Source organism: Aquimarina spongiae (assembly GCF_900141785.1).
Taxonomy (GTDB): Bacteria; Bacteroidota; Bacteroidia; order Flavobacteriales; family Flavobacteriaceae; genus Aquimarina; species Aquimarina spongiae.
This window is the reverse complement of sequence record NZ_FQYP01000011.1, coordinates 58,354-109,217: the sequence shown is the minus strand read 5'-3', so window position 1 is coordinate 109,217 and position 50,864 is coordinate 58,354. Positions and strand designations below refer to the sequence as shown.

Sequence of the window (50,864 nt, the reverse complement as noted above, 5' to 3'; positions counted from 1 at the left end):
GCCACAACAGGAGAGCTACTACAGTTATCTGCCTCGTCAGTTACTACCGTAATATCGGGTGCTGGTGTACTACACTGAGCGTTAATCGGTAATGGATTGCTCGCTGTGGGATCAATGGTATCATCAACAATTATGGTTTGAGTAACGGTAATACTATTTCCCGCACCATCGGTTACATTATAGGTTCGGGTAATCACCTCTGGATTGCTGTTCCCATCACTGACATCACTTACAAAGGCTACTATCGGGGTACCACAGTTATCTGCCTCGTCGGTTACTACCGTAATATCTGGTGCTGGCACACTACATTGAGCACTAATCGGTAATGGGTTACTCGCTGTGGGGTCAATGGTATCATCAACAGTTATGGTTTGGGTAACGGTAATGCTATTTCCTGCGCCATCGGTTACACTATAGGTTCTGGTAATCACTTCCGGGTTGCTGTTCCCATCGCTTACATCACTTACAAAAGCTACAACCGGAGGTACTCCACTATTATCCACCTCGTCAGTTACTACCGTAATATCAGGTGCTGGAGCACTACACTGTTCATTAATCGGTAATGGATTACTCGCTGTAGGAGGTTCTGTATCTCCTGTGGACAAGGTAATAACATTATCAATATGATAAATTTGCCCTTGGTTCCCTACCTCATCTTCCAGGAATAGATATACATCATAAGTAGTGCCCGATGCTAATGATGAGATTATTTCTGAAACATCAGTATTTGCTGTATTCATTAAAAAGTTTCCACTTTCAGTGGCTCCGGTTCCGTTTAAAATATCATCATGATCGGGGCTACCAGAAAAGTTACCAGGGTAAATTGCGTAATGAATGGTTCCCGTTTCCGGTCCGTTAACCACAAGGGTAAAACCAACTGTAGTTTCGTTTATGGCCTGTGGATATCCAGTATTTAAAGGCTCTGCAAAATGATCCCCTCCAAAAATCACATAGGCTTCTCCTGTATTTCCTGTACTGCCAATAGGTGTTTCACCTGGACTACCCACAATGAAATCAGCAATTCCATCTCCATTAATATCACCACCACCACTCGCAGGTCTTCCAATATTAGATGTCCTAAATCCAGGAATAACAAATCCATTTGTCCCATTAAGAGTACTTTCATTTATAGGATTTGGGAACCCAGTTGTACTACCAAAAATTACATATGCATCACGATCCGAACCTGAACCTGAACTCCCATAAAGAGAAACAAAATCATTAATCCCATCCTGATTTATATCCCCTATTGAAGCAGAGGTCAAGCTTCCCGGTAAAATAAAACCGTAAGTTCCGTCCTGAACATTACTCAAAGGGATATTGGCAGGAAAAGGATCTGTTTGTACTTTACCATAAATAGCAGCTGTCTCTGCAAAAAAATCATCAATCCCGTCATTATTAATATCTCCTAAACTACCAGTAAATGCTAAAAAACCACCCCCTGTATGGTCGATTGTAAATACTTCTGTAATTGGTGATGTCTCCAAGTCTACCTGAGCACCGAAGGAACTTCTACCATAAAGTAAGTGAGTACGTTCTAGTTGAGTTCCAAAGCCACTTGACCAATCTCCGACAATAATATCATTAATACCATCGTCATTAATGTCTCCTGCTCCTCCTACCAAAAATCCAGGTATTGTTGAATTAGAATACCTATTAATTCCGAAACCATTAGTTCCATCTAACCAAGATGCATTTATCGTATTGGGGAAATTTGATGATCTTCCGAAGATGACCCACACAGCTCTAGAGAAATTTGCCCTACTTAGAGCAAAATCAGGAATACCATCTGCATTGATATCTCCTAAAGCAGCAACTTCATTAGCAGTATTCGCCCCTTGGATCAAAAAACCATTTGTTCCATCCGCATAATTGATATTAAACGTTGCTGGGAATGCTGTTGTTTGTCCATAAATTACCATAGTGTCCCCAGAACTTACAATAACCAAATCATCAATTCCATCCCCATTAATATCTCCGACACCTTCTACTGAATTACCCATTCGTGTACTCCCAGCCACCCCTTCAACCGCAAAACCATTGGATCCATTTAAGGTAGTGATATCAAAAGATGCTGGAAACCCTGTATTTCCCCCAAAAATAATATATGCTGCACCGGCAAGGTTTAATCCGTTAATATCTGCATTGTTTACTCCTAATGCGATATCTTCAAAACCATCGTCATTGATATCTCCTATAAATTTGGTCTCTGCTCCAAACTGGGATCCAGGATCAATACCTGGTATTCTAAATCCATTTGCTCCATTGAGGGTTGTTACATCAAAATTTGCCGGATACAACTGTTGAGCAAAACCAGTTACACCGATAAAGTAACATATGATACTAAATAAATAAAATGATATTTTATTGTTTCTTATTGTATTCCCCATAATTACCAAATTGTCAGCTTCAAAATTACGTTTCGGTCTACTCCTATTTATCACTAGAAACCGGGAATTACTAATATCCATATCCCCCTGTTTTCAGGGGAGCTATTTTTACCAGAAAGGGTGTTTTTCTGGAGAGCAATCTATCTCATCTTTGTAATGTGATTCTGAAGTAACAAAACGAAGTCTATTTAAGATTTCAACTTTAATGAATACACAAAAAATAATCACTAACCCTTTAAATAGATATATTATGACTTGGGGAATTACATTAATCTTATTGAGTATTATTGCAGTACCTTCTTTATTACTTGCAAAAAAGCCTAACGCTAAAGAATTATTAGAAAAAATTGAACCTTATCAAGGATGGATAGGTTTGGTCTTCTGCTTCTGGGGAGTATGGGGAATCATCTCTGCTGTTTTAAACATTGGATGGCTGACTACACACCCTATTTGGTGGATTACTTTATTGGCTGGAAACGTAGTTGAAGCTATTTTAGGTTTCATGCTAGGTTTTGGACTCATCAATAAATTTTTCTTATCAAAAAACGAAGCAGCAAAAGAAAAAGCTGTACGTCTAAGAGAGAAATTAGCTCCTAAACAAGGAAAGCTTGGAGTTCTAGGACTTATTGTAGGAGCTTGGATGATCGTAGCTTCTTTCTTATTCATCTAATCATCCCTTATTACAACCACATTATACTGGTAAAGACAACTAATTAATCTTAATACTATGATCATATTTGGAACAAGTTCTTCGACCATAGCTCCACAAAAACTGGATAACGGAATTTGTCCGCATTGTGGAACTCAAAACAATATGTGGGTGCAGGGATACAAAAAATATGTCCATGTATTTTGGATACCATTTTTCCCGATAGGAAAAAAAGTATACACAGTCTGTGGCCATTGTAAAGGAGCTTTTGAAAAAAGAGAAATTCAAAATCAGGAACTCCTAAACAGTTTTGAAGATTTCAAAAAGAACAAAATCAAAACGCCATGGTATCACTTTATTGGACTTATACTTTTAGCCTTTGCTATAGTATTTGTAAGCATCATGCCGTACCTAGCAAACAACAACTAATCAATTATTAATTAATATTTTAAATTTTAAAAATGAAAACAAAAATTTTAATTGTTCTAGCACTTCTTGCTTTTGGAAGCAACGTTACAACTCAGGCTCAAAAATTAAAAAAATTCGGTAGTTCTGTAGAAAAGAAAATAGGACCAAAAACCATCAAAGTACCTTATACCGATGTTGTTTCCTATTTAGGATACGCAGCACCAGGAAATGAGGATGAAGTAAAAGATGGAAAGAAATTTTACTATATCTATGTATGGATTCCTGCTGTAGCTCCAGAACTAGGAGTAAGAATGATGTCTCCTGTTGGAAAAACAAAAGTAAAAGGAGCTACTTTATCTCAAGCGTATCAGGATAATGCTGGTTCTAAAGACTATTTTGATACTTATGTTACTTTAGAAAGATCAGATATTATCAGTAAAGATAACATCAGCGAAGACGCTGTAAAAAGTGCAAACTGGGTAACGCTAGAACGTAATGATGATAGTAGTGAAATGCCAAAGCAACCAAGCGGAAGCAGCTACAACTCTTTATTAAGATATAAAAGTCAAGCTAGCGATCCATTAAAAGCACTTACTGTAGGACTATACAGAATTGGTTTTACAACGTATAAGACTGGAGAAGTAAAAGGAACTTTTCTAGCGCAGGTAGCTGCCCCCATCAAGTTACCTGGTGTAGTGATGGCGAAAACAATTGCTGATCTAAAGAAGGGGTTATAATACCATTTGGAATATGATCAATTGATCCTACTAGCCCTTATGTTTTACTTGGTAACATAAGGGCTATACATTTTAATTCACTTCAAAAAGGTAGAGATGCAAAAAAAGAACAACAAAAAATCCAAAGAAGAAAAAAGTCTATTGGATGACATCCTTGCCAATGCCGTCTCTTCGACCAAAAAATACGAAGAAACAGATGCTGGTCTTGAAACCAAAAAATGTAAAAGCTGTGGAGCGGCAAGACCTGAGGACACAGATCTTCAATATTGTGATTTCTGTGGGAATCCATTCTATTAATCCTTAATTCAAATAGTATAATGTCTTTTAGTGATACACAACATAGATGGGATAGTTTTCTCAAAAAAATTGAAGAACGGTTTCTAGAAATACTCAAAAAAACCGAAGCTGTCTTGCCCATGTTATTTGAAGCAACAGATTTCGAAACAACTACTTTCAGTAATGCATGGCAAGGAATTTACTCCCAAGCCAACGACCTTATTTACAAAATAGATGATACCTGGCAGGAGAAAGTTGAAGGTGCATTTTTAGATATCGGTGTGGATTTTGGTTCAGCAGCTTTCAATAAAGAACGGGACAAAGCCTTTTCTCTTAGATTCCAATTAGAACAGCAATTAAAATCATACGAAGTAAAAGTTTTTTCGGAAGCCGCAAAAACATTACTAAAAGAAGTTAAAGACATTTTATCCAAAGATTTTTGTTGCACACAATGCCAAGCCAAACTTTCAGTAAAAGATAATTTTTTTAGATCCTATTATAGCACCTGTTCATATTGCCAAACTGTAAATACATTCGAACCAGGGACAAAAGCCAGAAACATCGAACATTTTGCTGTTCACGCCTTAGGAGAAGAAGCTGGCCTAACACATTACCTGCACTATGAATATTTGAAATTTCAAAATTATCTACAAGACTCAGAGATCTATAACAACGAAGAGTTAGCCATACATTATCAAAAATATGTAGAAGCTTACCTAAAAAGACGCATAGAAATTATCCCCGATTATAAAGACAGATACGAGAAAGATCTAAAAGCCAAAACAGCTTTTTTAACGAACTACGAGTAATCCATAAAAGAAAAAAGATATGTCAAATTCATTTAGTAATCAACTTCGTTCGGTAATCGAATGGCATCACCCAAAGCCAGAAACTCTTTTTGAAAAATGGACCGAAAATGGCGACGAAATTAAGAACGCATCAAAACTCATTGTAGGTCCGGGACAAGGATGTCTTTTTGTATATGAAGGGGAAGTAAAAGGCTTTTTTGAAAAAGAAGGTCTTTACGATCTTAAAACAGGTAATATTCCATTTTGGACCACGATCAAAAGCATTATGTATAAATTTGAGTCTGCTCACAAAGTCGGTATCTTCTTTTACCGTAAAGCAGAAATGCAAAATATACGATGGGGGACTCCCTCGCCAATAACCTATAAAGATCCTGTTTATAATTTTCCTGTAGGACTAGGCGCCTTCGGAAACTTTTCTTTCCGGATCACAAAACCTGTTAACTTTTTTACAAATGTCATCGCCGGAGATGATTATTACCCGGTCAAAGCGATACAAAAAGTAATACTTTCCAGAATTACACAACCCATTAGTGATTTTCTCGCCAATGCATCTTTCAGCTATATAGAAATTGACAAACATCGCAATGAAATAGCATCCTTCTCAAAGAATTCCAGTATTCAGATTTTTGATGATTTGGGATTCGAATTACTTGATTTTAGAATAGAAGGCACCAGTTTTGACGAAGAAACCAGGACAAGAATTGGTAGAATCGCAGATATGAGTGCAGAAGCTCAAGCGATGAAAGAACTTGGTGTTAGTTATCAGGATTACCAACAACTCGAAGCCTTGAAAAATATGGCAAAAAATGAAGGCAATGGTAACCTTGGTATGCAAATGGGAGCCGGACTCGGAATGGGTCAAATGCTAGGCAACATGATGAACAATCAAACCAATCAAGGGCAAACTTCTTCACCTCAACCCCCCCCCTCTAACCAAAATACTTCTTCAGAAGATGATCTCATGCAAAAACTTGAAAAGCTAAAGAAAATGTTTGATGCAGGATTAATCGATGAGCAAGAGTACAAACAGAAAAAACAGGAAATATTATCTCAATTATAAAAACAAAAATCAATCATTAAAAATTAAATATTATGAGTACAGTGAATGAATTATACCAAAATGTAACTGGAAAAAATAAAGACGAATATCGAGATTATTTAATGGTACTAGACCGTATGGACTGGCATGACTATGATTATACTACATGGCCATGCGCAGATCTATCTTTTCAGGACCTTGATGCAGACGAGAATCATGATATTTGGCCATACAAACCCAATTTAGGTGAGCCTCATTGGGTAGATCTCAACAACCAATTTCCGGTTGGTATTAGAAGATATGGATATGTACATAAATTGGAAATGCCTGAACAAGTACGTGAACTTTCTCATGATGATGCTACGAGTATTCTTAATGAAATTAAAGATATTAAAGATGATAATCTGGAAGAGTTTAACGATCAAATTCAAGAATACGGATTCTCTAATGAACAACACTTTTTGTGGGGAATAGCCCTACTCGATGATGCACAGGAAAAAGCCTATGATGCGGCAGATGATTTTTTAAAGGAACAGAAAGCGAAATTAGACGCCCAAATGGATTCGCATATCGAAGCTGCAGAAGCCGGAGGGTTATTGGACCCTATTTCTGGAATTGATATGGAAACCTGGGCAGCTGCCAATGCTAAAATTGCAGGAGGTATGGATCTTGAAGAAGTTTTACAGATTATTGGAACCGAAAAACCCATTTGGGATCAAGTATCCGCGGAGTGGAATACGAGAATGTCTCAAGACACTACATTTGCTATATCTAAAGTATACGGAGATGCTTTTGTAAATTCGAATATAGGAAAGTTTGCCTCTCAAGAAACTAATCAGGGATCTCAAGCCAATACTACTAGCAGTGGTAATAGTTTGACTAATGTTATGGAAGATTTTGAGCTGTATATAAAAATTATGTGTCATCAAAATATGGGGGCTGCACAAGGAAAAGATGCTGCTTCTATTTTACAGGAGTATGGGCTTACGGTAACAGACTGGAGTTCTGTTGGCGCTCACTGGAGTCCTAAAATGGCAACAGATACTCGTATGGCATTAAAAATGGGAGAACTTATGGAAAAATACAATGCCGAGTTTGCAGGAGCCAAAGCAGGGGACGATATCGATTTCTAAAAGAGCTATTGTTGTTGTATAGATGACTCGAAATTTATCTGATTATATTAAAACACTACAATTTAACAAGATAAGATCGGGTCATCTTGTTTTTTAATTGGTAATAATATATTAATCAACAAATGATATTATTTCCTACATAAAAACTCAGATTTGTCTATATTTAGTGTTGTTAATTACTTATATCATGTAGGTGTCTCTAACCAATTATTAATAAACATAACTAAATCAACTATTATGAAAACAAAAATCTTAATTTTATTAAGTGCGTTTGCCCTAGTTTTTTCTACAACAGTTCAGGCTCAAAAATTAAAAAAGTTTGGAGGTCTTACGGAAAAGAAGATCGGTCCTAAAACAATTAAAGTACCCTATACTGATGTAGTATCCTACTTGGGGTATGCAGCTCCAGGTAACGAAGACGAGGTAAAAGAAGGGAAAAAATTCTACTATATCTATGTTTGGATTCCTGCTGTAGCTCCAGAACTCGGTGTTAGAATGATGTCTCCTGTAGGTAAAACTAAAGTAAAAGGAGCAACTGCTTCTTCTTCATACACAGAAAACGCAGGATCGAACGATTTTTTTGATACTTACATTACTTTAGAACGATCTGATATTACTAGTAAAGATAAAATTACCGCAGATGCTATTAAAGCAGCTAACTGGATTACATTAGCCAAAAATGACGACAGTAGTGAAATGCCTAAACAACCCAGTGGAAGTAGTTACAACTCGCTTTTAAGATACAAAAGTGAAGCTAGCGATCCCTTAAAAGCATTAACTGTTGGTCTATACAGAATCGGATTTACTACTTACAAGACTGGTGAAGTAAAAGGTACATTCTTGGCGCAAGTTGCCGCTCCTATTAAACTACCTGGAGTAATAATGGCAAAAAACATAGAAGATCTTAATAATCCAGACTAACAAATAAAAAGACACACTTACAAATTAATCCTATACCTTAAATAAGGTGTAGGGTTTTTTGTATTACAACATAGCTTTCATCTTTTCCACTATGTTGTACGCCGCAGGACAAATCCCTACATTCTTTAAGGTCAAATTCGAGATTTGCTGAAATTTCTTACGATCAGTATGAGGGTATTCTCTGCAGGCTTTTGGTCGTACCTCATAAATCGAACAATAGTTATCTGCACCCAAAAACGTACAGGGTACTTCTTGCAATACCAAATCTCCATCTTCATCTCTTCTTAGGTACGTTTCTTCAAACTTTTGCGGTTTCATTCTAAAAAACTTAGCGATGCGCTCCACATCTCTGTCTGTAAACAAAGGACCAGTAGTCTTACAGCAATTAGCACATTCTAAACAATCGGTACGCTCAAACTCTTCTTCATGTAACACCTGCATTGTTTCATCCAATTTCTTGGGTGGTTTTTTTTTGAGTTTTGCAAAGAACTTTTTGTTTTCGTTATGTTTATCTTTGGCCAGTTTTGGTAATTGATCTATGAATTCTTGCATAAGGCAAAATTACAATTTACCTTTTATCCTATACCATTATGAGCAAAGATATCTTTGGAGCAGCGATTAGAGATTACTACAATCAGAATTATTCTGAAGATATCACCGTCCACGCTTCGGATTTTGACGACGATTATATTCCTGTTCCCTATTTGTTCAGAACGTATCCCGATATGCCCAAAATAGAACAAGTAGCATTGGATTTTGCCTATGGTAAAGTATTGGATGTGGGATGTGGAGCAGGTAGCCATAGTCTTTACCTTCAGGAAGAAAAAAGACTAAACGTTACGGGTATCGATATTTCTGAAGGGGCTATTGAAATTGCTCAAAAAAGAGGGTTACAACAAGCAAAGGTTCAGGATATCTTCACATTAAAAGACAAAACCTACGACACCCTACTTTTTTTGATGAATGGTAGTGGCATCATTGGTCGTTTGGATCAGATCGATCGCTTTTTTGTTCACCTCAAAACACTTCTGACTCCTAACGGACAAGTACTCATCGACTCTTCTGACATTTCCTATTTATTTACCGATGAAGATGGTGGTTTTTGGGTAGATCCTACAGCAGCTTACTATGGTGAGATGTGTTACAAGATGACCTACAAAGCATTAACTACAGACTGGTTTGATTGGTTATACATTGATTATAACACCCTACAAAATGCTGCAAATGCACATGGCTTTTTGTGCGAATTGTTAGTCGAAGGGGAAAATAACGACTATTTAGCCAAGTTTACCTTATTGAATGCCTAACATGGTATAGTCTTTGTGACGATTTATGTTTTTGTCACATGATCTGGATTATAACGTTTTTTAAAACATAATCTACATCTATCATCAAGGTAACCAAAGTATTAACTAAAACTAAGTCTCGTGCAAATCACAAAGCTTTTAGCATATCTATTATTTTCTTCTTTTATTTTAATTAGTTGTTCTGATGATGATGACAATACCTCTCTAGAAACCGCTGCGATACCTGCTAGCAACCAGCAACCTTTAGGTAGTTCTGCTAATGATTTATTGAGTAGTACCAACTTTAATAGTTTGACTGTAGAAATGGTTTCTGTACAAGGTTTTGAACCTACGACCACAGCTGTTAATGCTTTTAGACAGTTTCTTGAAGAACGACTATTTAAGCCTGATGGTATTGTAATTAATCAGCGTTCTGTACCTTCTTCAAATCAAGCTCCTTTTACTATACAAGAAATTGCGGCCATAGAGGCCAACACAAGATCTATATTTAATGCAGGTGACGAAATCACGGTGTACGTGTATTTTGCCGATGGTGGAAACGAAGAAGACAGCAACCAACAAGTCACTTTGGGATCTGCTTATCGAAATACATCTATGGTTATTTATGAAGGGACATTGAGGCAGTTAAGTACTCGTCCAGGTGCTCCTCTGTTAAGTAGTATAGAAACAGCTACACTCAATCATGAATTTGCACACCTTATGGGACTGGTCAATATAGGTACTCCTTTACAATCTGCTCATGAAGATGCGGAAAATAGTGGTCATTGCAATGTAGAGAGTTGCTTGATGGAAGCTGCTATCGAATTTGGTAGTGGTATGATGGGATTGGGAGATGAGATACCAGTACTTGATCCACTTTGCATTGCCGATCTAAGAGCTAATGGAGGTCGATAACACATAGACATTCAATATCTAAATACATCATATAAAACAAAAAGCTAGAAACAATCGGTTGTTTCTAGCTTTTTGTTCATGCAAATGTACAGCTCCTATTTGCTATACACTTCCTCTCCGTTGAGATAAGTTGCTTTTACTTCTATATTGGGTATTTTATCTTCTTCAACTTCCATAATATTCTCTTCAAGAATTACAAAATCAGCAAATTTACCTTTGGTAATACTTCCTTTTTCGTTTTCCTCAAAATTACTATATGCTGCCCATAATGTCATTCCTTTTAGGGTTTCTTCTCTTGTAAGTGCATCTTCTTTCTGGAATCCACCTTCGGGATATTGTTTTAGATCTTTTCTGGCCACTGCAGCATAAAAAGTATAGAACGGACTCACATTTTCTACCGGATAATCTGTTCCTAAGGCAATCGTTCCTGTTTTTTCCAGTAGTTTCTTATAGGCATACGCTCCTTTGATCCGTTCTTCTCCCAAGCGCTCGTCTGCCCAGTACATATCACTTGTAGCATGGGTCGGTTGCACACTCATCACTAGGTTATTATTTAGTATCTCAAATTCTTCGGGTGCTACCACTTGTGCGTGCTCTACTCGCCATCTACGATCGGATTTTCCTTTTAATTCATTATAATAAGTTTTCATCACCACTGCATTGGCAGAGTCACCGATGGCGTGGGTATTCATCTGAAAAGGAGAGTCTGCTAATCTTTTAGCCAAAGCTTTAAAATCTTCTACCCCAATAACCATTGCTCCATGATGATCATGCTTATCACTATAGGGTAGTTTCAGGACTGCTCCTCTGGATCCCAAAGCTCCATCTGCATATACTTTAAAAGAGGACACATTCAACCGGTCTGTTTTATGAACTCCATTTTTCAAGTAGTAATCTACATATTCTGGCACATTACTAACCATAGTATACATTCTGATTTTTAATTCTCCAGCTTTTTGTAAACTATCAATGATCGAAATCACTTCTGGGCTTAACCCTGCGTCATCAACTGTAGTTAATCCAAATTTAAAGTTAATCTTTTCGGCATCTTTTAAGGCTTGAACCTGTTCTGCAACAGTTGGTTTTGGAACGACCTTATCAACCATTTTCATTGGGGTGTCTACTAGTACTCCAGTAGGTTTCCCATCTTTTAAAATTACTTCTCCTCCTGGCACCTTTGTCGCTTCAGTTATCCCAGCCATATTCAATGCTTTTTGATTGACCAGCATTGCATGTCCATCTACTCTACGTACAGCAACCGGTGTGTCTGGGAAAAGACTATCTAATTTCTCTTTGGTAGGAAACTCTTGTACTTCCCAATCGTTTTGATCCCATCCACGACCTGTGATGAAAGAAACATTTTTTTGTTTTTGAAATGATACTATGCGATCCAAAACCTCATCATAGCTTTTGGTCCCTACCAAATCCACTTTCTGCTGCTGCATCCCTAGTCCATAAAAATGACAATGCGCATCGATAAGACCAGGAAGGATAGTTTTTCCCGCAGCATCTACAGTTTTGGTGGATGTATAGGTATACAAAATTTCCTCAGTACTACCAACAGCAACAAATTTACCATCTTTGATCGCAAAGGCCTGGGCTTTGCTAGCACTTTCATCTACTGTATATACATTTGCATTAGTAACTACCAAGTCCACCTCTATTGGTTGTTGACAAGAAATGAAGAGTAAGGTACTAACACCTAAAAAAAGAATCTTTTTCATAATTGAGTTGAGTTGTGATTTTCGAGGCTAAAAATAGGGATAAGCAATAATTGACATCGTTAAGGTTTTCTTAATTAAAATCATGCTACTATCTTACATCTAAGTGATCCTCAACAAACTTTCTCCTGCAAAAACATAGGCCATTTATTAGATTTTTGATCAAAAAAATAAAAGCAAAACAATGTATTAAACAACGTATAAACCTCACCCAATCCGTACAAATACGGTATTAAAAATCAAGTATTTATGGTCTTGTCCGATTTTCATTGGCACGATACTTTTGAGAACACAAATTATCTCTATTTGTGGAGCTCAGAAACCACTTAAAAACAACGAGGCGCAATCCGAAAAGCCAAAAGAGTAGGAAGTAAATACTTAAAACCATGGCATGTAGAACAGCAAAAGTACAACGCGTTGCCGACAAAACGGTAAAGGCAAAAGAACAAATCGAGAAATTGGAAGCAATGATTATCGCACAAGAAGGAGCACACAAAGAGCGCTTTTTTTCTGAAATTGAAAGTCATTTATCCGATGCACAAATTACAGACCCTCGAGAAATTGACTACAATTCTGCTATTAAAACAGAATATACCAGCCAGTTTAGTTTGGATAAAATCGCAGAAGTGGTTACCTCCTCTCTCAAAGCTGCTATCAAAGCAATGGATCCAACGGTAGTACAACCTGCAACTAGTCCAGAGGCTATCGAGGCTTATGTAGATGTAGTAAACACGGTGGCACAGGCTGCTAAATCCTCATCACAATCGGCCACTAGTTTATCATTTTCTATGAACCGACTATCTCCTGGAGTATTTGCATTTTTATATGCTTCTTCGACCAATATTGAAGACAACGAAACGTTTGGAAACGAAGCCGTAACCACCACAGCCATATATTATCGGGTGATACAGAGTATAGATGATATCAAACATCAGGCAAAATTTGATGCTGCATTGATTAACAAAAGGAATTACCTACATATGAAGACTTTGCAAGCGGCACTTACAGACGAATTGGGAGAAGGTAAAATCGATATCAACACCTGGATGGAACTGGACAGACAATATTCGGAAGCTGTAGCTAGATTAAAAGCTAGACTTAGCGAAGATCAGTTGAAAGAAGCCCAACAACTAGTTGCTGCCAAAAATGGACTAGCATCGGCTATCCCTAACGAAGAGTTGGTACGCAACGCCATTGAAAAAATATCCAAAATGGGAGCAACTCATGCCGTAGCTTTAGAAAAATCCAAAGAACGTATTGCGAATGCCTATTTTTAAATCAATAATACACATAAAGCTTAGCGGTTACGATGATAGCTGCTAAGTTTTATGTTTCATTCAGAATAAGTTTTATGTACCTCGACCGCTCTGGACTTAAACAAATTTCTTCGTGAAACTGAGGTTGTAGTGTTATCCTTAACTGTCCAGGTTTTGTGGTCTGTAATTCTTTTATGGCATCAATATGTACTAAAACTTGTCGGTTCAATCGAATGCATATTTTAGGATCCAAAATATGCTGCAATTGATGTAAAGAATAATCCAATACAAAGGACCTCCCATCAAAAAGTTGGGCAAAAACTAATTTATCCCTGTAGAAGTATGCAATTTCATTTATAGTAACAGGTATCATATTCTGACCGGACTTCAATAAAAAACGTTCTCTGTATTTCTTTCCATAATGTCCCCTAACATTTTGTGCCAGATCTATACTCTTAATCCCCAATTCATCATCAGGCTGAATACTGGTTTTAAAAAACTTGTTTAGCGCATTTTCGAGATCGTCTTTTACAATAGGTTTTAGCAAATAATCAATTCCTGTAGTTTTAAATGCCTGAATCGCATATTGATCATATGCCGTTACAAAAATGATAGGAACTTCGATTTCTATCTCTTGAAGAATATCAAAAGATAACCCATCCGACAATTGAATATCCATAAAAATCAAATCAGGAGAAGGGTTTGTGGTAAACCAAGATATCGCATCTTCTACAGAAGCTATCGATGTGATTATTCTGATATCACTGGTAATCTGCCCCAGAGTTTTTATAAAATGATCCCTTGCTACGGTTTCATCTTCTATAAGTACAGCGTTAAGCTTCATTATTCACTTTTTAATAAAGGGATGGATACTTCAAATTCTTCGGTATTCTCAATCACTATGACTTCTTGATTCGAAAGAAAACCATATCGTTTTTTGATGTTGTCCAGACCTGTTCCTGTAGTTTTTGACAAACGTTTGGGGTTCGTATTATTTTTTATGGTAAAATAATCCTCAGAAACTTCAAAACCAATAGTCAAAGGATAATGTTCATCTATCCTGTTATGCTTGATTGCATTTTCGACCAATTGCTGCAAAACCAGAGGAGGTACATTTTTTTGTTTGAGCATTTCAACATCCACATCAATATCGATACTTAACGCACTTTTATATCGCAATTCTAGTAATCCCAAATATTGTTTTACCATTTGATATTCTTGAGATATAGGAATCAATGCCTGATCATTATACTGCAAAATGTAACGATATACCGATGATATATTTTCTAAAAACTGCCGAGCTAATGTCGTATTCTCATCGATTAAATAATATAATGTATTAAAATTATTGAACATAAAATGAGGATCCAATTGATTTTTAAGGATCGCCAAATTTGCTTTTACTATTTCTCTCTTAAATTCTTCATTCTCTAATTGCGATAAGTAATATTGGTTTTTCCAGTTAGACGCAATAAGAATTAAGCTGATTATTGCTGAAATAGCCAAACCTATAAAAGCTGCAAAAACCATATGCTGTAGCATAGGAACCTCGCTATGCAATACAAAATGATCTAACCATTTGTAAAAATAAAACAAGACGGTATATACTGTTGTTCCAAAAACTACACTTCCCAAAAAAATCAAAACATTATTTAATTTTCTGGTCCACACTCTTTGTTGAAATTGAACAATCGATTCAAAACAGAGATATATCAAAAACAGTTTTAGTATCAAAAAAGCAGGATTAAAACCAGGAGGTTCTCTAAACATGGAACCAATAGCAATAATCCCAAACATTACCACACCTATGGTTACTACAATTGCTAGTTTCCAAATTACGGGTAATCTGGGTGATTGTACAGTCATATCGTCATTTTAGGTATATAAAAATAGCTAATCAATACTAATTCCCAACTTCTTTTAGAGCCATAACAGCGACAATTCGGAGCACTTTTTTTGTCTTCATCAGGTAAATATCTAATCTCACACTTTAAAAACACCTCTTCAGATAGCTATAATCTTTACTCATGGTTTTCTACAAAAAAGCGATTGGTAAACTCTCTAATTTTGATTCATCAATCAAAAAAACACATCTTATGAAAAAAATATATGTCATTGTATTTATCCTCTCACTATTATTCCCCATATCTGGTCATACTCAAAACAAAATCAATCTTTCGGATTACAGTTTTGAAATTGATGAGTTGTCTGAAGAAAAATTCATCACTTTTACCAAGAAAGAACTAGAAAACAGTCAATTTGTATTTGTAGGAGAGCAACATGGCATCAAAGAAGTAGGTGCGTTTACGAATTTCCTATTCGACCAAGCACAATCTTATGAGTACAAAACATTATGTATTGAAACCGATGCTATTGCAGCAAAAAAGATCAAGGCAATGGCATCCGCAAAAGCTCCTATTGATAAGGCAAAAAATCTAGATAGGGAGTTTCCATATAGCATACCATTTTACAACAATGAAAATGACTATAACCTATTTACTAATGTTGTAACAAAGGGAGGAGATATCTGGGGAATTGACCAGACTTTTATGGTTCAGTTTCGTTTAAACTTTGATTACTTGAGTCAAACTACTCAGAATAAAGCCTTAAAAAACAAAGTAGAAGAACTCAAGGAAAAAGCGGATATCGCATACAAACAAGCCGTAGCACAAAAGGACTACACCGCACCTTACATTTTTCAATACGATAAGGCTACCCATGATCATTTATTATCTCTTACCGATGATCCAAATGAAATTGAGATTATCAAGCAACTTTGGAAAACTAAAGAAATCTATGCCTACAACACCATTACCAAAGAGTATTACAAGAATAACAACGAAAGAGGGCTATTAATGAAGCAAAACTTTGCTCGTTACTATAAAGAAGCCCAAAAAACAATACCAACGCCTAAGGTAATTTTTAAACTGGGAGCGAATCACGCTGCCAAAGGGCTAACTCGAACCAATATCTATGATATCTCTAATCTAGCAAGCGAACTGGCCATTATGAACAACATGCATTCGATTCATTTTGTGGTTATGGGAATCACAGGAACTGCTGCCACTGGCAACCCATTTGCCCCTTCATCTTCGGTGCCTTTTGATAATACAAAACAGTTTCCCAAAGAAATACAAGAGCTCATACCCTCTATTACAAAAAAATACTTTGTTTTAAACTTAGCGCCCTTGAGAGAACATGCATATTCAAATTTCTCTGAAGGATTCAAAAAAACCATGTTTAGGTATGATATATTGGTTTTGATAAAAGATGCAGAAGCCTTTAAAGGGTTTTAACCATCTACACAGTATTAATTCAAGATGAAAACTCTTTCTATGTTGATTAGAAAGAGTTTCTTTATTCTTATTGGCAAAAAACTAGTAGCTTTACAAAACAGTTGAGCCAGCTTAAAAAATGACAGAATTAAAAGAAAAATATGGGTTTCCTTTGTTTACTAAGGAAACCAATCTTGTTTATTTAGGACACGAAAGAAAATTAATCATCTCTGATGTTTGGGCATTTTGGGATTATGTGATTAAAAAGAAAAACATCGATAAAAAGTTTTTGCTTTCTCTATTAGAACAGGCCAAAAACTTCTACAATGCGGCAGAAAGTGCTCCCCTCAATACCAAACCCTTATTATTTTACTATTCGTTTCTCAATCTATCCAAGATTGTTCTGAATCTGGAACATAATTATGGGCAGCACATTCATTACCTCCATGGTATTAGCGAGCGTAATAACAATTCTTTTCGTCGAAGCGGGGTAACTTTGCAACCTATTGAAAAAGATAAAATCAAGGTAGCTTCAGAATTGTATCGATTATTTAATGGAGTTACCATTGACACCAATACCACAATCAACCTAAAGAACCTGTTATCACACTGTGTAGGAATTCATAGAGCCTATAGTGAGATCTATCGCGTTTCAGAATCCTTTTGCAAACTATCCAATGTGCTATATTTTAAAGATGGTAAAGAAATAGGGATCAAAGCCAAAGTGCAATGTGATGGTAGAGATATTACTTCATTAAAAAAATTAGGATATCATATTGAAAAGGAAGAAGGTATTCCATATTTAATCGAATCACTAAATATTGATAAATACAGCCCTACCCGACAGGATTATTATGCCCTATCCCAACAACTTATTCATAAAGGAGTTTGGTACTATGTGGGTGACGATGGGTACAAAATGTATATCTCAAAACAGAAGCAACACCGATACCCTACTGAGATGATTATTTATTGGACCATCTTCTATTTAGGCTCAATCACCCGATATCGCCCTAACTTATTCAAAGAAATATTTAATGATATGGAGCAGTGGTTAATGAGTGAATTTTTAACCACGCAGCCCAAGCAATTTTTGTATTTAACAACGGCCAAAATGCTAGGGCAAAAAGTACTTAAAGCATACACTAGTTTTTAAACAAAAAAAGGCGCCTGATTTCAAGCGCCTTTATTATTTCATAAGATCTTTTTATTTACTTTTAGCAATCCAGCTATTGATTTTATCCTCTAACAAAGCAAGAGGCACACATCCGGTTTCTAACACTTCATTGTGAAATTGACGGATATCAAACTTATCTCCTAATTCCTTTTCGGCTTTGGCTCTAAGTTCTCTAATCTTTAATTGCCCTATTTTGTACGATAAAGCTTGTCCTGGGTTGGCCATATATCGTTCTATTTCAGAAATGATTCCAGCTTCAGACTCAGCCTCATTATCCAGAGAATATTGAATGGCTTGTTCTCTGGTCCACCCTTTTGAATGCAATCCTGTATCCACCACCAAACGGATAGCACGATGCATCTCTGCTCCAAGCATTCCAAAGTACTGATAAGGATCGGTATATAAGCCTAGTTCTTTCCCTAAAGATTCACTATATAATGCCCAACCTTCACCATAACCACTGTACCACAATGTTTTTCTAAATTTTGGTAATTCTTCACTTTCCTGAGTTAAGGAAATTTGATAGTGGTGTCCTGGTATAGCTTCATGTAAAAACAGAGACTCATCACTATACGTATTGTATTTGGTTACGTCTGGAATCGGAGTATAAAAAATACCTGGTCGCGTACCATCCAGAGAACCTGGATTATATTCTGCACTAGCCGATTTTTCACGAAAAGCTTCCGTACGACGTACCTCAAAAGGAGTTTTAGGCTTTACATCAAACAACTTTTCTATCTGTGGTTTCATACGATCATGAATCGCATTAAAATTATCAATTACCTGTTGTGGTTCTGTAAAAGGCATTAGCTCCTTTTTGTTACGTACGTGATTAAAGAATGATTTTAAATCACCAGTGTACCCCACCTGCTCTTTTATTTTTTCCATTTCGGATAAAATTCGAGCTACCTCAGACAATCCCAATTCATGAATTTGGTCTGCGGTCATATTGGTAGTAGTGTACAACTTAATTTGATAATCATAATATTCTTTTCCTCCGGGGATATCAGCAATACCAGAGCTTGCTCTACCCGCATCCAGATAGTCTGCACTCATAAACTTATGCAGAGAAGTATACGCAGGAATGATTTTCTCAGAAACCATTTTACCATATGCTTCGGTAAGTTGCTTCTTATCTTCTTCAGAAAATTCCTCAGGAAAATTCTTAACCGGTGCATAAAACAAATGCTTATCCAGATCATTCACCGTCAATGCTTCTAGTTGCGGAAGTACTTTTACAATCAAAGACTTTGGGAGCACATACCCTTGTTGCATTCCCTCTTTCATTTTTTCTTCTGCAGATTGCATCCATGCCAAATACCCTTCTAAACGTTGTAGCCAATTGTTGTAATCTTCTACAGTTTTAAAAGGTTGTGCACTGGCTCCACTGGCCAATTGTCCCGCCATTAAATTAATCGACCACATTTGATCGATAGGAAAATATTCCTTCTTATAGTTAAAAGCATCAAGATTAATATCACATTCCCATTTCAAAATGGCCTTCGTCATTTTTTCACTATCCGAAAGTGAAGCATTATCGAACTGAGCCAGTTGTTCTTTGTATTTGGTGTAATATGCTTTTACTTTATTTACGGTTTCGTCGGCTAGCGGATTCGGAAACTGGTCATTAAAACGATTATCTCCTGCAAAAGTAGCTTGCACAGGGTTAAGAATTAAACCTTCTTCGTAGTAATTGTCTAGCATTTCATTAAACGCTTTACTTACATCCGCTTTTGGTGCTGTGGTCTCGGTAACTGTCTTTTCCTTCTTACAAGCACCAACTGTAACTGCCATGAGTGCAATTACCAGTGTTTTTTTGATCATATCTGTTTGTTTTGGTGTACTCTATATCTCTAATTATCGATTTACCTCATATATTTCTTCAGAAGTAAACATTTCAATTAGTTCTTGTTTTGATAATCCGTAGCTAAACTCGCCATAATTCTCTGGTTTATCAATTTTATAAATCCCAGTCTTCTTCTCTATTTCGTATTCGTTGGGCACTACCCGAATACTGTCGGTAGAAACGTTTACTACTTTAAGAGATGAATAATATCCACTTTCAGTTTTATACTCATAGATATCTCCAACTTTTGGAGCACCAATATACTCAAGATTTTTCTTATCATTTTCTTTACTCGAATAAATTCCCCACGCGATCAAAAAAGAAATCAATACCAGCCCCGAGAATTGCCAGATATGTGGCTTTACGTCCATCTTTAGGTTTTTATACTCCCGTTTTATTTCCTCAGGCATTTGTTTAACCTTCATGGTATGCTGACAATGTTGACATTGTGAAGTCCCTGTTTTTCCATATGGAAAAAGAGGTATCCAAAAAATATGGACATGTCTGCTAAAAACACTGATGATAGTAGACCCTTGGGTTTTACAACTTGGGCATACTGCTGTTTTGGATTGTGTAGATCGTAAATGCGCTGCTTTCCATCCGTAAATAATCATATTGAATCGGTTTAGTTAGTTATTAATTTGGAAGAAACGAAAAAGGAGTCCTTCTTTCGTACTCTGCTACAATTGATGTATTCCAAAATTCTTCTGATATCAAGAACTGAACGATTAATTCGTTCTGCTTTACTCCATTTTTCATTTGATATATTGTGTGTGTCATCACCAAATGAAATATTACCTCTTATTTTAATTTTTATACGAATCCAAGAGGTATGATTATTCAAATATCAGTAAACCTGAACAGGGAAGAAAATAAGAATGACCTAAAACTATGACTTTATACTATGAAAAGAGTTAGAACACCATGACTTTTCTGCACAAGCTTTTAAAGCCATAAACAAAGCGTTCGAGAGCGAAAGAATATAATAGTACATTTATGACCAATCCCCCTAAAATACCATACAAACCATTTACAAAACCATTATATCCCAAACCATTTGTAGGGAGATTAAGTATAGGGTGTAATTTCATTAAAAAAGTCGTGGTCGGTGTAAAAACCAAGGTTTCTTGTTCGTAAGCATTATGAAGTAAACTACAAACCCCAGTGAGAATAAACAACAAAGCAAAAAGAGTGAACCAAGTATTTAAATTGATATTTTTCATCTTACATATAGCGTTATAAGGTTTAAACATTGATAAACCTCAATTAGATACTGCAAGATATCTTGGTTTATCCGCACTTAAAACGCCATAAACAATGAAATTAAAACACCCAAAAACAGGGGTATAGCGTATTGAGAACTCATGTTCTAGTAAGTAGATATCCTACTTTGTTTCTCAATAGTCTCGAGTATATTGTTCTTTTTCAATAAGCTGAATCGCTTGTTTACCTTTACCGGTTAAGAATTTTGTTTTTAAGGTAACTCGTTCTTTTAACCGTTGAAAGAAAACTACAAAATGAAGATGTGGTCCCGTGGCCCAACCTACATCACCACTGTATCCTATAAATTGTCCTTGTTTGATCTTATCTCCTACTTTTACCACGGATCCATTTTTCTTGATATGAGTATACTCTGCAAAAGTGCCATCGCTATGATATACCAAAATATAATTATTGAATTTGGCACAGTCTTGAGTTGTACATCTTTTTTCATAACTCTGTTGTACCTCTATCACCACCGCATCTCGTGCGGCATGAATCTTGGCACTCATAGGCATTTTGAAGTCCAAAGCATATTCATTTTGGTGAGAAATAGCCCCATTATATCCTTGTGAAAGCCAAAACGTTTTTCCTTTGGCAAAAGGTAAATGATACTCAAAATCTTTATCGTAGGTGTTGAGTGTATGATCTCCGTGATTATATGCCGATTCGAATCCCAATTTTAAGGGTTTTCTTCGATCTACAACATTGAGCTCGGTAATGATATGCTTTTTAGTTTGGGCAGGTACTACAAAAACCTTATTATTTCCATTTGAAGAAGTGAGGTTTTCTAACCTGAAGTTCATCTTTGCAGATACTGGGCTATACTCGTCATTATCGGCAAGTATTATAAATCCGCTTTCAGTCTCTTCATAGTAGAGTTTAAAGTTTTTTTGAGCTATTGCAGTATATGAAAACAACGCAACCAAGAGAAACACCATGATTTTCATAGGACGAAATTTTCTTTAAGATAACAAAAATTATACCTAATCTAGTTGTATTCAACTAAAGGACTCTGTACTAGTAGTCAAATTTATACGTGACACCACCTAAAAACTGTATTCCCTGCACCGGGAAATTTACCCAGCGTTCGTAGTTTTCTCCTATCAGATTATTTCCTTTTACAAACAAAGACAATCGATCGTTCAATCGATATCCAACATTTACATTGGCATCAAAATAGCTATCTAGTGTAACTGTTGCTAATGGTAAAGTTGGAACCGCGGTTACGGTATTATCGATATCCTGTCGCTCTCCTACATAAAATAGTTGCGCACCCAAAAACCATTGTTTATTGATCTGGTAATCTAATAATACCGAAGCTTCTACTTCAGGTAGATTCCATGCCTCTTGTTCATCCTCTGTATCGTAGTTAAAATAGGTAGCGGATGCTCCTAAGGTGAACTTTTTGTTGATTTCAAACTTAAGTTCTCCATAAGCCGATAAGGTAGTTACATCATCGTATCGATATGAAAATGAATTACCATAATCATATCCTTCTAAAGCAATAAAAGCCCTTGGGTTATGTACAAAAAGTGGTTTTTCATCCTCTGAAAGATAACTTCCTTTAACATTATAACTAACAACATCAGATATCTTTCCTTTCAATCCAAAATAAGCATCGTATAATCTATTGGTTTGTTCTATAAGTAAGGTAGGCGAAACAAAAGGATTAGCCTGCACTGCATCTCTATAACTATTCTGCTCTAAATCTCCCTCTAGACCTCCATAAGCAATAAGTCCATCATCTATCACTCTATATGAAGCCGTTATTTTTGGATAAATAAAGAAATCATTATCGCTGTTTTCGGTATCGATACTATAAAATACCGCAGCCCCCAGATTAACTGTAAGATTATCCTTAAGTATGGCCAGACTTGGGTTTACTCCCAGATTAAGAATCCCATATGTATTCGGAAGTTGTAATGCCGGATCGAATTCCCGATCAAAACTACCAGTTAGGTAATCTACTATAAAGTTGGTATTAATCAGAGAATCTCCTGCTTCAAACTCAAACGAAGGTTTTGCCACTACATGATGTTCTGTAGAACTTAGTCCATCTCCAAAAAATCGATATTTGAGGGTTGCTTTCTTAAAATACAAATCATCAAACTGTACTTTACCACCTAGTTTTATACCAAAATAGTTCTGTTGTGGATCTATAGCTGCTATCTCTTCAGGAGTAAGCACAGGTGTTTCTGGTAATCCATACCAGTTGTACAACTGATGTTCTGCTCCAAACTCTAGTCCATAGGTATAGTCTCTGTTTCTCGAGGTATAATTAAGATCCAAAGAGGTATTATAAAATTTATCATCGAGTTCCACGTCTTCAATTCCTCCTTGAGAAGAATTATGATGCAAATACAGTCCTATATTATCCGATCTATTGATTTGAAAATTACTATAGAACTCAGCGAGTACTGAAGTAAAGTTTCCGAAGCCTAAAGTGGCATAATTATCAAATATTTTGATAGGTTTTGGCCGATCTATATTTGCTGCTCTACCTTTGGCTGGTGTATAAGTAGAAGCTACAGGTACCGAAAAAATACTATATCGAATAGGTTTCTTTTGTTGGGTTACCGAATCATTTAACTCTGGATTCGATTTAATTTTGAAAGCATCACTTATCGTTGGCGTATACGCTTTTACAATAACCACCCTTTCGGTTTCAAGATCTTCCTTTTCTTTCTCTTGTGCTACAACCATAGCACTTATCATACAAATACAGATAAAAAGAAATACGTTTTTAAAATATGGAATCATAAACTACAAATCGTTTTACAACTAGGATTACTGTTCGGTTTGGATGGATGAATTAGTTTTTGCCTCTTCAGCTTTGATTTTTTTAAGCTCCTCTGTAGCTTCTTCGACCACATCGGGATAATCTGCAAAATTTTTGATTACGCTTTCCAGGATATAGGTAGCTTGATAGGCATCTTTAAGTCCATAAAAGTTCTTTGCCATAAGAACCAAACCTTTAGATCCATAAAGTCGGTATCCAGGGTAATCTTTCGCTAGTTTTTGGATGGTTACGTTAGAGTTTTTATAATCAGCATTCAAATTTTTGAAATACGCATCATAATACAGTGATTCTGCTGCAAGTTCTCCCTTTGCTATTTTTCGAACTTCTTTATACGCTTTTTGTGCGCGTACCAAATCATTGGTTTGTAAGGCGGCTCTTGCGGTAAATATTTTTGCATCGCTCTTGACGTCATTCTCAATTTTTGGGTTCGCCAATACCTTATCGGCATATTCGATTGTCTTTTGATAATTGAGCAACTGATAGTTAGACTTCATCAAATTAGACTGTGCAAAAACAATGTTTTGAGGAAAATCTGCATCCTGTTCTAGTCGTTCTAATATAGGAATGGCTTTTTCGTAGCTTCTATTCTCAAGATGCACCTGTGATAACCGAGCTAAAGCTTGTTCTGTAAACTCAGTTCGATCGCTTTGCAAAACAAATTCGTAATGCGGAATCGAAGCATCTTTATCCCCTCTTTTGAAAAGTAGCTGCGCCAAGTAGAAATTACTCTTTAACGCATGTATACCGTTAGGAAATTCATTTAAATATTTTTCAAACCCATTGATAGCCGCGCTTTCGTTATTTTCTAAAAACTGTTTTTCGGCTGCTTCGTAAGAAGTGTTATCCAGGTCAGCATCGGTAACGCTCACAAAACTTAATCCCTTTACCCAAGAAGCATACTCATCGGTTCTGCCAAGGTCTACATAAATCAATCTTGCTGTGTTTACTGCTTGTACTGCTTCTGCAGATCCCGGATAATCGGCCACAACTCTTTTAAATTTAGACAATGCGCTATTGCCTTTGTCTCCATTATAAAACACCAGCCCTTGTTTTAACAATGCTTTTGGCACATACGAACTTCTTGGTATTTCTCTTATCAAACGATCATATGCTTGGATACCACGATCAATTTTGTTTTCTGCGATGTACACATCTCCTAACGCAAACATAGCGTCGTCACGATAGGTTGATCTAGTATACTGAAGCAAGAACATTTCCAGATCTTTAATCTTTTGATTGTTCTTATTTACAAAACCATAGCTTATGGCCTTTTGATAGTGCGCATAGTCTGCATCAGGCCCATTGGCTTTAATGGCTTTGTTATAAGCTTCCATAGCTGGCCAATACTTACTGGAAATAAAATGACTATCTCCTAACCTCAAAAAAGTATCGGTTTGTCGAAGTTCGTCGGCACTATCATTATTCGAATAGGCTTCAAAATGTTTTGCGGCCTGGGGGTATTGTTTTAATTTAAAATAGGTGTATCCAAGATTATAATCTAATTGCTCATATTCGGATATCGTAGATCCCCCTGTACTGTTCTCAAACTCCTTAAAACCAATAAGTGCTTCATCAAAATCATTTAATAAATAAGCACTCTCTGCTTTCCAGTAGATCGCTCTGGCTTCAAATTTTGGATGCACGGGTTGTTTTAAAGATTTATCGAAATAGATGATGGCTTCGTTATAGTCGTTTTCTCCATATAATTCTATAGCTCTATAGAATGCTACCTTCTGATATACCTCTTTATCGGCAAAGTTCCGACTTCCTTCCAGAAGATCCATCGCTTCTTTATAATTCTTGGAAGTGATATAAGAACTTATTAGAAGTTCTTTCATTTCCTCTTCATATTCGGTATTAGGATACTGATCCAAAAAATTAAGCAATACACTAGGAGTACTCTCATAAGAGTTACCAATATCGTAACTTAGTTTCCCATAGTTATACATGGCATCTTCCTTTATCTTGGCATCAAAATCCATTTCTGAAGCATTCTTAAAAGCATTCAATGCCTGTTGCTTGTGATCTGTATTAAGATATGATTCGGCTAGATGATAATATGCATTCTGAGCGGTAGCATTGCGACCATCGACAATCTTATTGAATTCTGAAATGGCACTTGCATAATCTCCATTTTTATAATATACATATCCCAGGTAGTAATAATCTGTGTTGTTCCACTTTCCTTTACGACCTCTGTATTCTTTTAGATACGGAATCGCCTTTTGGTACTCACCCAAATTAAAATAACTTTCCCCTATAATTTTGTTTAATTCTGATCTTTCCGAAGGCTTGGATTTTGGGAGCTGCGCTAATCCTTCTCGTATTGCTTCTTCAAAATTACCCGACTTGAAATTCATATCACTCTGAAAGTACGAGAGATTCTTATTATACTCATTCAAATCTTTTACCTCATCAAACAACCGATCCGCTTCTTGATAGTTATCTCCTTCATAGGCAATAAAACCCAGATAATATTTGGCCTTAGCCCCATACTCTGGCGAATCTTGTACTCTACTTAAGAATTTTTTAGCTTCATTAAATCTTTGAATTTTGAAATAGGCATATCCATTATTAAAATTAAACCTTTCTTTTTCTTTACGACTTAGATTTCCTTCATCTACCTTTTCATACCATTTTCTTGCATACGCATATTTCCCATTATCAAAATAATAATTCGCAGCATCCAGATATGCCGAATTGCGCTTGATACTAGTGGGATATTTGATCACAAACTCTTCAAGGAGTTGATCCGCATCTCTTTGATTAAGCCATACTGCACAATTCGCAATATAATAGGTACAGTCAGCATCAATATTTTCATCATCCACCATATCTCTTACCTTATCAAAAAGATTTTGGGCGGCAAGAAATTGTCGATTATTATATAATTCAAGTGCTTGATTATAGAGCACCAGCTCATTGGTGTAAATGGCAGACTGTTGTGCAGATGTTAGTGCAGACAGGCCAATCACAAAAAGCATCGAAATGATGTATTTGTTCATCGAATTAGGTATTACAATCAAAAAGGTAAATATCGTTTCCCGCGAATAAATTTTGTGTTAAAGATAGCCTAATCTTCATACTAATAACGAAAGAATTTGGAGATAATTACACTAGGAATCGACAAATATGAATTATAGTAGTTTTAAATAGTGGATAAAAAAATGACATCCTATAAAATAAGAATCCCCAAAAACGGGTTATATCACAAAACTGAAGTAAAAATCTAAGGTTGAACCTGGCCATTTTATCCGAAAACTTTTTACTTTTACCAATCAAGTCTTAATAAATTCAGAATCATTCATTATGTCCAATACGGTATTACACCTTAAAGATGCTTCCATCTATCAACGTGAAAATCTAATTCTCTCTGATGTAAATGTTGAAGTAAACAAAGGAGATTTTGTGTATCTAATTGGAAAAACAGGAACTGGAAAAAGTAGTTTCATGAAAACGCTTTATGGAGACTTACCTCTGTTGGAGGGAGAAGGAAGCATTGTAGATTTTGATCTTTCTACGCTACAAGAAAAGCAAATTCCATTTCTACGTAGAAAATTGGGGATTGTATTTCAGGATTTTAAATTACTTAACGATAGGACTGTAAAAGGAAATCTTTTGTTTGTTCTTAAAGCTACCGGATGGACTGATGAAAAAGCCATGGACAGCAAAATTGATGATGTTCTGGATAAAGTGGGTATGAAAACCAAGGACTTTAAATATCCTTATCAACTCTCTGGAGGAGAACAACAACGTGTTGCTATTGCCAGAGCATTGCTTAATGATCCAGAATTGATATTGGCAGACGAGCCTACGGGGAATTTGGACCCACAAACTTCAGTCGAGGTTATGGAAGTCTTACAGGATATCAATAAAAATGGAAATACCATTTTGATGGCCACACATGATTATGCTTTATTACTAAAGTACCCTTCTAAAACGTTGAAATGCGATGGCAATAAAGTTTTTGAAGTTGTACAACGAAAAGGATAATTTCTACGTCTTTTCAAGCCTCAGTATTTTCTTACAAATCCATAGGTTTTATGTAAAAACCACACTTCAAAATATGTGAAACCGTCGTTTTCTGTGTATTTTGTCGTACAAAAAATGTATTTTACCGATAATTTATTGTTTTTTACAAGTTGCACCCCGGAGTTGTTTCTTACATTTGTATTGTAATTGAAATGAATGTTATGGCAATTCGCCCCAAAATATAGAATTAGCCCCAAACAGTGCCCCAAAACACTGAATTAGCCCCCAGATTCATACCCCAATTTACCCCAAAATATCGATTCTAAATCCCGAGTACCCCCCTCGGGATTTTTTACTTTATATCCCCCATCATTTCATAATTATAAAGTAATGACTATAATTTGGCAAATGTTAAATACTTCAATATTGTGGTAACATTTTATCCAAAAACACACTTATAAATAAAGAATGGCACGCTATTCTTTGGGGGACATTTTTAATAACAAAAAAACAGGCTTATGAAATCACTCTACACTATCCATCTATTTAGTTTCAAAAAATTATGGAATTTCTTGAAGGAATTGCCAAGTGCATCCAGTAATGCAATTCACCGATAATTGGATATTTTAAAAACAAAAAGAAGCGTATCTCTATCAACCATTCGGTTTGAGAATAGATTCTTAAAGTTTCTATAAAAGTTTCAATTTTAAAAACTTTGGCCCGATTACTGTACTCTATTTTTTGAAGAGTTTTAGTTCTTCAAACAAGTACATAGGGATTAATTAAAAGGGAAAGGATATGAAAGTTTTTATTGGAATTATGACGATTGACTTAACAGCGCTAAAGAGCTTTTTAAGACAATTGCCCGGAGCTAGCAGATACGCAATGAGAAGGTAATGTGTGAAGCCTTCTTTTGTAACAAAAACCCCAGTAAATACTGGGGTTTTTATATGATAGTTATATTGCTTTATTTCTTTTTCGCTCTACTTCGGTAAGCAAGATTTTTCGCAATCGTAAATGGTTTGGCGTTACCTCTACATATTCATCCTTTTGGATATATTCTAGAGCCTCCTCCAAAGAGAATTTGATCGCGGGTACAATCTTTGCTTTATCATCTGCTCCTGCAGAACGTACGTTGGATAATTTTTTGGTCTTAGTAACATTTACCGTCATATCATCTCCACGCGAATTTTCACCGATAACCTGTCCTTCATATATATCTTCTCCCGGATCGATAAAAAACTTACCTCTTTCCTGTAATTTATCAATAGAATATGGGATTGCAGTTCCTTTTTCCATAGATACCAAAGAACCATTAATACGTCCAGGAATATCTCCTTTTACGGGTTGGTATTCTTTAAAACGGTGTGCCATAATTGCTTCACCAGCCGTAGCAGTCAACAATTGATTACGCAAACCTATGATCCCTCTAGACGGAATTAAAAATTCACAAACCATACGTTCACCTTTGGCTTCCATACTTAGCATTTCTCCTTTACGAAGAGAAACCATTTCTACCGCTTTACCTGATACATGTTCTGGCAAGTCGATGGTAAGCTCTTCTATTGGCTCACATTTCTGTCCATCAATTTCTTTAATGATTACCTGTGGCTGACCGATTTGTAGTTCATACCCTTCTCTTCTCATCGTCTCGATAAGTACCGACAAGTGTAAAACTCCTCTACCAAAAACCATAAACTTATCTGCACTATCTGTTTCTTGAACTCTAAGTGCCAGGTTTTTTTCTAATTCTTTCTCAAGACGTTCTTTGATATGTCTGGAGGTTACGAACTTTCCATCTTTCCCAAAGAAAGGAGAATCATTGATCGTAAACAACATACTCATTGTAGGTTCATCGATTGCAATGGTTTTCAAACCTTCTGGGTTTTCTAAATCTGCAACAGTATCACCAATCTCAAAACCTTCTAATCCTACCAATGCACAGATATCTCCAGCTTCGATCTTTTCTACTTTTCTTCTTCCTAAACCTTCAAAAGTATGTAACTCTTTGATTTTGGATTTTATTACCGATCCATCTCTTTTTACCAAAGAAACTCTCATCCCTTCGGTCAACTCACCTCTCTGCAAACGGCCAATTGCGATTCGCCCAGTAAACGAAGAAAAGTCTAACGAAGTAATCAACATTTGTGTAGTACCTTCTTCAATTTTTGGAGATGGGATATGTTCGATCACCATATCCAATAAAGGTTCTATATTGCTGGTTTCGTTTTTCCAGTCATCACTCATCCAGTTGTTCTTTGCAGAACCATAAACCGTTGGGAAATCCAACTGCCACTCTTCTGCTCCTAATTCGAACATGAGATCAAACACCTTTTCATGCACCTCATCTGGAGTACAGTTTTCTTTATCTACTTTATTGACAACCACACATGGTTTTAATCCCAGGTCAATTGCCTTTTGTAGTACAAATCGAGTTTGCGGCATCGGACCTTCAAAAGCATCAACCAGCAACAACACACCATCTGCCATATTAAGTACTCGCTCTACCTCTCCTCCAAAATCGGCGTGACCCGGAGTATCAATAATATTGATTTTGGTTCCTTTATAGGTAACCGACACGTTTTTTGAGGTAATAGTGATCCCTCTTTCACGTTCCAGATCGTTATTATCCAAAATCAGATCTCCAGTGTTTTCGTTTTCACGAAACAATTGACAATGGTACATGATCTTGTCTACCAAGGTTGTTTTACCGTGGTCTACGTGTGCAATGATTGCAATATTTTTTATAGCTGACATAAACGCCTCATTTTTAAGGCTGCAAAGGTACAAGATATTTTTAGAGTTTGTATACGAAAATCCAATTAATAAAAAAGCTTTATGCTCAGTCGTTTAAAACCAAACATAAAGCTTCTATATTTTTAAAATTATAATATCGATTTATCTACCAAAAGCCCACCCCAGTCTGAAACCAACAATTGGTGCTACAAAAGAGTCGCTATCACTAAAGGTATACCCTAATCCTAATTCTAAACCGAGATTAAACCCAGAGTTGTATGTGCGCTGAAAACCCCATACAGGCCCTACTTGACCGATATAATCTGTATCACTTTCCAAATCCCCAATAATTGGATCACCGCTAGCCAAAAAAGTGGTGAGTGCTACATAATTCCCAGAGTTCCCTGAGGTATTCTTACCCTTACTTGCTCTTTTTTCGAAATTATAATAGTAGCGATAGGCTCCCTCAAAGTTTAAGAAAACCCCATAATCTTCATCATCATTTACCTTTACATAGGCTAACCCTGTTCCTAATCTAAAATCAAGCGTGGAATTTTTGGATACTCCAACCTCGTATTCCAAACCAGGTGTTAACAATAAGTTTACTTTAAATAGTTGTTTTTCTACCCCCACTGTAGAATTTTGAGCAGACAAGAAAATAGTGCTCAATAAAAAAATTGCTGTGATTGTTTTTTTCATAAGAGTGTTTTTGTTTTGATGCTTTCTTCTTAATCAAGCCCCATGCCATAATTACTTTTCTGGATAATACTTTTAATGACAACCTTAAAAGATTTATCTTTGCATTTTTAAAAAACACCTATGGATCTTTCAAACATAAAAAACCTGAAACACCTTGATGCTGATAACTTTTTCTTACTGGCAGGGCCTTGTGCAATCGAGGGGGAAGAAATGGCATTGCGAATTGCAGAAAAAGTAGTTGCTATTACCGACAAACTGAATATTCCATACGTGTTTAAAGGATCTTTTAAAAAGGCAAATCGAAGTCGAATCGACAGTTTTACCGGTATTGGGGACGAAAAAGCGCTAAAAATACTTCGTAAAGTAGGTGAAACGTTTGAAGTTCCTACGATAACAGATATCCATACGAATGAAGATGCTGCTATAGCTGCCCAATATGTCGACATATTACAAATCCCTGCTTTTCTAGTGCGTCAAACAGATTTGGTTGTAGCCGCAGCAAAGACTGGAAAAACGGTGAACTTGAAAAAAGGGCAATTTATGAGTCCTGAGGCGATGCAACATGCAGCCAAAAAGGTAAGGGATAGTAAAAATGATAATGTAATGATCACTGATCGTGGTACCATGTTTGGCTATCAGGATATGATCGTAGATTTCAGAGGAATTCCTACCATGAAACAATACGGCACTACGGTTCTTGACGTTACCCACTCTCTACAACAACCCAACCAATCCAGTGGAGTAACCGGAGGAAGACCGGATATGATAGAGACCATAGCTCGTGCTGGAGTGGTCACTGGCGTGGATGGTTTATTTATGGAGACACACTTTGATCCTGCCAATGCCAAAAGCGACGGAGCGAATATGTTACACCTGGATCACTTGGAAAAACTATTAAGTAATCTAGTAGCCATAAGACAAGTAGTAAATGGGTTGAAATAATTTTTAATTCTACTTTTTCACCGAATAAAGCATTCCACATAATACTTCTTTTTATTGATTTAGAAGTAATTCATAATCATCTGGTCAGGGGATATTATTTTTTTTAGTACCTTTCAGGTATTCCTACCCACTGTTTTAATACTATTATACAAGACCTTCACTAGTACCTAAGTATATAGTAACAACAATATTAAAACACAGATTATGAAAAAACTTATTGCCGAATTTATTGGCACACTCTGGTTGGTACTGGGAGGGTGCGGAAGTGCTGTTCTTGCAGCCGGATTTCCTGAATTAGGAATTGGATTTGTAGGGGTCTCTATCGCCTTTGGTTTAACCGTACTCACCATGGCGTATGCTATAGGTCATGTTTCGGGTTGTCATCTCAATCCAGCAGTTTCCATTGGATTACTGGTGGGAGGCAGATTCGACAAAAAAGACCTACTACCCTATATCATTGCACAGGTGTTAGGTGGAATTGCAGGAGCGGGAATTTTGTATGTGATCGCTACCGGGAAAGCAGGATTCGATATCGGAGGTTTTGCTGCCAACGGATATGCAGAACATTCTCCCGGAGAGTATTCTATGCTTTCTGCTCTGGTTACCGAAATTGTAATGACCTTTATGTTTTTGATTATTATTTTGGGAGCTACACACTCTAATGCATCCAATAAGTTTGCAGGAGTAGCCATTGGGTTAGGTCTTACGTTAATTCATCTAATTAGTATTCCTGTTACCAACACTTCGGTGAATCCGGCTAGAAGTACGAGTCAAGCCATATTTGCAGGTGGATGGGCTATAGAACAATTATGGTTGTTCTGGGTTGCCCCAATTGTAGGGGCTATTCTAGCTGGTATAGTTTACAAAATATTAGCTCCAGAAAAATAAAAATACTGTTCCCAGAGTACGATATCCTTCTTTTAGAAATGGTGTCGTACTCTATTCCAACAATTAAATTGCTTGCTCTTGATCTGGTACTAGAAGAACTTTTTATCCTTAACCGAATACGCTTCTTGTAAGACCTCTATCAAAATTGCCTCATCGATCTCTTCAATACTTTGATATCGTAGGGATTTCATCACTTTACGTCCCGCAGTAGTCATCTGATCCAGATGTTTGGTCAAATGACCTGCATTCCAAAAACCTAAGTCCACATATCCTTTGGAGGCATTTAAATAGCAAAATGGTCTACTCTCTATGTAGTAGAAAGGAATCTTATATTTATATAGTAATTCTACGGATGGAACCGTAGTTTCAACAATAACCTGCAAATGCAATAAAATAGACTTATACGGCTCTGATTGATTAAGGATGTAGGCTTCTGCTGGATTCATGTTTCAAATGTACATTTTTGAATTATGAATTAAAACCAAAAAAGTTTCTCTATTTTTAGCTAACAAACAGACATCTAAGTGATCGCTTTATTCAGAAAAATTAGAAAATCAACCATGACAAAAGGTAAAATCTTCAAATATCTGGCATATGCCATTGGTGAAATTATTTTGGTAGTTATAGGAATCTTGATTGCGGTACAAATCAATAATGCCAATGAAACAAGAAAACAAAACCGCCAACTACAAGGAATTTTAAAAAACATTACTTATGATCTAAGCACAGATACTACGATGGTAAGTAATTATATTAAAATCGAAGAACATAGAATCGCAGAAAGCAAACGCATTCTTGCAGGAGAAATCTCCATAGAAAACTTTAAAGAATGTGCTTTATGTCCTAGCATAACAACTACGTATACACCTGTAACCATTAACACCAAAGGGTTTGAACAATTAAAAGGAGTTATTGGTCAGAACACCAATGCAAAAGATTCTTTGTCTACCGATATCACTCAGTTTTATACCATTTTTTTGGATTTTATATCGTCTAGTAATGAAATGCTAAAAAATGAATCACTAAAAAATATTGAAGATTTCAAGTCGTATGATTGGTTTGTAGATTGGACACGAGGAAATAACACCTCGGAAATGATTTCCTACTTCGCAACGAGTGAAGATTACAAGAAAAGAGTGGCTTCTTATAATATCCTTGCGGCCAATAATCACCTGCAATACTTAAAATCGTACAAACAAAACGCTACCTATATTCTGGATAAAATAAATACGCGTTTAGCAAAAGAAGGAGCTTCTAAATAGTATGTTTTAAACTTTGCTAAGAGAACAAAAGTTTGCATAATCGAAATATTTAATTTTACTTTGTATTTCAAAGTACTTTTAAATATGAGCACAGAAGACTATCTAAAAGACATTACGGAGATCAAGGATATGATGAATAAATCATCACGTTTTCTTTCTCTGAGTGGCCTATCCGGAATCATGGCAGGCATCTATGCTTTGGCCGGAGCAGCGATTGCATATTATCTCGTTAGCCAAAGTGGTAGAAATTATCTAATCCTTGACGGAAAGATCTTTACCTTCATTCTTATCGATCTTGCCGCCGTAGCTTTATTGAGTATTGTTACGGCCATTATTTTGAGCACACAAAAAGCAAAGAAAAACAATGAAACTCTTTGGAACGGAACTTCAAAACGGTTACTGTCAGCCTTTTTGATTCCTCTTATTACCGGAGGTATCTATATACTCATCAAAATATTTAGCAATCATTATGGATTAACAGGTTCGTTAATGCTTATTTTTTATGGACTTGCTCTTGTAAATGCCTCAAAGTATACTATTGGTAATGTAAAATACCTTGGCTATATTGAAATTCTATTGGGATTGATTTGTGCCATATATCCTGGTTACGGGTTTTGGTTTTGGGTACTTGGCTTTGGGGTGATGCACATCCTTTATGGCAGCTTAATTTACATCCAGCACGATCGCTAAAAGCACGAATTACATCTCATTTTACAGCAATGAAAAATATTATAGGCAATATTAATAAAGCATTTGATCATCGAATACGATTGGGTATTATGTCGATATTGATGGTTAATGAATATGCCGATTTTAAAATGCTAAAAGAACTGTTGGGTGCTACAGACGGAAACTTGGCCAGTCACACCAAAGCCCTAGAAAAAGAAGAATATATTCTGGTAGAAAAGTCATTTATAGGTCGAAAACCCAACACCCGCTATAGTGCTACCAAAAAAGGAAGAGAAGCCTTTAAGAAACATGTAGAAGCCATCGAAAAACTTTTGAAACAATAACTATATTTTTTTACTCATTTACTTTGAAATTCAAAGTACTTTTAAAATTTAATACGAAAATGAAAATCGTACAACCCGTTAACAAAAAAGCCCTATTTATTGCTAGTGTCAGCTTATTATTAGGCACTATTTTTTTACTCTTTTTTCTCATCTCACAATCCGGATATGTGATCAGAGCAGGTATTGTTTATGTGCTTATCGCTTTGGTACTAAACTCGATCACCCTGATAGGTTTACTTTTTAATTTGATTATAAACCATCAACATTTCAAAGAAAATCTGACCACTATTGGCTTGTTCTTACTCAATATCCCAATCACTATTGGCTACATCTATATCGTATTTATGAACCCTTTAAAAAATGTTCTTATCTAATGGAAACGATCTACAAACAATTACCATTTATCAAAGGTTTTACAGGCTCGGTCCTCTTCGGGTGTCTATTATTACTTACCCGAATCATAAAAACAGATTCGTTATACTACACTTTTCTGGTTTGGAATTTATTTCTGGCATGTGTCCCCTATGGAATTGCCCTTTTACTAAAAATAAGTAATCCAGGACGATTCGTTTTCTGGATCGGTTTTTCGGTGTGGTTGGTGTTCCTGCCCAACTCACCATACATCCTTACCGATATACAACATATACGATGGAGTACATTATCACAAATATGGTTTGATGTGCTACTCATATTATCCTTTGCCGTAAATGGTTTGATCGTTGGCTTTGCCTCTCTAAATTTAATGCAGGAACAATTGAAAGAACGATTTTCCAAAAAAACTACACACTTCATCATTTACATCATCCTATTACTCTGTGGGTTTGGAATTTACCTGGGACGAGTGTTGCGTTGGAATAGTTGGGATATCCTTCAAAATCCCATGGGAATTTTATCGGATATCGCAAAAAGGATACTCTTTCCTATTCAACATACCAATACCTGGGCATTTACAATAGGATTTGGCGGATTTCTCATCATCACCTATCGATTAATATATCACTATCAACAAAAAAGATAACATCAATTGTAACTTATAAATCATTATTTTATGGAAACCCAAAAACAAAAAAAGTCTTTCGGACAATGGATCAAAACTTCGATAACAATACGAATGCTCATGGTGGGTATATTAATTCTCGTACTCTTAATACCACTATCGTATATACAAAACTTGATAAGTGAACGATCATACCGACAAGAAGAGGTTGTAAAAGAAATTAACCAGAAATGGGGTAACGAGGTATTGTTATACGGTCCAGTTCTAAAAGTGCCTTATCAGGTGCACAGCCAAACAAAGACCTGGGATGATAAAACCAAATCCTATATACAAGAAAATCTGATTACTGTATACAACGCTTATTTTTTCCCAAACACCTTAGATATAAAGACTAATATAGAATCTGAAACTTTGGGAAGAAGTATCTACGAATCTGTAGTGTACACTGCCGATATGAAAATTAAAGGTTCTTTTACCGTTCCGAACTTTGAGATCAAAGACATCGAAGCCGATGATATTTTATGGAACAAAGCCACAGTGATTATCAACTCTACAAACCTGAAAGGAATTAGAAGCAATTTGACTTTAAATATTGGTACAGAAAGCTACCCGTTACGTTCTAAGTACAATCAAAACTCTTATACCAATACTCTTGAAACCCAATTTATCAAAGAAATCTCACTCCCAAAGGAAAATACTGTTGAGTTTGATATGGATCTAATTATTAATGGTAGTGAGCAATTGCGCTTTGTTCCTGTAGGAAGAGAAACCAATGTGGCTATGACTTCGGATTGGGCGTCGCCTAGTTTTAATGGCAACTATTTACCCGATACTAAAACTAAAGAAATCACAGAAAATGGTTTTAAGGCACAATGGAAAGTTTTGCAAATCAATAGAGAGTTCGAGCAAGAATTCTTTGGCGAACTCCCACAAATCAACGCTTCGGCCTTTGGTGTCAAACTACTAATTCCCGTTGATGAATATCAAAAAAGTGAACGAGCAACCAAATATGGATATCTGGTAATTGCATTAACTTTCTTAGTTTTCTTTCTTATCCAGACGATCAGTAAAATCAATATTCATCCGTTTCAATATTTGATGATCGGTTTAGCACTTTCTATGTTCTATACCTTATTGATTTCGATATCCGAACACTCTAGTTTTCTAAAAGCCTATATCATAGCAGGTATTGCAGTAGTTGTACTGATCGCGATGTATTCTAAAGCCATCTTAAAAAGTCTAAAGTTTATGGGATTCATTGGTTTATCTCTCACCGCGTTGTATGCCTTCATTTTTGTAATCATACAATTAGAAAGTTATGCCTTGTTGGTAGGCAGTATTGGACTATTCCTGATTCTGGGTACTATTATGATGATTTCGAGGAAAATTGATTGGAAAAACGATTAGGTAGTATATTGTCTTTTGACAATGCTTCTTGCTCAATCAGATATACCCTTTACTCACTTAAAGGGTATATCTACTCAAAATACATACCGTAACAGCTCCACTATTCTTAATTTAATACCAATAACATGCTGAGTAACCTCAGCAGTCTCGACCAGCAAACTGAAGTAAACCAACACCAAAAAATGTCTGATCACACCAACTCATCTATTCTAAAAGGAATTCAAAATGGAGATCGTCACATCATTAAAAAATTTTATAAAAAGAACTTACCCGTTCTCAAGAAATATATCCTAAGAAATTCTGGCAACGAAGACGATGCCCACGATGTTTTTCAAGATGCCTTACTCATTTTGTTACAAAAGCCAGCTCTGTCATTAGATCGAACCCAATATTCTATTCATTCCTATTTCTTTGGTATTTGCAAAAACCTATGGAGAAAAAAACTTCGGGAAAACAAAAAACTAATTTCCTCCCCTACATTTTTAGAAGATATCCCGTACCAAGGAAATGATCTTATTTCAGAAATACATTACATCGAGAAACAGCAATTATACCTTACTCATTTCAGAAGACTGAACCCTAGCAATCAAAGGGTACTTCATCTGTTTTTTAGCGGTAAAACAATGCGAGAAATTGCAAATACTATGGGATACACCGAAGCCTACGTGCGGAAGAAAAAATTTGAAATCAAGAAAAAATTACTATCGATGATTGAAAAAGATCCAAAATATTCGAAGTTGTTTCCGTCGAGTCATAAAGTAGAAGTCGCTTGAGTCAAATGAGTTGTACCATGGATTAGAAAACCGTTTCATAAACTTTTGTACTGTAACTTTTTTATCTACTTTTAATCAGAATAAAAACAACCTATGAAAACAACTTTTTATACACTATTGGCAAGTACTGCACTGCTTATTTTCTCTTGCGGTGATGGAAAGAAGAATACCGAAAATTTGGTCAAAGAAGTCACCTTTACCAAAGAAGGCGAACTCTCTCTATACAACCTTCAGGACACCGTTCCTACTCTGATTTCAAAACTGGATATCGAGATTGCAGATGATGATTATCAAATCCAAACAGGTTTGATGTACCGTAAGTCTATGCAAAAAGACCGAGGGATGTTATTTATTTTTCCAAATGAGTCTCCTCATTCTTTTTATATGAAAAATACTGAGTTCGCATTGGATATCATATTTATCGATGCCAAACAAAAGATAGTAAGTATTCAAAAAAATGCACAACCGCTGGATGAGCGCTCACTGCCTTCTGAAGGTCCTGCGCAATATGTACTGGAGGTCAATGCACAACTCACCGATGAGTGGAACCTACAAAAAGGAGATTCCATTTCTTTTCAAAAAAAATAATAGTAATCCCCTGAACCAAAATGATTCAGGGGAGACTATAGTTACCTAATTATTTTTGAAATACTATACACTCCTGAAGTCCCAATTTTCAGAAAATACACTCCCTTGGCAACATCCAAAGGAATTGAAACTTTACCTGAATTTACGGTCATTACTTCACTAAATAAAAGAGTTCCTTTCATATCCCGAATTGATACCTCTACTGTTTTTAAACCTGAAGAGATGTTACAATAAATCGCATTGTTAAAAGGATTTGGATAAGGTTTTGAAATCCCTAAATCTGAAACATCATTCAATACCTTTGCTCTTTCAGGATTACTTACCCAACCATTATCATACCATCCCTCTTCACAAATATCTAAGTCTTCTGTTTGTGAATTTCCGTTATTACTAAAAATTACATTGGCACAACTTACCCCTTCCAAAATATACTCATACCAACCATCACCATCTACATCGGTCATTTGCTCACCCGGCCATACTGTTGTTAAAACCGTTGGAGAGGTATTCCAATAATAGAGAGACACTTGATCCCAATTTGTGTTATTATTATTGTAGCGGATGATTAAACTATCTGTGGGAGTATCTCCCGGACAAGCTGCAGGACAGGCATCATACCATTGATTGGTTGTTGGATCAAACCAACCTGTTCTATCCCTGCTTAGATCATCAGATTGAGATCCATTACCACTGGTAAAAACAATTCCTACGGCAGAAGTTTCGGTTACTTCATAACTATACCATTGTGAAGCTTGTTCTCTCGACATCATTCTACCTGGCCAAGACCAACCAGGCAGCGGTTGATTTGTATCTCTATTAAACAAATACACATATACATCATTCCAATTTGAAATATTTCTATAATACAGGGTATAAGATGCTAACTCATTAATTATATAATCTTCTGTGATGCCATTAGACATCCCTGTGCTATTGTAAGCTATCGCCCTAAGCGTCGTGTCTTCTGTAATCAATAGTTCATTCTGATAAACAAAACTAGATTGGTTGGGTTCGCTACCGTCTAATGTATAATAGATGGTTCCATTGTTTGTTGCTTGTAGAGCAACTGTTACGTTTCCATCATAGGTCCCTCCATTGGGGTTTACCGAAAGTATAGGTTCAGGAAGTTGTCCCGGACAGTCTGAAGGACAGGTATCATACCATTGATTTTCTGAAAGCACAAACCAACCTTCTCTGTTTCTAAATTGATCATCAGATTGTTGTCCAGAACCATTGGTAAATACCAATCCTACTTCTACAGATTCTGCTATTGTATATAGGTACCAGGGAGAGGCTTGCTGCTGCGTCATTAATTTTCCCGGCCAGGACCAACCAGGCAAAGCGCTATTGTTGTTTCTATCAAACGCGTAAACATATACTGTACTCCAATTTGATGTATTTTTAAAATAAACAGGATACGCTGGCAAATCTCCAAAAGAATAATTATTGGTCACAACCTCTGAGACATTCCCTTCAGCATCATAAGCAATTACTTTTAATACTATTGGATCACTTGTGCTACTACCAATGGTAAAGGGATCCAAATAGGCTTGACCATTATCTGTTGGCTCTGTTCCATCTAATGTATAATATATAGCTACAGAAGCATTATCTGCTGTAGTAGATGCATCCAGTGTAATTTCTATGGCATCATCATAATTTCCAGAATCTGGTGAAATTTCGACGGTAACCTCATCACTACTATTAAAATCTCCAACATAAACATGTTGAATAGGTGTTTTGAAAACATTGCCTTGGGTGTCGACTGCTTCTACATAATAATCCACCAATACATTTGATAACCCTCTAATTTCTGCATAACATAAATCTGCAATTGAAGTAGGCTCAATGAAAAAATCGATTTCAGGGTCTTGAGTGATATTTCCTTTGGGAAACTGTTTTTGATCCATAGAAATTGTAGTCCATGAACTTACTCCCTCACCACCAGCATAGGTCTCGTTGGTCGTATCGGCAATGGGGTTTTGCCCATCATTATCAGTTCTATACTTCAACTGTACAGAAGCTAATCCACTTACATCATATGCGAAAGTCCATATATGAAAATCAGAAGAATTTTGTACTTCTTGGTAGGCATAAATAGGACCAAATCCTTTTCCTCCCGGATTATAAGGGAATCTTTGTGGAATAAAGACAGAAGGTGGTGTAGTATCTGTAGTTACAGCTCCTCCTAATGCATCCATTGCATGATCAATAGCAATATTCCCGGCAAGCGTTTGCTTGACTTCCATATCAATTGACTTTCCATAATACATGTATCCGCTGGTCAATGATGGTAAGAAAAAATGCCATGCTTTTTCTACACTAGAAGCTCCAAGAGAAGGGTCTATTATTTTTGCAATATCAACCCCAGCACTATTATCTTCGGCGGTGAGCACATAATTTTCCGCTGCTGTAATTACCGCCCAGTTTCTAGCATCCTCTGTCCATCCATCTGGATCAAACCTATAATCTGAAGTATTATAAAGGGGCCATAACCAATTTATAAATTGTGGATGCCCCCAATCGTTTGCCGCATTTACCCAGGAGCCATCTTCTACCTTTACGACATCATTTTCTGGAACAGGATACGAGTTAAGGAATTGTTGTATGGTAGTTGGATCATAACCTTTTGAAGCAGCTTCATTGGCAAAACCAGGAACCGATTCCTGATAATAACTATCTCCTCCTCCCCATGCATTATCTCCATCGTGTGCCAATAATACAATAGAAGGCTGACTGCTATTGCTATAAGGTTTTATATGATTATCGATATCCGTTGTACCCATAGAACTAAAACCATTCTGATAACTTAATAAATCTGCCATCGGGACCACGTCCATTTTAAATATCTGTCCAGTTTCAGGATCTATATACTGGGCTTTGTGCGCTTGATAGCAATACGGTGCAGCAAAAGTACCTCCCCTACCATCTATCTGTCCTTTCCACCAGTTATTACCATTGGTAGCTACCTTGTCGGCTTGGTTAGGAGGATCAATATTAACTCCAGAAGTACCGTAATCCAAAGGATAATCATTTAAGGTTCTTGAAAGGTGACTGTTTGCGATCACCGACCATTGAAAACCTTCTTCTACCAGTACTTTGATTATTCTTTCTGAAAAAGAGCATTCTGCTGGCCAAAATCCATTAGAATATTCCCCACCAAAAGTTTGATCAGAAATATACCTATGAGTTTTTAGCTCCATTCTGAGTGCACGCTCACTAATTAGTGGAGCCAGTGCATGATGAAATGTAAAGCCGGTCAAGTCCATACGTGGTTGCCCACCCGATGTTTTCCAGTTTTTCGCCTCAATGAAGTTGTTTTGCCAACCTTGGCTGTATCCCCATGCTCCAGCATTGGCAAGGCTATTCACATTCTCGATCAAACAACCCGAATAATTTACTTGTGCTCCACCATTGGGTAACCCTAATAATGTTTGCACCGAATTTTTTGGACCATATTGATATGCCTTTACTCGATCATTCTTACTAAATATCTCCTCAAGATTATTCAATGGATGACTTTTTCCATCATCATAAATGTTCCACGAATCCCCAGAATTCTTTAGATTAAAAGATTCCCATACGGTTTGATACCGATTTGGGTTTGCCTTACTTTTTTCAGGCCAATAATTAGGTTGTTGCATATGCCATAAATAGGACGTATGCACCTCTTGTGCTATTATTCCCGTGCAAAAGAATAATAACACTACTAGTAAAGTGTTGTTTTTCATGTTTCTTGTGTTAAATAAATAATAGGTAATCTCTTTAACTAAGAGCCACCTCTACATATCCCAAAACAAGTTCACTTACTAGAATGTTTTCCTAATCTCTATGTTACAAAGTGGGGTATAAAACAAAAAGGAAGAGATTCACCTTTTTTATTGGTAATTATCATTTCTGTAATCAACGAAAATTTAAATTCTTTGTAGTTCCTGCAGATGAAAATTTCACCTTAAAAAATTTAAAACTTCATTGCATTTTAACGTTAATTCCGTCAAATTTATAAAATAATAAAGCATTGAATTTTCAATAAACCGACGCAAACGTTTTCGTGTTGATAAATAAAAATAAAGAAGAGTTATGGTAAAATTAAAAGGCTCGTATTCATCAATACGAGCCTTTTTAATATCATAAGAAGGGATATACTATTCTTCTTCTGGTTTCTTATTTTCTTTAAGACCCACTTTGCTTACCGTATCATGCATGATAGGTGTCGCGATAAATAACGAAGAATATGTACCTACCAATACCCCGATGATTAACGAGAACATAAACCCTCTAAGTGGTACTGCAAATATGAAAATTGCGATAAGTACTAATAAGGTTGTTAACGAGGTATTCAACGTACGGCTTAATGTACTGTTTAAGGCTCCATTTACATTTTTATCCAAAGGCCAAGAAGTATGCTCTTGAAAGAATTCCCTGATTCTATCAAATACAACCACGGTATCATTCAGAGAGTATCCTATTACCGTTAGGATTGCTGCAATAAATGCCTGATCGATCTCCATGTTGAATGGCATAAATTTCCATGTTAATGAGAAAATACCTAATACGATCAATACATCATGGAATACTGCAGCTACAGCACCTAAACTAAATTGCCATCTTCTAAATCGTAATAAGATATATAGGAATACTACGATTAATGATCCTAATACCGACCAGAAAGCCGCCTGCTTAATATCATCAGCAATAGTTGGTCCTACCTTCATCGATGACATAATACCTACTTGTTTTTCTTCGTCTCCATTAGAGAATTGATCGTAAGACAAACCTTCTGGTAAATTTGGCTTTAATGCTTCGTATAATTTATTCGAAATTTCAGTATCAATCTCTTCTCCGGTCTCATTTACTTTATATTTGGTAGTAATCTTTAACTGGTTCTTAGCACCTAACGTCTTTGCCTGAGCACTTTCAAAAACAGCTACAAGATCCTTTTCTATTGCAGATGGTACCACGTCCTTAGCAAAACGAACGGTATATGTTCTACCTCCAACAAAGTCAACACCATAATCCAGGCTATTGGTAAATAACGAACCAACACCAGCGATAATAATAATTCCTGAAATGATATAAGCTACTTTACGCTTCTTTAAGAAGTTGATATTTACATTCTTAAATAAGTTTTTGGTAGCCCCGGTAGCAAACATTAATTCTTTACCGTTCTTACCATATCCATCAATAAACAAACGAGTCACAAAAATCGCTGTAAATAATGAAGTAAGGATACCAATCAATAAGGTAGTTGCAAAACCTTTAATTGGACCAGTACCGATAGTTAATAAGATCAAACCAGTAAGACCCGTAGTGATGTTTGCATCAAGAATAGATGATAATGCATTATTAAATCCATCCTTGATGGCATCTACCTGAGACTTTCCTTTAGCCAATTCTTCTCTAATCCTTTCGAAGATTAACACGTTTGCATCCACCGACATACCGATCGTTAATACAATACCGGCGATACCAGGAAGTGTCAATACTGCTTTTAATCCTGCTAATACTCCAAAAATGAAAAGGATATTTACTACCAATGCAACATCGGCAAATGCTCCTGCCTTACCATAGTAAAAAATCATCCAGATCAGAATCAATACCAATGCAATAGCAAACGACATTACACCACTATCAATAGCTTCCTGTCCAAGAGATGGGCCTACTACCTCACTTTGTATGATATCTGCAGATGCTGGTAATTTACCTGCTCTTAATACGTTGGCTAAATCTTGCCCTTCTTCAATAGTAAATTCTCCAGTGATTTCACTTCTACCACCGCTAATCGCTCCGGTAGTAACTCCTGGAGCAGAATATACGATATCATCAAGAACGATTGCAATTTGGCTTCTTTGGCTAAAGGCACGACCGGTCATTTCTTCCCATTTCTTCGCTCCTTTACCATCCATTTGCATAGTAACCGTTACTTTACCTAATTGGTTGTACTCTTGTCTAGCGTCGGTAATTACCCCTCCACTTAATTCAGGAGTGCTATCTCTATTACTCTTTATAGCATATAGATCAATAATTTCAGAATCTTTAACGGCTTTACCCCAAGCGAATTTTACATATCGTAACTCTTGTGGTAATAAGGCTCTTACTTCTGGATCGTTAAGATACGCCATCATTTGATCTGCGTTCTTCTTTTCTACAGACAATACTACAGGACCTCCTTGACCGCCTTGGCCAGCCATCAGATCAAATATTGGATTTACCTGTGCTTCTACATTAGTAGAATCTTCTGCAGCGTCTTCTAATAGATCTTCGATGGCCGCATCTTCATCAGATTTTGTAGTATCAGTTTGCGTAGAATCTTCAACTACTTCGCTTTTTTCTTCAACTTCGGTCTTAACTTCTTCCTTAGTCTTATCTAATCTTTCTTTTAGCAAGTTGTTTGCTGTAAACAAGAAAGGGAAAATCTCTTCAGCTTTATATACGTCCCAGAATTCTAACTGAGCCGTACTCTGTAGTAATGATCTTACCCTGTCTACATCTTTTGCTCCAGGCAATTCTACCAAGATTCTTCCAGATTCTCCAAGACGTTGGATATTTGGTTGTGTAACTCCAAACTTATCAATACGCTTACGAAGTACTTCAAAAGCTGACGTTACAGATTCATCGATTTTTCTTCTTAATACAGGTTTTACCTGATCGTTGGTCATGTCATAAGTGATATCATCACTTAAGTTCTTATTCGCAAAAATATCTGGTGACGCTAATTGCGCATCTGGTATTTTTTCGAACTCTGTGAAGAAATCCTCGATATAGGTATTTTGACTATTCTTTTGGATCTCGTCTGTTGCCAAAAGTGCTTGGTTGAAAGACGGATCTTTAGAATTATTTGAAAGTCCTTTCAAAATGTCATTTACAGAGATCTGAAGAATCACGTTGATTCCTCCTTTAAGGTCAAGACCTTTGTTTAGTTCTTTATCTTTTGCATCGTTATAAGAAATTCCTGCAAAGATCTCTTCTTTACCGATAGAATCAAGATATGTACTCTCTGCTACTTCTCTTAGTTTTGAGTAGTTTTCTACCGATTCAGGGTATTTCTGAATGGCATAGGCTTCTGCCTCTTTTTCTTTTGTGTAAGTTAGATATGTATACGATAATTGGTAAATACAAACCAATCCAAATAAAATCGCAAATATCCTTACAACTCCTTTATTTTGCATTGTGTAATGATTTAGGTCAAATGAATCAGAGCATTTTATGTGAACGCTCCTATATCTGACAATTATTTAATTTGATGATTTATTGTTCTTAAATACGATCAACATCACCATTGCAATGTTGATGAGATACATAAAGTCTGCAAGACGTACTCTTGTTACTTTATGGATTACTTTTTACGGGTGTTTTAAATTCCGTTTTTTAAGCCAAAGGTCCGGCTCTTACTTCAGGTATTTTACGTGTAGTCCTGTCTATCGCAAAAGCAATAGCAGCATATATTTTTTGTGTTACCCTGATCTGTCGGTCAAGGTCATTGTAGTTACTTGTACTAAGAGCATGAAATGAATAACCGTTTGAATCTCCATGTTGTGCATGTTTAATCTCTACGATAACAGCACCATTAAATCCAGTATCCTTATCTATACTTTTCTGGATTTCATAGACATTTAAACTATAATCTCTAGCGTCTTTATCACTTGGAGCTTCATTGTTATTGCTATGACGATCAAGTTGCAAGTGATCAATAGCAATACGTTCATCTTGAGAAAAAATACGTTTGATTTCTTCTACATCAGCTTCGCTATAGTAAGTGATTTTAAGCTTTCCCGCTTCTGCATCTTGCGATAATCTTGTGTTTTGAACACCAATGGATTGTAATTGCTTTTTTACAAAAGCAATGGTGTTTTGAGCTTCTACAGAAGTAACATCAACGGTCTCAAATTCGAGAACGATCTCTTGATTAGGTACTACGGCATTACGCTGCAAAGCAATAAGCAGCGTAAATGTGGTCATCAGAATACCGAAATACCATTTTTTACTCATGCGGCAAATATAAAAAAATAAAAGCTGCATCAAAGCAGCTTTTACTATAAACCTCGTAAGAAGATCGAAATGATTACAATTCTAATAATCCATTTGTTTTCTTCACACCTTCAGCACTTTCAGTTAATTTGGCTTTTTCAGCATCGCTAAGCTCTATTTCTACCACTTTTTCGATTCCGTTTTTACCCAAAACAACTGGAGTACCAATACAAATATCATTCAGTCCGTACTCTCCTTCTAAGAAAGTAGAACATGGGAAAATTTTCTTTTGATCACAAGCAATTGCCTGTACTAATCCAGAAACTGCTGCTCCTGGAGCATACCATGCAGAAGTTCCTAATAACTTGGTCAATGTAGCTCCTCCTACCTTAGTATCTGCAGATACTTGCTCTAATCTTTCGTCTGAGATAAACTCTGAAACAGGCACACTATTTCTTGTCGCCAATCTCGTAAGTGGAACCATACCTTTATCACTATGTCCACCGATTACCATTCCGTCTACATCAGAGATTGGTGCTCCTAAAGCTTCTGCCAGTCTGTATTTAAAACGTGCACTATCCAAAGCTCCTCCCATACCAATAATTCTGTTTTTAGGAAGATCTGTTGTTTTGTGCACCAAATACGTCATGGTATCCATAGGGTTACTCACTACGATGATGATCGCATTAGGTGAGTGTTCTATAAGACTAGAAGAAACAGATTTTACAATACCTGCATTGATTCCTATTAATTCTTCTCTTGTCATTCCTGGCTTACGAGGAATTCCTGAAGTAATTACAGCGATATCGCTTCCAGCAGTTTTAGAATAGTCTCCAGTGGTTCCTGTTATTTTGGTATCGAACCCATTTAAAGAAGCAGTTTGCATAAGGTCCATTGCTTTACCTTCTGCATATCCTTCTTTGATGTCTAACAATACAACTTCTGAAGCAAAATTCTTTATAGCTATATACTCGGCACAACTTGCACCAACCGCACCAGCTCCTACTACTGTAACTTTCATTTTATATGATTTTGAATGTAATTAAACTTATTTATTTTATTGTCGCGAAAGTACGAATTCTTTAACAAAATAATTCACAATTAAAAAGTTAAATTACCATCCAAAACGAAGTCCAAGAGAAAGATTATTAAAATTCTGAAAGCTATAGTCCAAATTAGCATTAAATACTCCAAAAGCGACTCTAGCTCCTAAGGTTGCCTTTACCCCTTTTGTTTTTGTTCGTACACTAATTGGATCGATTACCTCTACTGAAGCAAAAGGACCATTTTGTATTTGATAGGTTCCTAAAAGATCGGCATCATTAGATCCAAAATAGTATCCTAGTCCTCCATAAAAGTTAAGTATTGGCATTTTTGTAGACACTATACTTGTTAGCAACCAGGAATTTGAATTGAGCTCTACTTCTTGCCCTGTACCAGGTACTCCCCCTGCCCCGTTCAAATCATAAAACCCTTTTACATTGGTATACCCCAAAAGAGCTGAAAGTCTTACCGGCCATCGTTTGGTTCTAAAAATCCAATCTGTAAACTCGTGCTGAAAAGCGACTCCATATAGCTGGATTTCTGCATCTTCGACTGCCTTTATACGAGGTAAGAATCTAACTTTTATTTCGGTACTTTTAATCAATCCCATCGATCCTTGTAAAAACCCACTGGGAACCGAACCAATAGCCGAATTACCAATACCATCTGGCAATGTAACCTCTAATTGAGATGCACTACCCTCATTAATAATCACAGTAATATCTCCAGAATTAGACCCTAAGGCCGAAGAAACAAATTGACTGAAAGATCCATCAGGAAGTGTTATATCTGTGTATTCTGCCGTACGAAATAAAAACGATTGTTTGTCTTCTCTCACAAAAGACAGATTCCCTACAAAGCCTACTTGAAAATGCCATAGTTTCTTGGTTTCCGCAGTGGTGTACCAGCCATTAGACATTGCATTTATCAAGGCTTCTCCAGCAGGAGCAAAATAATCTTCACTAAATCGTTGAGCGTTTTCAACTCCTATTTCAAGAATTTGATCAATATCCGTTTGGGAAAACAAAACGCCATTGAAAAACAACACAAAAATTAGAATGGTTTTTTTCATGAATTATGATTTAAAGGCTTTGCAATATAAAAAAAATCCGCTACACCTTGTCATGTAACGGATTAATCAAATATTTATGATGTATATCTTTAAGTTTTATTCAAATACTTGAATTTCATTTTTATATAGATAATATACAGTTCCTGTCAAGCCATCGATCGTATATTCTGGTCTGTTATTCGAAAATTGATACTTGGAAACTTCTTTACCAGTATCTTTTTCTAATTTCACCAATACTTTCGCATTTTCCTCTTGCTGATCTTTTTCTCTAGAAAAGAAAAAACCGAAGTTCTCTGAGTTTCTAGTGGCATCAAATCTTCTTTTGATAACCGCCAATTCTGCATCTGCAAAACCAAGTACATCTCCAGCTATAGCTCTTTCGTTACTACCAAAAGCAGGAGAAGAGGTTCTTACGGTATTTCCATTTCTATCTGTAGAAACAGTTTCCAAAGTGGTATTAGCTACGATATCTGCACCAACCGCTGCTACTCCAAGCCCAACTTTTGCCAATCCTCTACCAAAACCACCTGGTTCTTTATAGAATTTTTGATACAATACTTTTCCAGCTTTGTCAACATAGGCTACTTCACCTAAACCACTTAAGTAATATCCTTTATCTCTTATCTCAAGATTATTGATATCTTTTTCTTTTTTGATTTTCAATTCTGTTAAAGGATCTGGACGCTCCGTTAAAGCAGAAGTAAGCGCAAAAAACTCCTCATCGTGATATACGATAAACTTATCTGTAGCTTCATCATAAGCTACTTGCGTTGGTCTTTTCTCGTTAAACTTCAAATTCTTTTTCCAGATACGCTTTCCTGTTTTGATATCCACAAGATTTGCATAAGTACTAGTAACGTACATTACCTTGTCTCCCTTTATTTTTTGCAAAACAAAAACATTATCCTCTTTATTATCTGAGATCTCAATGAATTTTTTCCATTTCTTCTCTCCGTTTTCATCGATCAATAACATTTCGTTACCCGCAGTATATAAATATCCTTCCTCCAGTAAAATCACATCCGAAAACCTTTTCCCTCTAGGATCTTTTTTCCATGCCTTTTCACCTGTTTTGTAGTTATATTTATTAAAACCGTTGTAATGCGCAAAAATAAACTCATCTCCTAAATCTTGAATAAAAGCCACTGATTTGGTCGTTATACTTTTATCCCAATTAAATTTCCCTGTTTGGGGATCCAAAACGTTTAAGTTTTGTTTTGTTCCAAGGGCACCACCAAGTCCTTTACCTTTTTCTAGAGTAATGATATTTTTTCCTCCTTCTGTAATTAGGAACTCTGATATTTTTCTTTCGCTATCACTCTTCCATACGATCTCACCGGACGACAAGTTAATTTTATAAATAGAGTTTCCTCTTGGAATATATCCAAACTCTCCATCTACCTTTGAGCGGTTAGCTTGTGCATCAAAAAGCCATTTTAGGAAAGAAGACTTCTCTCCAATTTTGGTAGACCATGCTATTTTTTGATCCTCAAGTGAATATAAGGATACGTATAGTTGTTGATTATGCTCTGTATCGATCAGAAACGCTAATTTTTCTGGTAAAAAACCAATGTTTTCAACAGTTCCATTTACTTTACCAGA

At 36.2% G+C, this 50,864-nt stretch carries 44 protein-coding genes and 1 pseudogene (1 of these 45 running past the window's edge); 24 read left to right on the top strand and 21 right to left on the bottom strand.

All coding sequences use genetic code 11. The features are described 5' to 3' along the window. Window positions 1-2,471, bottom strand: a pseudogene (locus tag BUE24_RS21595) (FG-GAP repeat protein); the annotation flags it as partial. Between the two features lie 169 nt (window positions 2,472-2,640). On the opposite strand from BUE24_RS21595, the gene BUE24_RS21590 reads away from it, so the two are divergent. The 8 genes from BUE24_RS21590 to BUE24_RS21555 all read left to right on the top strand — a co-directional run bounded on the left by BUE24_RS21590 (window position 2,641) and on the right by BUE24_RS21555 (window position 8,362). After that, the gene (locus tag BUE24_RS21590) at window positions 2,641-3,060 is read left to right on the top strand and encodes a hypothetical protein (RefSeq protein WP_073321164.1); all 420 of its coding nucleotides are present in this window, start codon (window positions 2,641-2,643) and stop codon (window positions 3,058-3,060) included. A gap of 57 nt (window positions 3,061-3,117) precedes the next feature. Then, the gene (locus BUE24_RS21585) at window positions 3,118-3,468 is read left to right on the top strand and encodes a zinc-ribbon domain-containing protein (protein WP_073321142.1); all 351 of its coding nucleotides are present in this window, start codon (window positions 3,118-3,120) and stop codon (window positions 3,466-3,468) included. Window positions 3,469-3,500: 32 nt separating this feature from the next. Further along, window positions 3,501-4,184, top strand: coding sequence for a Lipl32 family lipoprotein (locus tag BUE24_RS21580; RefSeq protein ID WP_073321140.1), 684 nt, complete (start codon window positions 3,501-3,503; stop codon window positions 4,182-4,184). Between the two features lie 96 nt (window positions 4,185-4,280). Then, window positions 4,281-4,481 carry a hypothetical protein gene (locus BUE24_RS21575; protein WP_073321138.1) on the top strand — a complete coding sequence of 67 codons (201 nt, stop codon included), beginning with the start codon at window positions 4,281-4,283 and terminating at the stop codon, window positions 4,479-4,481. Window positions 4,482-4,501: 20 nt separating this feature from the next. Next, the gene (locus BUE24_RS21570; protein ID WP_073321136.1) at window positions 4,502-5,269 is read left to right on the top strand and encodes a hypothetical protein; all 768 of its coding nucleotides are present in this window, start codon (window positions 4,502-4,504) and stop codon (window positions 5,267-5,269) included. Between the two features lie 19 nt (window positions 5,270-5,288). Further along, window positions 5,289-6,329 (top strand): SPFH domain-containing protein, encoded by a 1,041-nt coding sequence (locus tag BUE24_RS21565; RefSeq protein ID WP_073321134.1) that lies wholly within the window; start codon window positions 5,289-5,291, stop codon window positions 6,327-6,329. Window positions 6,330-6,361: 32 nt separating this feature from the next. Beyond that, on the top strand, window positions 6,362-7,441 hold the full coding sequence (locus BUE24_RS21560; protein ID WP_073321132.1) for a DUF6620 family protein: 1,080 nt from the start codon (window positions 6,362-6,364) through the stop codon (window positions 7,439-7,441). 237 nt (window positions 7,442-7,678) lie between these two features. Continuing rightward, window positions 7,679-8,362, top strand: coding sequence for a Lipl32 family lipoprotein (locus tag BUE24_RS21555; protein WP_073321129.1), 684 nt, complete (start codon window positions 7,679-7,681; stop codon window positions 8,360-8,362). Between the two features lie 63 nt (window positions 8,363-8,425). Here the strand turns inward: BUE24_RS21555 and BUE24_RS21550 are convergent, their stop codons facing one another. After that, on the bottom strand, window positions 8,426-8,914 hold the full coding sequence (locus BUE24_RS21550; RefSeq protein ID WP_073321126.1) for a YkgJ family cysteine cluster protein: 489 nt from the start codon (window positions 8,912-8,914) through the stop codon (window positions 8,426-8,428). 38 nt (window positions 8,915-8,952) lie between these two features. Between BUE24_RS21550 and BUE24_RS21545 the strand changes: the two genes are divergently transcribed. Next, window positions 8,953-9,669, top strand: coding sequence for a class I SAM-dependent methyltransferase (locus tag BUE24_RS21545; protein WP_073321123.1), 717 nt, complete (start codon window positions 8,953-8,955; stop codon window positions 9,667-9,669). Between the two features lie 120 nt (window positions 9,670-9,789). Next, the gene (locus tag BUE24_RS21540; protein WP_084549650.1) at window positions 9,790-10,563 is read left to right on the top strand and encodes a hypothetical protein; all 774 of its coding nucleotides are present in this window, start codon (window positions 9,790-9,792) and stop codon (window positions 10,561-10,563) included. Between the two features lie 95 nt (window positions 10,564-10,658). On the opposite strand, the gene BUE24_RS21535 is transcribed toward BUE24_RS21540, so the two are convergent. Continuing rightward, window positions 10,659-12,287: an amidohydrolase gene (locus BUE24_RS21535; RefSeq protein ID WP_073321120.1), complete on the bottom strand. Its 1,629-nt coding sequence runs from the start codon at window positions 12,285-12,287 to the stop codon at window positions 10,659-10,661. 383 nt (window positions 12,288-12,670) lie between these two features. Here BUE24_RS21535 and BUE24_RS21530 point away from each other — a divergent pair, with 383 nt between their 5' ends. Continuing rightward, entirely contained in the window at window positions 12,671-13,561 is an 891-nt protein-coding gene (locus BUE24_RS21530) for a hypothetical protein (RefSeq protein ID WP_073321117.1), read from the top strand. Window positions 13,562-13,610: 49 nt separating this feature from the next. Here the strand turns inward: BUE24_RS21530 and BUE24_RS21525 are convergent, their stop codons facing one another. Both BUE24_RS21525 and BUE24_RS21520 read right to left on the bottom strand, forming a co-directional pair. Then, the gene (locus BUE24_RS21525; protein ID WP_073321114.1) at window positions 13,611-14,384 is read right to left on the bottom strand and encodes a LytR/AlgR family response regulator transcription factor; all 774 of its coding nucleotides are present in this window, start codon (window positions 14,382-14,384) and stop codon (window positions 13,611-13,613) included. Beyond that, window positions 14,384-15,406, bottom strand: coding sequence for a sensor histidine kinase (locus BUE24_RS21520; RefSeq protein WP_073321111.1), 1,023 nt, complete (start codon window positions 15,404-15,406; stop codon window positions 14,384-14,386). The genes BUE24_RS21525 and BUE24_RS21520 overlap by 1 nt, the downstream gene beginning before the upstream one ends. A 230-nt stretch (window positions 15,407-15,636) precedes the next feature. Between BUE24_RS21520 and BUE24_RS21515 the strand changes: the two genes are divergently transcribed. Then, window positions 15,637-16,836, top strand: a complete 1,200-nt coding sequence (locus BUE24_RS21515) for a hypothetical protein (protein WP_139242079.1) — start codon at window positions 15,637-15,639, stop codon at window positions 16,834-16,836. 118 nt (window positions 16,837-16,954) lie between these two features. Continuing rightward, complete coding sequence (locus BUE24_RS21510) at window positions 16,955-17,971, top strand: YaaC family protein (RefSeq protein WP_073321084.1); 1,017 nt, start codon at window positions 16,955-16,957, stop codon at window positions 17,969-17,971. 51 nt (window positions 17,972-18,022) lie between these two features. On the opposite strand, the gene BUE24_RS21505 is transcribed toward BUE24_RS21510, so the two are convergent. The 7 genes from BUE24_RS21505 to BUE24_RS21480 all read right to left on the bottom strand — a co-directional run bounded on the left by BUE24_RS21505 (window position 18,023) and on the right by BUE24_RS21480 (window position 26,906). Further along, complete coding sequence (locus tag BUE24_RS21505) at window positions 18,023-19,816, bottom strand: DUF885 domain-containing protein (protein ID WP_073321081.1); 1,794 nt, start codon at window positions 19,814-19,816, stop codon at window positions 18,023-18,025. Between the two features lie 33 nt (window positions 19,817-19,849). Then, a complete protein-coding gene (locus BUE24_RS21500; RefSeq protein WP_073321078.1) occupies window positions 19,850-20,452 on the bottom strand; it encodes a hypothetical protein in 603 nt (200 codons plus the stop codon). A 22-nt stretch (window positions 20,453-20,474) separates the two neighbouring features. After that, window positions 20,475-20,618, bottom strand: coding sequence for a hypothetical protein (locus BUE24_RS24110; protein ID WP_170864654.1), 144 nt, complete (start codon window positions 20,616-20,618; stop codon window positions 20,475-20,477). A 134-nt stretch (window positions 20,619-20,752) separates the two neighbouring features. Then, on the bottom strand, window positions 20,753-21,061 hold the full coding sequence (locus BUE24_RS21495) for a hypothetical protein (protein WP_073321075.1): 309 nt from the start codon (window positions 21,059-21,061) through the stop codon (window positions 20,753-20,755). Window positions 21,062-21,235: 174 nt separating this feature from the next. After that, window positions 21,236-22,048, bottom strand: coding sequence for a M23 family metallopeptidase (locus tag BUE24_RS21490; protein WP_073321072.1), 813 nt, complete (start codon window positions 22,046-22,048; stop codon window positions 21,236-21,238). 70 nt (window positions 22,049-22,118) lie between these two features. After that, window positions 22,119-23,861 carry a TonB-dependent receptor gene (locus BUE24_RS21485; RefSeq protein WP_073321069.1) on the bottom strand — a complete coding sequence of 581 codons (1,743 nt, stop codon included), beginning with the start codon at window positions 23,859-23,861 and terminating at the stop codon, window positions 22,119-22,121. Between the two features lie 27 nt (window positions 23,862-23,888). Next, the gene (locus tag BUE24_RS21480; RefSeq protein WP_073321066.1) at window positions 23,889-26,906 is read right to left on the bottom strand and encodes a tetratricopeptide repeat protein; all 3,018 of its coding nucleotides are present in this window, start codon (window positions 26,904-26,906) and stop codon (window positions 23,889-23,891) included. A 304-nt stretch (window positions 26,907-27,210) separates the two neighbouring features. Here BUE24_RS21480 and BUE24_RS21475 point away from each other — a divergent pair, with 304 nt between their 5' ends. Continuing rightward, entirely contained in the window at window positions 27,211-27,894 is a 684-nt protein-coding gene (locus tag BUE24_RS21475) for a cell division ATP-binding protein FtsE (protein ID WP_073321064.1), read from the top strand. A gap of 936 nt (window positions 27,895-28,830) precedes the next feature. On the opposite strand, the gene typA is transcribed toward BUE24_RS21475, so the two are convergent. Further along, the gene (gene typA, locus BUE24_RS21470; RefSeq protein WP_073321062.1) at window positions 28,831-30,630 is read right to left on the bottom strand and encodes a translational GTPase TypA; all 1,800 of its coding nucleotides are present in this window, start codon (window positions 30,628-30,630) and stop codon (window positions 28,831-28,833) included. Between the two features lie 141 nt (window positions 30,631-30,771). Next, window positions 30,772-31,308, bottom strand: a complete 537-nt coding sequence (locus BUE24_RS21465; RefSeq protein ID WP_073321060.1) for a DUF3575 domain-containing protein — start codon at window positions 31,306-31,308, stop codon at window positions 30,772-30,774. A gap of 120 nt (window positions 31,309-31,428) precedes the next feature. Here BUE24_RS21465 and kdsA point away from each other — a divergent pair, with 120 nt between their 5' ends. Continuing rightward, on the top strand, window positions 31,429-32,250 hold the full coding sequence (gene kdsA, locus BUE24_RS21460) for a 3-deoxy-8-phosphooctulonate synthase (RefSeq protein ID WP_073321058.1): 822 nt from the start codon (window positions 31,429-31,431) through the stop codon (window positions 32,248-32,250). Between the two features lie 204 nt (window positions 32,251-32,454). Beyond that, window positions 32,455-33,138: an aquaporin Z gene (gene aqpZ, locus BUE24_RS21455; protein WP_073321056.1), complete on the top strand. Its 684-nt coding sequence runs from the start codon at window positions 32,455-32,457 to the stop codon at window positions 33,136-33,138. 89 nt (window positions 33,139-33,227) lie between these two features. Here aqpZ and BUE24_RS21450 read toward each other — a convergent pair whose 3' ends face one another. Continuing rightward, window positions 33,228-33,584, bottom strand: coding sequence for a DUF1801 domain-containing protein (locus tag BUE24_RS21450; protein ID WP_073321055.1), 357 nt, complete (start codon window positions 33,582-33,584; stop codon window positions 33,228-33,230). 114 nt (window positions 33,585-33,698) lie between these two features. Between BUE24_RS21450 and BUE24_RS21445 the strand changes: the two genes are divergently transcribed. The 8 genes from BUE24_RS21445 to BUE24_RS21410 all read left to right on the top strand — a co-directional run bounded on the left by BUE24_RS21445 (window position 33,699) and on the right by BUE24_RS21410 (window position 39,178). Then, window positions 33,699-34,400 (top strand): DUF6090 family protein, encoded by a 702-nt coding sequence (locus tag BUE24_RS21445; protein ID WP_073321052.1) that lies wholly within the window; start codon window positions 33,699-33,701, stop codon window positions 34,398-34,400. Between the two features lie 84 nt (window positions 34,401-34,484). Continuing rightward, window positions 34,485-35,090: a hypothetical protein gene (locus tag BUE24_RS21440; RefSeq protein ID WP_073321050.1), complete on the top strand. Its 606-nt coding sequence runs from the start codon at window positions 34,485-34,487 to the stop codon at window positions 35,088-35,090. Between the two features lie 29 nt (window positions 35,091-35,119). Next, window positions 35,120-35,413 (top strand): winged helix-turn-helix domain-containing protein, encoded by a 294-nt coding sequence (locus tag BUE24_RS21435; protein ID WP_073321048.1) that lies wholly within the window; start codon window positions 35,120-35,122, stop codon window positions 35,411-35,413. Window positions 35,414-35,472: 59 nt separating this feature from the next. Then, on the top strand, window positions 35,473-35,787 hold the full coding sequence (locus tag BUE24_RS21430; protein WP_073321046.1) for a hypothetical protein: 315 nt from the start codon (window positions 35,473-35,475) through the stop codon (window positions 35,785-35,787). Continuing rightward, window positions 35,787-36,431 carry a DUF1361 domain-containing protein gene (locus BUE24_RS21425; protein WP_084549649.1) on the top strand — a complete coding sequence of 215 codons (645 nt, stop codon included), beginning with the start codon at window positions 35,787-35,789 and terminating at the stop codon, window positions 36,429-36,431. Before BUE24_RS21430 ends, BUE24_RS21425 begins: the two co-directional genes overlap by 1 nt. A gap of 30 nt (window positions 36,432-36,461) precedes the next feature. Then, window positions 36,462-37,817 (top strand): cell envelope integrity protein CreD, encoded by a 1,356-nt coding sequence (gene creD / locus BUE24_RS21420; protein ID WP_073321044.1) that lies wholly within the window; start codon window positions 36,462-36,464, stop codon window positions 37,815-37,817. A gap of 125 nt (window positions 37,818-37,942) precedes the next feature. Continuing rightward, complete coding sequence (locus BUE24_RS21415) at window positions 37,943-38,590, top strand: RNA polymerase sigma factor (protein ID WP_084549648.1); 648 nt, start codon at window positions 37,943-37,945, stop codon at window positions 38,588-38,590. A 93-nt stretch (window positions 38,591-38,683) separates the two neighbouring features. Further along, the gene (locus BUE24_RS21410) at window positions 38,684-39,178 is read left to right on the top strand and encodes a DUF192 domain-containing protein (RefSeq protein WP_073321040.1); all 495 of its coding nucleotides are present in this window, start codon (window positions 38,684-38,686) and stop codon (window positions 39,176-39,178) included. Window positions 39,179-39,219: 41 nt separating this feature from the next. On the opposite strand, the gene BUE24_RS21405 is transcribed toward BUE24_RS21410, so the two are convergent. The 6 genes from BUE24_RS21405 to BUE24_RS21380 all read right to left on the bottom strand — a co-directional run. After that, the gene (locus BUE24_RS21405; protein WP_084549647.1) at window positions 39,220-42,909 is read right to left on the bottom strand and encodes a starch-binding protein; all 3,690 of its coding nucleotides are present in this window, start codon (window positions 42,907-42,909) and stop codon (window positions 39,220-39,222) included. Between the two features lie 414 nt (window positions 42,910-43,323). Then, entirely contained in the window at window positions 43,324-46,347 is a 3,024-nt protein-coding gene (gene secDF / locus BUE24_RS21400; RefSeq protein WP_073321035.1) for a protein translocase subunit SecDF, read from the bottom strand. Between the two features lie 199 nt (window positions 46,348-46,546). Continuing rightward, window positions 46,547-47,167: a hypothetical protein gene (locus BUE24_RS21395; protein ID WP_139242078.1), complete on the bottom strand. Its 621-nt coding sequence runs from the start codon at window positions 47,165-47,167 to the stop codon at window positions 46,547-46,549. Window positions 47,168-47,240: 73 nt separating this feature from the next. Then, entirely contained in the window at window positions 47,241-48,167 is a 927-nt protein-coding gene (gene mdh / locus BUE24_RS21390) for a malate dehydrogenase (protein ID WP_073321029.1), read from the bottom strand. A 93-nt stretch (window positions 48,168-48,260) separates the two neighbouring features. Next, window positions 48,261-49,262 (bottom strand): DUF6588 family protein, encoded by a 1,002-nt coding sequence (locus BUE24_RS21385; protein WP_073321026.1) that lies wholly within the window; start codon window positions 49,260-49,262, stop codon window positions 48,261-48,263. A gap of 96 nt (window positions 49,263-49,358) precedes the next feature. Beyond that, window positions 49,359-50,864: the 3' portion of an outer membrane protein assembly factor BamB family protein gene (locus BUE24_RS21380; protein ID WP_073321024.1), read on the bottom strand. The gene runs 393 nt beyond the window's last position; the window shows 1,506 of its 1,899 coding nt (coding positions 394-1,899); the start codon falls outside the window, past its right edge — the gene reads right to left on this strand; the stop codon is at window positions 49,359-49,361.

Bases quoted from the DNA above. Each gene is read 5' to 3' on its own strand.
- BUE24_RS21590 (WP_073321164.1), top strand. From the start codon at position 2,641: ATGACTTGGGGAATTACATTAATCTTATTGAGTATTATTGCAGTACCT.
- BUE24_RS21585 (WP_073321142.1), top strand. From the start codon at position 3,118: ATGATCATATTTGGAACAAGTTCTTCGACCATAGCTCCACAAAAACTG.
- BUE24_RS21580 (WP_073321140.1), top strand. From the start codon at position 3,501: ATGAAAACAAAAATTTTAATTGTTCTAGCACTTCTTGCTTTTGGAAGC.
- BUE24_RS21575 (WP_073321138.1), top strand. From the start codon at position 4,281: ATGCAAAAAAAGAACAACAAAAAATCCAAAGAAGAAAAAAGTCTATTG.
- BUE24_RS21570 (WP_073321136.1), top strand. From the start codon at position 4,502: ATGTCTTTTAGTGATACACAACATAGATGGGATAGTTTTCTCAAAAAA.
- BUE24_RS21565 (WP_073321134.1), top strand. From the start codon at position 5,289: ATGTCAAATTCATTTAGTAATCAACTTCGTTCGGTAATCGAATGGCAT.
- BUE24_RS21560 (WP_073321132.1), top strand. From the start codon at position 6,362: ATGAGTACAGTGAATGAATTATACCAAAATGTAACTGGAAAAAATAAA.
- BUE24_RS21555 (WP_073321129.1), top strand. From the start codon at position 7,679: ATGAAAACAAAAATCTTAATTTTATTAAGTGCGTTTGCCCTAGTTTTT.
- BUE24_RS21550 (WP_073321126.1), bottom strand. From the start codon at position 8,914: ATGCAAGAATTCATAGATCAATTACCAAAACTGGCCAAAGATAAACAT.
- BUE24_RS21545 (WP_073321123.1), top strand. From the start codon at position 8,953: ATGAGCAAAGATATCTTTGGAGCAGCGATTAGAGATTACTACAATCAG.
- BUE24_RS21535 (WP_073321120.1), bottom strand. From the start codon at position 12,287: ATGAAAAAGATTCTTTTTTTAGGTGTTAGTACCTTACTCTTCATTTCT.
- BUE24_RS21530 (WP_073321117.1), top strand. From the start codon at position 12,671: ATGGCATGTAGAACAGCAAAAGTACAACGCGTTGCCGACAAAACGGTA.
- BUE24_RS21525 (WP_073321114.1), bottom strand. From the start codon at position 14,384: ATGAAGCTTAACGCTGTACTTATAGAAGATGAAACCGTAGCAAGGGAT.
- BUE24_RS21520 (WP_073321111.1), bottom strand. From the start codon at position 15,406: ATGACTGTACAATCACCCAGATTACCCGTAATTTGGAAACTAGCAATT.
- BUE24_RS21515 (WP_139242079.1), top strand. From the start codon at position 15,637: ATGAAAAAAATATATGTCATTGTATTTATCCTCTCACTATTATTCCCC.
- BUE24_RS21510 (WP_073321084.1), top strand. From the start codon at position 16,955: ATGACAGAATTAAAAGAAAAATATGGGTTTCCTTTGTTTACTAAGGAA.
- BUE24_RS21505 (WP_073321081.1), bottom strand. From the start codon at position 19,816: ATGATCAAAAAAACACTGGTAATTGCACTCATGGCAGTTACAGTTGGT.
- BUE24_RS21500 (WP_073321078.1), bottom strand. From the start codon at position 20,452: ATGATTATTTACGGATGGAAAGCAGCGCATTTACGATCTACACAATCC.
- BUE24_RS24110 (WP_170864654.1), bottom strand. From the start codon at position 20,618: ATGACACACACAATATATCAAATGAAAAATGGAGTAAAGCAGAACGAA.
- BUE24_RS21495 (WP_073321075.1), bottom strand. From the start codon at position 21,061: ATGAAAAATATCAATTTAAATACTTGGTTCACTCTTTTTGCTTTGTTG.
- BUE24_RS21490 (WP_073321072.1), bottom strand. From the start codon at position 22,048: ATGAAAATCATGGTGTTTCTCTTGGTTGCGTTGTTTTCATATACTGCA.
- BUE24_RS21485 (WP_073321069.1), bottom strand. From the start codon at position 23,861: ATGATTCCATATTTTAAAAACGTATTTCTTTTTATCTGTATTTGTATG.
- BUE24_RS21480 (WP_073321066.1), bottom strand. From the start codon at position 26,906: ATGAACAAATACATCATTTCGATGCTTTTTGTGATTGGCCTGTCTGCA.
- BUE24_RS21475 (WP_073321064.1), top strand. From the start codon at position 27,211: ATGTCCAATACGGTATTACACCTTAAAGATGCTTCCATCTATCAACGT.
- typA (WP_073321062.1), bottom strand. From the start codon at position 30,630: ATGTCAGCTATAAAAAATATTGCAATCATTGCACACGTAGACCACGGT.
- BUE24_RS21465 (WP_073321060.1), bottom strand. From the start codon at position 31,308: ATGAAAAAAACAATCACAGCAATTTTTTTATTGAGCACTATTTTCTTG.
- kdsA (WP_073321058.1), top strand. From the start codon at position 31,429: ATGGATCTTTCAAACATAAAAAACCTGAAACACCTTGATGCTGATAAC.
- aqpZ (WP_073321056.1), top strand. From the start codon at position 32,455: ATGAAAAAACTTATTGCCGAATTTATTGGCACACTCTGGTTGGTACTG.
- BUE24_RS21450 (WP_073321055.1), bottom strand. From the start codon at position 33,584: ATGAATCCAGCAGAAGCCTACATCCTTAATCAATCAGAGCCGTATAAG.
- BUE24_RS21445 (WP_073321052.1), top strand. From the start codon at position 33,699: ATGACAAAAGGTAAAATCTTCAAATATCTGGCATATGCCATTGGTGAA.
- BUE24_RS21440 (WP_073321050.1), top strand. From the start codon at position 34,485: ATGAGCACAGAAGACTATCTAAAAGACATTACGGAGATCAAGGATATG.
- BUE24_RS21435 (WP_073321048.1), top strand. From the start codon at position 35,120: ATGAAAAATATTATAGGCAATATTAATAAAGCATTTGATCATCGAATA.
- BUE24_RS21430 (WP_073321046.1), top strand. From the start codon at position 35,473: ATGAAAATCGTACAACCCGTTAACAAAAAAGCCCTATTTATTGCTAGT.
- BUE24_RS21425 (WP_084549649.1), top strand. From the start codon at position 35,787: ATGGAAACGATCTACAAACAATTACCATTTATCAAAGGTTTTACAGGC.
- creD (WP_073321044.1), top strand. From the start codon at position 36,462: ATGGAAACCCAAAAACAAAAAAAGTCTTTCGGACAATGGATCAAAACT.
- BUE24_RS21415 (WP_084549648.1), top strand. From the start codon at position 37,943: ATGCTGAGTAACCTCAGCAGTCTCGACCAGCAAACTGAAGTAAACCAA.
- BUE24_RS21410 (WP_073321040.1), top strand. From the start codon at position 38,684: ATGAAAACAACTTTTTATACACTATTGGCAAGTACTGCACTGCTTATT.
- BUE24_RS21405 (WP_084549647.1), bottom strand. From the start codon at position 42,909: ATGAAAAACAACACTTTACTAGTAGTGTTATTATTCTTTTGCACGGGA.
- secDF (WP_073321035.1), bottom strand. From the start codon at position 46,347: ATGCAAAATAAAGGAGTTGTAAGGATATTTGCGATTTTATTTGGATTG.
- BUE24_RS21395 (WP_139242078.1), bottom strand. From the start codon at position 47,167: ATGAGTAAAAAATGGTATTTCGGTATTCTGATGACCACATTTACGCTG.
- mdh (WP_073321029.1), bottom strand. From the start codon at position 48,167: ATGAAAGTTACAGTAGTAGGAGCTGGTGCGGTTGGTGCAAGTTGTGCC.
- BUE24_RS21385 (WP_073321026.1), bottom strand. From the start codon at position 49,262: ATGAAAAAAACCATTCTAATTTTTGTGTTGTTTTTCAATGGCGTTTTG.